Below are 55,546 nucleotides of genomic sequence, written 5' to 3'. Positions count from 1 at the left end.
CCAGGGTCCCGAGCTGGGCAGCCTCGGCGTGCAGGGGAAACGCCGCGTGCCGGTCGTCACCGGGGACGGCTGCGAGGTGGATCACGGCGTCCGGCAGCTGGAGGGACCGCGCGATGGACTGTGCGACGGCGGGCAGCACCGCGGGAACGTCGTCGGCGTACAGCAGCAGCCGGGCCATCTCAGCGGTGAGATCAGACTCCTCGGCCTGGGCGGTGCGCGCCCGGGCCAGGTCCGCCACCGCACTCGTGGCCACCGCGACGACGAGCAGGACCGCCAACACGACGACCTGCAGTATGTCCGAGGCAGCGAAACTCTCGACGGGCTGGACGTGGAAAAAGACGAACGCCAGCGTGCTGAGCACCGCGGTGGTCAGCCCGAGCCACATGCCCCACACCATCGAGGTGACCAGCACGCCGACGACGTAGATCATGCCCGGGAAGTACGGTGCCATGACCTGCCGGAGCGGATAGACCAGCAGGGTCTCGACCACGATCAGCAAAGCGGCGACCGCGATCCCCCACCCAGGGGGCGGGGGTGTCGGTCGCACCAGCCGGGACAGCGAACCGACATGCACTGATCAATTCTAGTCCGACGGCGCCGCCTTGGGCTTTTGCCGTCGCGGCGTCGCCGTTCGGCGGACATCCCACCCGACCTCAAGACCGGTTCGTGAAAGGTGTCACCAGCCTGGGCGGCCACCTCCCAGGTGGTGAGGACGGTGTCGGCGAGGGCTGTGCCGAGCATGCCCGGCATGATGACGTCGGTGACCAGCGCGTCGATGGGGCCGGGGTGCCGGTCGACGATGTCGAGGGCTTCGGCGGCGTCGGCGGCGCTGAGCACGTGGTAGCCACCGCGGTGCAGGATGCGTTCGGCGACCTGCCGCAGCGCCACCTCGTCTTCGGCAAGCAGGACGGTGGCGCTGCCGCAGTCGAGGCTATGGCGCGTGGCCGGACCGGGGGCGCCGGTGAGGGTGGCGTCCGTGGCGGGTAGCAGGATTCCTGCCACGCCGCCGCTGGTCAACGCCACATCGGAGTATTGAGCCCCTACAGGTGGTCAGCGCGACGACAGCTTCAGGCCGTCGGCGACGAGGAGTACGTCGTTCAAGCCATATCCGCCTTGCGCCCACATCATCAGGTAGGGGTCGGGAATCCGGATGTACGCGGTGAAGAGCTGCGTGTTCCCCGACGGACCGAGTTCCTCATACGGCCAGCCGTTGGCGAGAGTGGGCAACTGTGGTGCACCTCCAGCGCCGGTGTCTGCGGTGGCGCCTCGGTCGAACACGGCGACGGCCGGCACTCCCAGAGGGCAAGCCGCTCGGCGGCCTGCGGGCCGTGGTCGGCTGAGCCGGGTCGCAGGCCGGCGCCCAGATCCACCGGCATCTTCCGGCTCGCACGGCGACGCCACCAGGAGACATGACGCACCGCACGGTGCCGGACACTCTGCGCAGCGAGTCGGGCCGTCGGAACTCCAGGACGGTCGACGCGGTCCTTGCGGCAGGACCCATCGCGGTGCCGAGCGACATCCAAGACTCCAGCCGGCCGAATCGGCATCGCCCGCCGCCCTCGTAACCCACACGGGGCATTCGACGCGTTGCTGTTGCAGCCGATCACGCTGACCGCAGCACCAGCCCTCCAGTCTGCGACGATTCGAGTCCTGGTCTGACGCATCACGCCGACCGCTAGGAACCACGCTCAATCCGTCGCCTCGTCCAGCGGACCACCGGCAGTGACGCACGCTCCTGCCGCCGTTGGTGCGCGGCGGCCGGCCAGCCCCGTCACGGCGGGGAGCAGGTTCACCAGAAGCGAGGCTTCCTGTCTTGGCCGAGATGAGCGCACGGCCTCTCGCCGTTCGACCGCGCAGGGCATTGGGCGGCGGACTTCCGCGCTTGCCCATCAGGGTCGTACCGGTGGCGCGACCCGGTGGCTGGGATCATGGGACGATGAGGTCAAGGCTACGGAAGCTGCACATCGACGGCCGGGAGTACACCTGGAAGGCCGACGTGCGGGCGGCGCCCGGCCCGGACGGCCGCCGGCACCGCTGCATCCGGATCCGGGTGTGGGGCGGCGGCAAGACCGGCTGCGCCCTGCAAGCGGACGTGGCCGAGCGTGCTCATCCGGCAGCGGCCGAGGAGCGGTATCCGTACCCTGTGGCCGCCGACGTCCGCGCACTCATCGATCACGGCCTGCGCGCCGGCTGGGTCCCGGCGACCCGCGGCGGCACGTTCCAGATCACGTCGGGAGCCGACGTGGCACTGCCCGGCTTCGTGCTCACCGACCTGCTGTGGACCGCCGAGCAGCGCCAGACCTAGCCCCACCCGAGGTCCCTGTCTTGGCCATGATCAATCTTCATCCGGTGATCTTGGCGTCGTCATCTGCCGCCGGTCGGGCGTTGCGGCTCGGCCGTGATCGTCACGCTGTGTGTGCCGTCCCGCCGACATGCTCTGTGGACCCATGCGCTCTGGAAGCCGATGAGCGTGCACGTTATCTCGCGCGCGGATACAACGCCGGCCGTCCTCGCGACGCTGCGGTTTACGCCAGTACCGATGCCAGCCCGCAGCCTCTTGTCATCCACTCGCGGTGGCGTGCCGGAAGGATCGACAGGATCTGGCGATGACCGGCTCGCTCCGGAGCGCGCGGACCGCGGTCAATAGTCGAGGCGGATGGCCGCTTTGGTGATGCCGCTGTATACCGTACCGACCTGCAATGCCGGGTCGCCGAACAGCTGAGCCTCGCCGCGGTAGGCAGCAACGACGGTCTCTTCGCCTCGCCACCAGGTGTCGGACACCCCAGCGACCTCCGGGAACTGTTCCATCGCGGAAAGGTCCAGGTTGTCCACCGCCGTGCCGTGGACCGTCGTAATATGAGGCGCCCAGAAAGCGGCCGAATGGGCCAACGCAAGCGACTCAACCCAACCAGCGACCGACTCGTGCAGCACGGCCCTGCCGCGGCCGTCCTCGATGGCAAACTCGCCACGCGGGCCAACGCAGAACGAGTACCCCATTGAGCAACGCTGGTCCCCAGCCTCGAACCACCATTCCCCGACGGCGTCGATCTCAGGCGTGCCGCTGCGAAACATCTTCGGCCCGCCGTCGTAACGCGGTGCCGGTGGGAGTAGCAGCCCACCCCATTGCGTCTCGAACGCCGCCATCTGATGAACGACGGCGGCCGGGATGCCGCGCGTCTGCCAACTGCCGCGGACGGCGTCGCTCATCCCGCCATCGACACGATGTCCGTGGACATCGACAAAATAGCGCGCCCGTCTGGTCATCTGTACCGGCATGAGGCATCCCCTCAACAGCGAGTGGTCTGGGCAACCAATGCTGCGCACGCATGAACGGTTCCGCAACGACGTTACGGCATGTCCGGTACGACTCCCCACATCCGCTCACACCACCGAGCGAGCACCGGCTTCGTTGGTGAGAACCGTTCTCACCAACGAAGCCACGAGCGCGACTCGTCAGTGACGGTAACGCTCCGTGTCGTCGTCGACGGGCAAAAACCGGTTCGAGCGTCCTTGACACTCCGTACGCAAGCCCGCCCCTGGCCGATCGACGCTGGGTGCACACTTTTGCCGATGAGCGTTCGTCCATGAAGGGTGGAACGCCACCGGAAACCATCCGTTATCGTGGCCGGGAGTCATTCAGACGGTGAAAGCTGATATTCCCAGCCCTCGCGCCATCCGAAGTCCATAGCCATAAGCTTCTCCAGCGGGACACCCTCGAGCAGATGGTCCAGCGCCCAGCGCGTAGCGACATGGCCGATTACCAGGATTCGCTGGCCGTCCCATCGTGTCGGCACATCGGTCAGGAACCGGCCCACACGTCCAACCGCTTGCCGCCAACTTTCACCGCCTGTATACGGCTGATCGAGATAACGTTCGCGATGCTCGTGCAGTTGAGCCGCCGGCATGCCGTTGCTGGATCCGTAGTCACACTCGCGAAGCCTCCAGTCATGGAGGATGGGAACCGCGCTGCCCTCGAATGCAATCGCTGCGGTCTCGGCCGCACGGCCCAGGTCGGATGCGAAAACAGCTGAGATGCCGTCGTCGCGCCGTCTTTGGCCGAGTTCGCCTGCCAAGATCCGGCCCCGTGCTGACAACCGGCCATGCAACCAGCCAGTCGCGATACCGCGGTCGTTGTCCTCGCTCCACGAGTGGGTCTCAAAAACGATCGCTGTAGACATCGACACAGAATAGCCAGCTCTCGTCATCGCCGATGTCCGGCAAGGTCAGCTTCGTGTCCGACGACCTCTTTCGGCACCCTTCTGTGTCAGGAGACGGCAGTAGAACAGTCGCAGAGCTGGGAGCAGGGTCGAGTTCCGGGAATGTGCCGCTCACCGATCTGCTTGATCGCGTGCGCTGTCATGCCGCCGTTGGTGCGCGGCGCCGGCCAGCGCTCATCGCGGACCGTCTCTGACCGCGTGAGGCCGAGAGGCTTCCTGTCCTGTCGATGAGCGGACGTTCTTACGTGATGCTGGGCTCGACCTTGCTCTGCCCGAAGGTGACCGTGAAGATCGCTCAGTGGACGACAGCGCGGACTTTCGCATCTACGGAATGATCATGTCCGAGCAGAACCTCTTCGGTGAACACTTCGTCGGGTATCTGCGCGAGACGTTCCGAGGCGGTGGGTTCCGCGGAACCGTCGAAGTACGCGACGACCAGGTAGTAGGCCGCTCCCTCCCCGATCTGGACATCGCCCGTCGTCTCGCGAACGGACTCCAGCCGATCGGCGCCCCCAACGCCCAAGGAAGGCTGTTCGAGACCTGACAACCTCGGACGCCGCCCGTGCCCACCACGCATCGCACCGTCCCGGCCCAGGCGCCCTCATCTGCCGCAGCCTGCGCACTGGTGCTCATCGCTGCGGGTGCCATTGTTAGGGCCTGGAAGGCCCGGTCCGAGAACAGGCGCTGCGGGCGATACTGCTGCAATGGTCGAGATGGAGGTCCAAGACCGCTTGGCGGGCATCGCTCCTGCCATAGCCAGGCGTCGCCGTCGAGGGCTCGACGCGGAGGCCGTCACGGTCGAGGATCTCGATGCGGTGGAGGCCCGGTTCGGGGTGCCGCTCCCGGCGGAATATCGAGCGTTCATGCTCGCCTTCGGCACGGGCGTCGGACCCGGGTACGAGGACCTGATCGCACCGTGGCACCTGCCGGGCGTGAACCGACCGGACCATGCCATGGACACGTTCGCGCACGTACGGCGGCCGTTCACGATCGTCGGCGGCACCTGCGCCGGCATGTACGAGCACGAAGATGAGTCTGATCAGCTCGTCGACGGCGCGTTGATCATCGCCGAGCACGGCTGCACATCCTGCACCATCATGGCGGTCACCGGTGACCTCGCCGGGACCGTCTGGGACAACGACTGGTCCAACCATCGCGGCCCGCACGAGTACATCTGGCTCCCGGCACGCGACGGGTTCAGCATCCCGCCCCGCGAACTCGGTGGACTGCCGGTCACGTTCCTGGCTTGGGTCGAAACATGGGCGGGTGGTTCGACTACCGGCAACGTTCCTGCGCCCAGGCCACGACTGCTCGACCGGCTACGACGGCTGAAGGCGTCACGCTGAGCGCCGCGCACTGACTCGACTGTCAGCGTGCAAGACACGACGGCCGTACCGTCACCGTTGAATCGTCTCGAGCCCGGCTGGCGGGCACGACCTGCACCGAAATCCGGTGCACGTACATGCTGCAACAGTTCGCCACGGAACGTAGCAGCGAATTGGGCCGTCCAGCTTCCGTTCACGCCAAGATGATCTCGCCCACCCGCACCGGCCAGCGGGCCTGACCCAACGACGAACCAGACACGAGCGCACACCTGTCTTCTCAGTTCGCTTTGATCCGATCGAAGAGGAACCGGGCCGTGGCGTCGATGACGTCGTCGAAGTGCCCGCTGTTGCCGGGGTAGTGGAACGCGTGCGTGGCATGTTCGTACTCGAGCAGTGTGCACCCGTTGCCGGCCTGCACCATCGCGTCCCGGAACCGCCGCACGTGATCGATCGGCTCCACCTCGTCGTGGGTGCCGTGGTGAATCAGCATCGGCGGATTCCCCGGACGTACGAACTCGATCAGCGAGTACTCGCTCGCCCTTCCCGCAGCGATGCCGGCCTTCTGTTCGATGGAGCGCTGGAGCTCCGGCGAGAAGGCGAGCAGATCCAGGCCTGCCGGGTTGAGGGCCACGACGGCAGCGACGCCGGGCTCGGGCGCCGTTTTGTGCCCACCAGGGGCGCTCATCGCGGCGACCAGAGCAAGATGTGCACCGGCCGAACTGCCGCCGGAGGCCAGACATGACGTCTCGAGCCCGCGTAACGCGGCCAGCCCTCTGAAATGCTCAACCGCCCGCCGGACGTCGGTGACGCAGTCGTCGATGCTCACGGCCCCCTGACCGATCAGCCGATACCCGGCAGACACAGCGAAGATCCCGCGCGACGCCAACTGACGACAGTGCGGGCCAGCCCGTCGGCCGATCCAGTGCGCAGGGCACCACCGTGGAACACGACGATACCGGCCGCGAGCCGCGTGCCCTCGGCCGGCTCGAAGACCAGCAGGGGCAGTTCACTGCCGTCGGCGGCTTCGTAGACCATCGAAGATTCGCGACAGACTGTCATGAACAGCATTCGTGGGCCACGACCACTCATCCTCCCATGATCCGCGAACAAGGTCAGGTGCACGCTTCTGCCGCTCGCCGGGCGCGCTGGGCCCTCGGCGGTCAGGGACCGGGCTGGGCGGCATTGATGCGTTCACCGGTGTCCGACAAGCGAAGGTACATCCCGCGGTCCGACTTGTATTGACGCAGGACCATCACGACGGATTCGATGGCCTCTGCACGCGGGACTGAGTCGTCGACCTCAACGTCGAGATTGCTTCCGGAGACGCCGGCACCCGCACCTACGACCTCAAAGCCGTCCAGCTCGTTCAGGGCATCTTCGAGGTCGTCGCGATCGACGGGGAGCTCGCTGGTGAAGTAGATGTCGATGTACACGCGCCCATTCTCGTCGGCCCACCGGCCAAGCGTCTGGCCAGCCAACGATCACGTCAATGTCCGCCTGCGCGATCGGTTGGGCCATCTTGATCGGCTGCACGCACATGCCGCCGAGCGCTCGCCACGCTCGGTGGTGGAGTGACTGGACACCGAATGTCGGCTCGTAGCCGGCGAGGAACCGGCAGGGGAACGTGAGCGGTCGCTCCTCGACAGCGACGCGCAAGCGATCAAGGACGCCATCGCGTCACGGACTGACGGGTGACTTCCCGCTCAGGTGGCCGCTGTCCGGTGGCCAGTTCGCGTGGCGGGCGGTGAGGCCGGCCCGGGCTCGCGGACATGCCGTGCGTGGACGCCGCCCGTTGACCAGACCGGGCTGCGGAAGGCAGACGTCGACCACGTCCGCGTGCGTTGGACGATGTTCTGCGCTCTGCGAAGGCTGCGGCACGACACTCCGACCGTGCCGAGCTGAGCCGTGGAGGCTCGGGACCGTGGATCAGTCCAAGGGCTGCGTGTGTTCAGCCCCCTGGTGTGGCAGCAGCGCGTCGGTGAGCGTGGAGGCCAGCCATTTGGCGTAGTCGTCGATGGACCAGCCGCAGGTGGTGGTCAGTCGTTCGAAGACCTCGATCGACGTCAGCGCGAAGATGATGTCGGCCGCGCGGTCGGCGTCGACGCCGGTTCGCAGAGCGCCGGCTGCGGCGAGCATGCCGGCTGGGCCGCGAGTCCCGATGCGACGCTGGGTCTCCGACTCCTGCAGCAGATGACCCAGGCCGCCGGCCGCCGCGCGCAGCACCGCATGCACTGGGGCGATGCGCTCGGCCATGGCGGCCACCATCCGGGCGTAAAGCTCAAGTTTGCGCGCCGGATCAGGCTCAGCGATGATCGCCGCCACCGCCGGCCGCTCGCTTATCGCGACCGGCGCGGTGTCGCCGGCCAGGGTCGTGTCGTAGACCAGCTTCGCCAGGCCCGCTTTTCCGCCGGGGCAGGCGGCATAGAGCGTCTGGACCGCAACCCCGGCTGCGGCAGCCACGTCGCCCATCGTGGTGTCGGCATAACCGCGGGTGAGCATGAGCTCCCGGGCGGCATCGGCTATCCGCTGGCGCGTGCCGTCGGACTGCTCGCGGCGGAGGTCGCTGTCGTAGCGGCGCTTGGGCTTGTCCGTCATCGGACACCATGTTGCCAGAATTTTCAGTGGATGACATTCTATTCAATATAAGTCATTCCACCTGACTGGAGTCCGGTCATGCGTCACTGGTCGTTCGAAATCGTGCGCGCCCTGGCAACGGCGCTCGTCGCGCTGTACACCGGCGGCGTCTTCTTCGTGGTCATCGGACCGAGCGTGACCCGCCTGCCCGCCGATGCCTACACGCGCTGGTGGCAAGCCATGAACACCGATATGAGACGCGCCATGCCACCGTTGCTGCTGATCTGCCTGGGCCTGCTGATCCTCACCGCAGTGCTGGGCTACGGCCGCTCGAAGCCGGCCTTCGTCGCGGCGGTCGTGGCGATCCTGCTCATCGTGGCCACCATCGGGCTGACCGTGAGCCAGCTGGAGCCGCTCAACGCCATCGGCGACACCTGGAACCCGGACGCCCCACCAGCCGACTGGACCGAGGTCCGCAACCGCTGGCAGCGATTGCACCTGGTGCGTACCCTCCTCGCCCTGCTGACCCTCGTGACCCTCCTGGCCGCCCACGTCGTGGAGCGGGCCACGACGCCGTCCAGCGCCACACTGAGCCCGCACCCGAGCCGGTCAGCAGAGCTGACGGCATCCCAGACGAAGGTGTAGTCCGAACTCATCGTTTCCCGAGGGAGAAGCAAGGACTGGGCGAGGTGGCGCCGCCCCGCTGACGCACCGTCGCCCAGGCCCGGCTGTGTTGGCGCTGACGAGGGATCGCCGTGTTGCTGGCTGCGGGCGGAGTGGCTGAGGCCTTCGGACGAGCAGCGAACCCGCAGGACCGAAACCTGGAAAGACGAAGTCGATCAATCCCCGGCCACGCCGCGCAGGTTAAAGATCAAGTTAAGCCGTCGTCGCGTAGGGGTCGGCCTGGAGCCGGAACAGCCGTGCATACGTGCCGTCGGCGGCGAGCAGCGACGGGTGCGTGCCCGACTCCACGATCCGGCCGGCGTCCATCACGTAGATCCGGTCGGCGTCGCGGACGGCTGAGAAGCGGTGCGAGACGAGCAGCACCGTCCGGCCGGCGAACAACTGCCGCAGGTCGGCGAAGAGCGCCGCCTCCGCCTCCGGGTCCAGGGCCGCCGTCGGCTCGTCGAGGATCACCAGCGGCGCGTCGCGGTAGCACGCCCGGGCGAGCGCCAGCCGCTGCCACTGGCCGCCGGACAGGTCGGCGCCGCCCCGGAACTCGGCGCTGAGGACCGTGTCGTAGCCGGCGGGCAGGCGGTCGAGGAATCCGTCCGCGTGGACCAGCCGGGCGGCGGCGGCGACCCGGTCGGCGTCGGCGTCCGTGTCCGGCCGGCCGAAGGCGATGTTGTCGGTGCCGGACAGCCGGAACCGGACGAAGTCCTGGAAGACGACGGCCGTCAGGTCCCGCAGGGCGGCAGCGTCGGCGACCTCGTGCCGGCCGTGCCGCAGCGTCCCGCTGTCCGGGCGGTACAGGCCGGCGAGGACCTTCGTCAAAGTGGTCTTGCCGGAGCCGTTCGCCCCGACGAGCGCGACGATCTCGCCGGGCCGCACCGTGATGCTCACCTCGCGCAGCGCCGGCCGGCCGGCACCCGGATAGCCGAACGTGAGCCGGTCGGCGGTGAGCCCCTCGAACGCGGCGGGTGTCGCGGTGGCCGGGCGGTCCGGCACGGCTTCGAGGACCCGCAGGTCGGTGAGGAACAGCACCGCCTCACCGATCCCGTTGAGCAGGGCGCCGACCAGCTGCAGCCGCAGCGCGAGCTGCCACAGCGCGGCGAGCGCCGCCAGGGCCGCCGGCAGGCCGATCCGGCCGGCGGTCACCTGCCACCACATGATGCCGATGACCGCGACGGTCACCAGGTCACCGGCGAGCCGGGCGATCACCTTGCGCAGCAGGTGGACGCGGTACACGGCGGCGGTGCGCTCCAGCTCCGTGCCGTAGCGCCGCGACCAGCGCTCCCGCAGGGCCGGCCCGAGCCCGAGCGCGCGGATCTCCTTCGCTTCGGCGGGACCGGTGAGGACCCGCTCGAGGTACTGCCGGGCCCGCCGCTCCTCGGCGAGGTCGTGGTGCAGCCCGTAGCCGGCGCGCCGTTCGTCGCGGGCGGTTCGCAGGCTCGGCACGGCCGCGAGGACGACGACGGGCAGCAGCCACCACGCGAGCACCGCCAGGACCGTGGTGACCGCCGCCAGGGTCAGCAGCGTCTGTACGGCCGCCGTCAGCGCCGTCACGACGACCGCCGGCTGGGCGCGGGCCGCGACGACCGCGCGCTGCAGCTTGTCGTGGAACGCGGGCGACTCGAACTCGGCCAGTCCGACCTCGGTGGCGGCGCGCAGCACGACACCCGTGACGTGCCGGTCGACCTTCGTCGCCAGGATCCGCTGCCGGGCGGCGCTGACGTTGCGCAGCACCCCGCCGGCGGTGCCGAACAGCACGGCCGCGGCGAGCAGCGGCACCGTGCGCGGGTCGGCCGGCTCGGCGCCGCCGCCGAGCATCGTCGTGAGTACCCGCCGCGCCACCAGCAGCAGCCCCACCAGCAGCGCGGCCGCGGACAGCTGGCAGCTGACGACGAGCAGGACACCGCGCCGGTCGGCCCGCCAGGCGAGCGTGACCGCGTACCGGGTCGCCGCCGGCAGCGACGCCGGCCGCACCGCGGCGGCGGGGCTCACCTGCTCGCCCCGGTCGTCGCCAACCGGCGGGACGCGGCTGCGGCGAGACGCAGCCAGCCGGCGTGCTCTGCGCGTACCGTCGCCAGGGACTCGCGGTGGCGCACGATGTGCCCCTCGCCGGGCAGCAGCACCAGGCGGGCGTGTCCACCGGCGGCGACGATCGCCTGGTACAGCTGCGTCGCCTCCTGCGGCGGGGTCGCCGGGTTCGTGTCCAGGACGCCGTGGACGAGCAGCGTGGGCCGGTCGAGCCGGTCGGCGAACTCGAACGCGCTGAACGCCCGGTACACGTCGCGGGCCTGCCAGTAGGTCCGCCGCTCGAACTGGAACCCCCCGGGGGTCCGGGTGCGGTTGTAGCAGCCGCTGTGCGCGATGGCAGCCGCCAGCTCGGGCAGGTGCGCGAGGGCGAGGAGCGCGAGGGTCGCACCGAAGCTGTGCCCGCCGACGACGACAGCACCGCGGTGCCCGTCGCGCCGGGCCAGGTCGACGGCGTCGCGCACCCCGCCGGTCACCTGGTCGATCAGACCGGCCGCAGTGGCGTCACCGGGCCAGTCCAGGGTGAGGTCGAGCACGGCGGCGGGCACCCCGGCGACGAGCGCGGGCAGCGTCCCCGGCGGCGCGTCCCCCGGCGCGCCGGAAGGCCCGCCGGACTGCGGCGCCCGGATCCACAACAGCAACGGCCCGTCCGGATCGACCGGCACCGGCGGGCCACCCCGCGACGGGAAGGCCGGGCCCGCGGCGGGAGCCGGGGCCGGGGTGTGGACCACCGTGGCGGTGGACGGGTCGATGCGGACCACGACGTGGCGGCGGTCGGGGGTCGCGCCACCGAGGAGCAGGTGGCCGGCGGTCCACGCGGCGATGTCCGGGCCGGCGGGGACGTGCACCGGGCCGGCGGCGGTGAGGGGGCGGTCCCCGGTGGTCGTGACCAGCCTGGGACCGCCCCTGCCGGCGAGGACGACGACGGGGGAACCGCCGTTCCACACCGGCCACCAACGGCCCGGCGGGAGGTCCGGGCCGATCGGGACCGTGCGTTCGGCGCTGCCCGCGCCGGCAGGGACGAACCGGACGACGCCCGGGCCGGGGACGGCGAGGACGTCGGCGTCCACGGACCAGCTGGCGCCTGCGGGGGCCGGCCGCGACGCGCCGGTGGCGACGTCGATCAGCGTGGCGCCGCCCGTACCGCCGTCGTCGTCAGCCACGTCGCGCAGCAGCTGTCGCCCGCCGGGACCGGCCCGCAACCCCCGGACCAGGCCCGCGTCGCCGACGGTGGTGACGGCGCCGGTGCCGGTGTCGATGCGGGCGACGCGTGCGGCCGCGACGTCGAGCAGCGCCGCCGGTGCGGCGTCGAGCGTGACGAAGCCCGGCCCCGTCGCCTCGAACATCTGGGCCGTGGGCGTGTCCGGCGGCGCCGGGCGGCCGGCGGGGACCAGCACGACGAGGGTGTCGCCGCACCAGGCGACCGCCGGGGTGCGGCCCAGCGCCGTCAACGACGTCACCGCCCTGACCCGCTCGTGGTGGGTGACGGTGCCGGCGCTGTGGTCGGCGACCCACGGGTGGGCGCCGCGCCCGTCGGCGGCGAGCCCGGCGACGAGCGGCCGGTGCGGATGCCAGGCAAGGCCGGCCGGCAGCGGGTCACGGACCGGCAGCACCCGGCCGGCGGGCGCCGACCCGGACGCCACAACGAGCCGCGCGGGCCGCGCCCGGTCGAGGGCGACACCGCCGAGGTCCGGGTCGAGCAGCAGGTGCCGCCAGGCGAACGTCGCCGGGTTGCACTCCGCCAGCGGCCGGTCGGCGGGTGCCGTGGCGATCGCCCACGCCGCCCAGCCCGGCGCCGCCTCCACCGTGCTGCGGTCCGCGGGATCAGGTGCCACTGCGCACCGCCGCCACGATCGTGACCCGGTCGACGAGCCCCTTGACGCCGCCGATGCCGGACACGGGCGGGCACACGGGCCTGCCTGCGGCGTCGAGGCCCTGGGCGCACGGCACACCGAGGCCGCGCAGGTCGCCGGGGAGCTCGGCGTCCCGGGCGACGACGGTCGTGCGGACGGTGTCGAGCCGGGCCGGCTCGACCTGGCGCAGCAGGTGCTTCAGGGAACGGCAGGACGGGCAGTCGTCGGCGACGTACACGTGGACGGCGCGGACGGTCGCGGTGCACGGCGCGGCGGCCGGCGCCGGAGACCGTCGGTCGGCGAGCAGCACCGCGGCGTAGGTCAGCGTCGCCGCCAGCGTCGCGACGGCGACCCGCACCGGCCAGGCGGGCCCATCGGTGGCCGCGGCGGACCCGACGGCGAGCACCACGGCGACGGCCGCACCGGCGAGCGCGCCGGTCGCGTTCGCCGCGACGTGCAGCCGGCCGACGGCGGCGAGCCGGGCGGCGCCGAAGCACGCGCACAGCTGCCCTCTGGTCGCCAGGGCGGCCACGGTCAGCGCGGCGTACGCGGCGACGGCGACGGCCGACGCGAGCAGGCCGGGCGCGACGGTCACCACGACGGCCGCGGCGAGTTCGGCGGTGCCGACGACGCGCTGACCGTGCGGCGCCCGCAGGGGACCGCGCCGGATCGGCCACGCCACCCGGTCGGGTGCGGTGACGAGCTTCGCCAGGCCGGCCGCGGCGAGCGGGCCGGCGAGGATCGCGAGCAGGATCAGGGCCACGATGTCTCCTCAGCGTCCAGTGGGCGCAGCGGCGTCGGCGGACGCGCCGGCCAGGAACCAGCCGGCGTCGATGAGGTCGCCGGCGAACTTCCACGCGGCGAGTCCCGCCGCGGGCGGTGGGAAACCGAGCGCGAGGAGCCGGTCGACGACGGCCGCGGCGCCCTCACCGAACTCGGTGAGCTGCAGGGTCACGGCATTGACGAGGACGAGGCCGCCGTACGGCAGCGGCGTGGCGACGACGTCAGGCGCGAGGCGCAACGGGGTGCCGGTCTTCGGTGGGCCGCTCGCCGCGGCGGTGCCGGTGCCGGTCGTCGGGGCGCTCACGACCGGCCTCGCAGCCAGCGGTCGATCCAGACGAGCCGCAGCAGCGGCAGGGCGTGCTCGGTCAGATCCCGGCCGTCGCGCAGGTCGTGGGTGACCGCGCGGACGTCGACGACCCCGAGGTCGGCGAGGGCGCAGCCGCGTTGCAGCTCCAGCGCGAGCTTCTCCCGGCGGCGGCGCAGGTGGTCGGCGGCGCCGAGGCGCAGCCAGAAGCCGGACGACGCCCGCCGGACCCCGGTGATCCCGGCGGCCTCGACCACCGCCCGCAGCGGCCGGTGGTTCTCGAAGACGCCGTGCCGGATCCGGCCGAGCCGCCGGGCGGGGATCGCGGCGGCGGCGGCGTGCACGCGCGGGTCGAGGGCGGGGGAGTGCAGCCCGCCGTCGCCGCGTTCCTCGAGGCCGGCGACCAGCCGGCCGAGGACCGGGTCGAGCTGGTCGAGATGGTCCTGCCAGACGGCCATCGAGCCGCGCTGCGCGACCTCGAGCTCCTGCCGGCCGGCCGGGGTGAGCCAGGGCAGCCGGCTGCCGCCGGTCGGCGACGGTGGGGGCGGCGCCCCGACCTGCTGCACGTCGGGCGCGCCGGCGGCGGCCGCACCGTCGCCGGGACGGTAGACGATGCGGTTGCCCATCAGCTCGCGCGCCGTGGCGAGGCGGCGCAGGGTGCCGGAGATGTGGAACGGCTCGCACGCGAGCAGCCGGCGCGCGCGCAGGCCCGCGTCGATGTCGGGGAGCTTCACCGCGGTCAGGTCCTCCAGCAGCCCGCCGCCGACGAGGGGAAGGTCCCGCCCGGCGCGGATCGCGGCGGTCAGCCGGCGGCGGACCTCGATGTCCGGCAGCACGGGCGCCGGTTCGTCGCCGGTGACCGGGTGGTGGTCGAACAGGTCGTCGAGGTCGGCACGGACGGTCTGCACCGCCAGGCCCGGGACCTCGGCCGGTGGCCGGTGACCGGGCAGCGCGAGACCGGCGTGCAGCAGCGCCGGACGGTGCCCGGCCCGAAGGGCGACCGCGACCACGAACGCCGAGCCGAGGCCGCCGCTGTACGCGACGGCATACCCGGCCGGCATCGCGTCGAGCACGGCGTGCACCGCGTCGGCGAGCCGCCCGGGCGGGGGAGTGTCCGGCGTTGCCGTCCGGCGGGTGGCGGTCGCGCCGGACGCGTCGAGCCGGACCGTGCCGCCGAGCATCAGCCGCCGTACCCCCGGCGCCACCGTCGACTCCGGCGGCCGCACCTGGCCGTTGAGCAACGCGAGCAGGTCACCGGCGCCGGGCGCGGGCGGGGTGCCGTCGGGGAAGAACGCCGCAAGGTCGGTGCCCCACTGCAGCGTGCCGGGGCCGACGCGGAAATACAGCGGGGTCGAGGACGGCCGCTCCCGGTGCAGCTCGACGGCGTCTGCGGTCCGCGTGCAGCGCACCCCGGGCGGTTCGGCGGGCGCGCCGGTGCACACGACGCGGCCGTCGATGAGTTCGGCCGAGCGCATCATGACGCCACCGCGCCGGCGGGGAGCCGGAGCACCTCGACGTACTCCTCGGCGACCGGCAGCGACGTGCTGACGACCCGGCCGTCACACGCGACCCACGGATAGACGCCGGCGGGGGACGCCGCCGGGCACAGCTCACGGCCCAGGTGCAGGCTCGCGGGATGGCCCAGCCGGCGCAGGCCGGCGGTGAGGTAGATGGCGTCGTCGACCGGGTCGAGGAAGCCCGCCGTCAACCGTTGCATGACCCGCAGCCGGACCACCGCGGCACGGGGGTCGCCGGTCGCCGCGCCGGCGACGGCCGGCCAGTGCGTGAGCTGGTAGACACCGTCGGCGCGGCGCGCCGACTCGACCTGTCGCAGCGCGGCACGGGCCGCGCGGATGAGTCCGAACACAAGTCCTCCCGAGTCTGTGTCCTGGTGGCGTGCGGCGGGGCCGGGCGGCCGTTTCCGGCCACCCGGCCCCGCTGTCTGAGCTACGCGTAGCGGCAGGTCCACCACTCGCAGATCAGGGAGACGGTCTCGTTGCAGCAGTCCGAGTCCCACCAGCAGCTGTAGCCCGCCATGCGGCACTCCTCGGCCACGGCGGTCGGCTCGGCGTACATGTGCTGCTGCAGGCCGGAGCCGGCCAGCCGTGATGCAACGGCGGTAGCGGTCGCGTTCATACCGTTCCCCCTTCCAGGGATGGGTCGTTGACGTCGATGACCGTATGGACGCAGCTGTCCCGATTCCAGGCATTGCGTGTCTCGGACTGTCTGAGACTGTCCGGGACGGGTCCGGACGGCCGTTTCGGCGATCGGCGCCCGACAATTCCTCGGATGACGACCGCTTTCGCTTCGGATGCCTTGTCCACGGCGCAGCGCTGGGCGGCGGATCGCCTCAGCGTCGCGGGGACGCCGGTGACGGGTCCGGGGGTGCCGCTCGGCCCGCGGGCATGGTCGGCGCACCTGCGGCTGCCGACGACCGCCGGGTCGGCGTTTCTGAAGGTGACCGCGCCGGTGTTCCGGCACGAGCCGGAGGTCACGCGGCTCCTCGCGGAGCGCTGCCCGGGCGCGGTGCCGGCGGTGCTCGCCGCCGAACCCGGCCGGGGATGGCTGCTGACCGCGGACTACGGCCCGCAGCCACGGCCCGCGGACCGGGCCGAGCTGGTCGCCGTGTTCCTCGCCGCCGCGCCGGTCCTCGCCCGCGTACAACGGGAGGCGGCGCCCCTCGCGCCGGCGCTGCTGCGGGCCGGCTGTCCCGACCACCGGTTGCCGGTCCTGCCCGACCGGTTCGCCGCCCTCGTCGACGCCTGCACCTCCGCCGCGCCTCCCCCCGGCCCGGACAGCCCCGAGCCGCCGTCGACCGGCGCCGAGCCGCCCTTCAGCGGTGCCGAGCCGCCGTCGTACGGCGCCGAGCCGATCTCGTACGGCGCCGAGCCGATCTCGTACGGCGCCGAGCCGCCCTTGACCGGTGCCGAGGTCGCCCGGCTGCGGGGTGGGCGCGGTCAGGTCGCCCGGGCGTGCGCGGCCCTCGCCGCGACCGGGCTGCCGGACACCGTCGTCCACCTCGACTGCTGGCGTGGCAACCTCGTCGTCCGCGACGACGCCGTCCTGATCGCCGACTGGGCGGAGAGCGCGGTCGGGCATCCGTGGCTGTCGCTCGACGTGCTCCTCGGCGACGTCCGGGCCGTCGAACCGGCGGCGGAGGCGGCCGTCGCGGACGCGTACGGGGCTCCCGCCGGCACCGCCCCGCTCACCCGGCTGCCGGCACTCGTCAGCCGGGCGCTGCTGTGGCGGTCGGCGACGCGGTCGCTCACCGGCGCGGCCCGGGCCGCCTACGCCGGCACCGTCACCGCGCACCTGCGCGCCCTGGCCACCGCCCTGGAGGAGACCCGATGAGACGAACCGTCCTCGCCGTGATGATGATCGCGGCGCCGCTGGCCGTCGCGGTGCCCGCCCACGCGGCCGGGGAACCGGCCGCGTGGGCGGCCTGCCAGCAGGTGATCGGCATCCCGCTCGACCCGGCGGTTGCCGACTGCGCCGTCATCGCCGTCCCTGTCGACCACCGGCGACCGGCGGACGGCACGGTCGGTGTCGTCACCCTGCGGCGCAAGGCGACCGACCCGTCCCGGCGCATCGGCGCGGTGTTCGTGAACCCCGGCGGGCCGGGCACGTCCGGGCTGCATTTCGCGTACCGCGCCGAGCGCTTCCTGTCCGCGGAGGTGCTCGCCCGGTTCGACATCATCGGCTTCGACCCGCGCGGCGTCGGGCAGAGCACCGCGCTGCGCTGCTTCGCCAGCCAGGAGGAGCACGACGAAGTCCTCGGCGGCCGGGTGTCCGTGCCGGTCGGTGCGGAGCAGGTCGACGCGGCGCTGCGGGCCGACCGGTCCTACACGCGACGCTGCGCGGAACGGGCGGGCCCGCTGCTGGCGCACATGAGCACCGCCGACGTGGCCCGCGACCTCGACGTGCTGCGGGCCGCGGCCGGTGAACCGGTGATGCGGTTCGTCGGGCTGTCCTACGGCACCTTCCTCGGCGCCACCTACGCGAACCTGTTCCCGGACCGGACCGCGGCACTGGTCCTGGACGGCAACGTCGACCCGCGGCTGCGTACCGCCGACGGACTGGAATACGACCGGCAGCGCGCGGACGGTTACGAGGAGGTCCTCGCCGCGTTCCTGAACGCCTGCGCGGCGGCCGGTCCGGCGTGCGCGCTCGCCGCCGGCGGCGACCCAGCGGCGAACTTCGCGGCCGTGCGGGAGCGGCTGCGGGGCGGCCCCGTCACGCTGCCGGACGGCCGGCAGGTCACGCTGAGCACGTTCGTCGCGCAGGTCATCGACGCGCTGTCGGCCGGGCGGCTGCCGGAACTCGCCCAGACCGTGGCCGATCTGGCGGCGGGCGACCCGGCCGCGGCGATCCTCGCTGATGCGGTGGTCCTCGGGGAGTCGCCCTACCGGTCCGATGACTCCGCGGACGCGGTGAACTGCCTCGACAAGCCGTACCCGCCGGTGCCGTCCCTCGCCCCGCTGCTGGCGCCGGTGTGGGAGGGGCGAGCGCCGACGTTCGGGCGGCTGCAGGCGTTCGACGGCGCCGCCTGCGCGACCTGGCCGGTCCGGTCGTGGGAGTCGCAGCGTTACAGCGGGCCGTGGAACCGTCCGACCGCGGGCCGTGCGCTGGTCGTCGGCAACCGTCACGATCCTGTCACGCAGCTCGCGTTCGCGCGGCGGATGGCGGCCGCCCTCGACCGCGCGGTGCTGCTGGAGGTCGACCGCTTCGGCCACACCGCGCTCGGCCTCAACCGCTGTGCCGACGTGTTGGCCAGCGCATATCTGATCGAAGGGACGCTGCCGGCGGCCGGCTCGGCGTGCCCCGCCGACGCCCCGCCCTTCCCGCGACGTTTGGGTGAACGTCCGGTTACGTAGTGCTGGACATCGATCGACGCCGCCCGATAGAGTCGAATCAACTAGTCGGTTAAAGCACTCGTCAAGTAGTGAAATGAGGACAGTCGGCCGGCTTCTTGAGTTCAACTGCGCTGCGGGGAGCGTATCGATGAAGCATGGAGTGCCGGAGCCGTGCCGGGCCCGGACGGAGAGCGAGTTCGTCGGGCTGTTGCGGCATCTGAAGGAGTGGTCCGGCCTCACCTACCGGCAACTGGAGCTGCGCGCCCGCCGCCAGGGCGCGCAACTGCCGCGCAGCACCGTCGCCGCGGCGCTGGGGCGGGCCAGCCTGCCGCGGGAGGAGGTCGTCGACGGCATCGTGCGGGCCTGCGGCCACGATCCGGACCCGTGGCTGGAGGCCCGCGCGAAGCTCGCGCTGGGCGGTGCGGCCGAGCTCCCGGGCGATTCCGCACCCCGCCAGCTTCCGCCCGCGGCGACCGCGCTCGCCGGACGGGAGGCGGAGCTGGAGCAACTGCGCCGGATGCTGGCGCCGGATGCCCCGCAGACCAGGGTGATCGTGATCAGCGGTACGCCCGGCGGCGGCAAGTCGGCGCTGGCGCTGCATGCCGCGCGGCACGCCGCCGAGCGGTTCGCCGACGGGCAGCTCTACGTCAACCTGCGAGGTTCGGCGGCCGACGCCCGTCCGCTGCCGCCGCGGGAGATCGTCGCCCGGCTGCTGCGTGGGCTCGGGGTGAGCGGCGCCGGCGTCCCGGAGACCGCCGACGAGGCCGCCGCGCTGCTGCGCACGGTCGTGGCGGGCCGGTCGTTCCTGGTACTGCTGGACAACGCGGCGTCGGCGGCGCAGGTGCGGCACCTCGTCCCGCTCGGAGCCGGCAGCACGGTGATGGTGACGTCGCGGCACCGGATGACCTCGCTGGAGGGCTCGGCGCACGTCGCGGTCGGCTCGCTGTCGCCGGCGGGGGCGATGTGGATGCTGGAGCGCCTGCTCGGTGCCGACCGGGTGCGGGGCGAGCCCGCCGCGGTCGCGCGGCTCGCGCAGCTGTGCGGATACCTGCCGCTCGCGTTACGGGTCGCCGCCGCGCGGCTGGCGGTCCGCCCCGACTGGCCGGTGGCCGGGCTGGTGGAGCGGCTGCGGGACGAGCGGGCCCGCCTCGACGAGCTGCGGGTCGACGACGTCGAGGTCGCAGCGAGTCTCGCGATGAGCTATCGCGACCTGACCGCCTGCACCGGTCGCGTCGCCGGTGCGGCGCTCGGTGCGTTTCACCTCATGGGGACCCTGTCGGGCCCGGAGGTCGAGTCGCAACTGGTGGCGGAGCGGCTGGGGCTCACCGCCGCGGACGCCGACGGGGCGATCGAGCGGCTCGTCGAGGCGCACCTGCTGGAGGTGGCCGGCGGCGGCCGGTACAGGATGCCCGACCTGCTCTGGCTGTTCGCCGGGCAGCAGGTCCGGCTGCACGGCTGGCAACCCCCGCCGAGGCGGCCGGACCGGCGCGTCGTCTTGACAGCTCCGGGTACCGCCGCCCAAACTGGCTTCACTAACTAATTAGTGAAAGCAGTCTGGAGTGATCGAGTTCCGCATCGACCGGCGCTCGGGTGTGGCGACATATCTGCAGCTGGTCCATCAGACCAAGCACGCGCTCCGGCTCGGGCTGCTGCAGCCCGGTGATCGTCTCCCGACGGCCAAAGAGGTCGTCGCGGCCACCGCGATCAACCCGAACACCGTGCTGAAGGCATACCGGGAGCTCGAACGCGAAGGGCTCGTCGAGCCGCGACCGGGGCTGGGCACATTCGTGCGGCGCTCGCTTGCCAGCGCGGGCACCCAGGCCGACGGGCCGCTGCGTGGCGACCTTGACGGCTGGCTCCAGGCGGCGAAGGCCGCGGGGCTGGAGCGTGAGGACGTCGAGGCGCTGTTCAAGTCCGTGCTCGACACGCACTACTGACCATCGCACCACTGACCACCGCACTGCTGGTCATCGACACATGAGGGAGCAGGCACATTGGGCACCGACACGGGTCACGTCGCATTGGCGGCGCGCGACCTCGGCAAGCGGTACCGCCGGGGCTGGGCGCTGCGCAACTGCACGTTCGAGCTGCCACTGGGCCGGGTCTCCGCGCTGGTCGGGCCCAACGGCGCCGGCAAAAGCACGCTGATGGCGCTGTCCACCGGCCTGCTGCGCCCCAGCGAGGGCGCCGTCGAGGTGCTCGGCAACACCCCGGGCACCGGCGGGACGGACTCCAAGCTGGCGTTCCTCGCGCAGGACAAGCCGCTGTACCGCAGGTTCACCGTCGACGAGATGCTGCACGCGGGCCGGGCGCTCAACCCGCGCTGGGACCACGCGTATGCGCACCGGCTCGTGCAGGACGCGGGCGTCAACCCGGCGGCACGCATCAGCACGCTGTCCGGCGGGCAGCGCACCCGGGTAGCCCTCGCGCTCGCCCTCGGCCGCCGCCCGCAGCTGCTCATGCTGGACGAGCCGCTCGCCGACCTCGACCCCCTCGCCCGCGAGGAGGTCATGCAGGCGGTGATGGCCGAGGTGGCCGAGACCGGCATGACCGTGCTGCTCTCCTCGCACGTGCTCGCCGACATGGAAGGCGTGTGCGACCACCTGATCCTCCTCGCCGGCGGCCGGGTCCACCTCGCCGGCGACGTCGAGGACCTGCTCGCCAACCACCGGCTGCTGATCGGCCCGCGCCGCGCCGAGGGCCACGGGCTGCCCGCCGGGGCGGTGATCGAGGCCCGTGCCACCGGCCGGCAGGAGACCCTCCTCGTCCGCAACGGCGGCTGGACCGCCACGACCGGCTGGGAACAGCTCGAACCGACCCTGGAAGAACTCGCGATGGCATACCTGCGCTCCGCGTCACCGTCCCGCTCGTCCCGCAGCCCGGAGGTGGCGGTCGCATGACCTGGATCGCATGGCGGCAGCAGCGCATGCAGGTGCTGCTCAGCATCGCCCTCATCGCCGTGGTCACGGGCGTGCTCGTCTACTTCCGCTTCGACGCCGTCACCTACATGGCCGACCACGGGATCAGCGGCTGCGTCGACATCGACGACGGCAGGTGCAGCACCTCGGCGATGGACGCGTTCGCCGGGCGGTACAAGAGTTACGTGGCGGTCCTCCCGCTCGTGCTGCTGTGCCTGCCGGTCCTGCTCGGCATGTTCGCCGGCGCGCCGCTCTTCGCGCGGGAGTTCGAGCAGGGCACCCACATCTTCGCGCTCACCCAGTCGGTCGGCCGGATCCGCTGGTGGTCGACGAAGCTGCTCATCGCGGCCGTGCCGGTCCTCGCCGGCACCGCGCTGCTCGGGCTCGTCGCCACCTGGAGCCTGCGTCCGCTGAGCTTCGTCGCCCACGGCCGCATGACCACGCCGGGCTTCGAGACGCAGGGCATCGTGGTCACCGCGTACACCCTGCTCGCGATCGCCGTCGGCGCCACCGCCGGCCTGCTCTGGCGCAACACGGTCGCCGCCATGGCGCTCACCATCGCCTGCTACCTGCTACTGCTCATCGGTGTCGCCGCCGTGGCCCGACCCAACTACACCGACCCGGTCGAGCGCCGCGGCACGGTCGCCGAGGGCAACGCCATCGGCTCGCAGAGCGGTCGCAGCCTCGTCCCCGACGACGCCTGGCGCGTGGGCTCGGCCTACTACAACGCCGCCGGCACCGCCGTCGACTTCGATCCGTCGTCCTGCAAGAGCACCGACGGCACCATCGAAACCTGCCTCAGCCGCCAGCAGATCGCCACCATCAGCGCCTCGTTCCACCCCGACGGCCAGTTCTGGCGCCTGCAGCTCACCGAGTCCCTCATCTTCCTCGTCGCCGCGACCGCCCTGCTCACGCTCGGCGCCTGGGCGCTGCTCAAACGCCTGCTTTGACGTCCTCCCCCAGCTGAAGCAGGGAGATTCCGGTCTGCTACGCCCCCGCGGGGGCAAGCTCCCGGCGGGTTACCGCTTCGCGGCGCTGCGCCGGGACGGGTCCCGGTCTTACCTGCGCTCCACGGTCGTTGCTGTCCGCCCGTCCGGCGGCCAGGATGTTTCTCGCTGCGTTCACGTCGCGGTCGTGGGTGGCCCCGCAGGGGCAGGTCCACGACCGGACGTTGAGCGGCTGCTTGTCGCCGAGCTGCCCGCAGTCCGAGCACATGCGGGTCGACGGCAAGAACCGGTCGACCTTGCCGAACGTGCGCCCGGCACGGGCCGCCTTGTACTCCAGCATCGCGGTGAACGTCGCCCACCCCGCGTCGTGTACCGACTTCGCCAGCCGGGTCCTGCCCAGACCAGCCACGCACAGCTCCTCGACGTACACCGCTTGGTTGTCGCGGACGATCGTCGTGGACAGCTTGTGCAGCCAGTCCCTGCGGGTGTCGGCCACCTTGGCGTGGGCTTTGGCGACCTTGACGACGGCCTTTCTGCGGTTGTTCGAGCCGCACTCCTTGCGGCTCAACGACTTCTGCAGCTTGCGCAGCCTGCGTGCCGCCTTACGCAGGAACTGCGGTGCGACGATCTTCGAGCCGTCGGAACGGATCGCGAAGTGCGTCAGCCCCAGGTCGATCCCGATCTCCGAGTCCGATGGCGGGAGCGGAGCACCCCCGGCCTGTACGACGAACGAGGCGAAATACCGCCCGGCCGCGTCCTTGACCACCGTGACCGATGTCGGTTCGGCGGGCAGATCCCGCGACCAGCGCACCTCCACGTCGCCGACCTTCGGCAGGCGCAGACACCCGTTGGGCAACACCTTGAAGCGGGCGTTCACGGTGAACCGGGCTATCGCACCCGCCGGGGGCATGGGCTCGAATCCCGTCTTCCCGACAAGCCAAACAGCCGTTGGCCAGAGCATGAGCCCGGGTCAACGGCTGTTTCGCTGTGTCGCATGATCCTTGAACGACCTGCTGCGGCGGCACGCCGAGATGCGCGGATCAGCAGCGGGAGATCGTCGAGTTGTTCAGCGCGACGTTGGAGATCGTGAGCCGGTCGGCGCACGGGTTCTCCACGATGCGGTTGTTGACGAGCGTGAAGTTGCGCAGGGTGATGTCGGCGTTGCCGGGGAACTCGGTGCGTTCGGCGAGGCGGACCTCGCCGCCGCCGCTGATCGTGCCGCCGTTCGTGGCGAGGCTGACGTTGTAGCAGTTCTCGATCAGGACGGCGTTGTTGCCGGTGTTGGCGATGTCGACCCGGTCGATGACGGCTCCGCCGCTCTCGGAGACGCAGAAGATGCCCCGGCCGCCGCCCCGGGCGCGCACGGTGCCGACGCGGATGTTGGTGGGGTACGAGCTGCCGATGCGTCCGTTGCGGTTGGCCATGCGGAACGCGGCGTAGCCGGTGCCGGTGCCGGCGTTCTCCGCGTCGACGGTGCCGACGGTGGCGTTGATCGTCTGGTTGAGCAGCAGGCCGGACTCGCCGACGTTGCGCGCGGTCACGGTGCCGATGGTGATGCCGTCCACACCGTACGTCTCCACCGCGTGCGATCCCGCGCCCGACACGTACACCGTGTCGATGCGGACGTTGCGCGTCCACTGGCTCGTGTCGCCCCGGTTGTCGATGCGGACGCCGAGCCCGCCGGACAGGCGCATGTCGATCTGGCCGAGCACGACGTTGGTGACGTTGCGCATGAAGATGCCGTACAGCGGGGCGCCGGTCACGTTCAGGTGCTGGACCTCGACGTCGGTGGTGCCGCGCGAGTAGATGGGCGCCTGGTCCCCGGAGCCGCTCCCGGTGACGTTGATCGTGCCGCAGACGTCGATTGTGGTGTAGCTGGGCAGCGAGATCCGCGATCCGGCGCTGATCGACCCGGAGCCGCGCACCACGACGCGCTGCTTCGAGGTCCGCCCGGACGACAGGCTGTTCACGGCGGCCTGCACCGCGGCGCGCATGTCGGTGCCGGTGTACGCCGTGGTGCCGCCGTTGCGCGCGGTCCACGTGCCGCCGCTGAGCACGGCCTCGGCGTTGAACGAGCCGCTGCCGCAACCGCTCGCCGGGGGCGTGCTCGGCGTGCCGCTGCCGACGCGGGCCAGCGTCCACTGCTGGTTGGCGGCGTCGAGGTCGGTGTACTGCGAGATGCGGCCGCCGTCCGCGGTGGACCACTCCCACACGTCCAGGGCCTTGCCGCTGTGCCGGTTGAGCAGCCGCACGTACCCGCCGGCGGAGTCCTTCAGCGTGAACTGCTGGCGGTTGTTGCCCGCGACCGCGCTCTGCTGGTAGAGGTTCGCGCCGTCGGTGGCGTTGGCCAGCTCGAGGACCTTGCCGCTGTGCCGCGATCGGATCTGGTAGTAGCCGTTGTCGGTGGGCACGAACTGCCACTGCTGCACGGCGAGGTCGTTGCGGGTGAACTGGTTGACGGGGGCGCCGTCGGCGGTGGACCACTGCCACAGGTCCATCGCCTTGCCGCTGTGCCGGTTCACGATCGCGTACCAGGCCGAGGTGTCGACCGTGGCGGCCGAGGCGGCGGGCAGGCCGACGGCGACGCCCGCGCCAAGCAGCACGCTCACCGCCGCTCCGACGAGCAGGCTCATGCGCCAGCGACGCTTCATGATGCGTTCTCCTCACCAGGAAAAGGCTTTCCCAAGGAATCCGGCGAAGCTATCGGAGTCTCTCGATGGCGTCAAATGCGGCTGAAACTTACAATGCTCCGTGAATGTCCACTACGGTCACGGTGCCGGCCAGCCGGTGTAGCCCTCGGCGAGGTAGCGGCGGCCGGCCTCGGAGGCGACGAGGGCGGCCAGCTCGCCCTCCTGGCGGCGCAGGTCGAACGGGTCGGCCCCCGGCGGGGTGTGCAGCATGGTCGTCATCCAGTAGGAGAAGTGCTGGGCCCGCCAGACCCGGGCGAGGGCCCGGGCGCTGTAGTCGTCCAGCAGCGCCGGGTCGCGCCGGTGTACGGCCCGTTCCAGGACCTCGGCCAGGACGCGGACGTCGGCGAGGGCGAGGTTGAGGCCCTTCGCCCCGGTCGGTGGGACGGTGTGGGCGGCGTCGCCGGCGAGGACCAGCCGGCCGCGGCGCATGGGCTCCTGGACGAAGCTGCGGAAGGGCAGCACGGTCTTCTCGATGATGGGGCCCTCACTGAGCCGGAAACCGTCCGGACCGGCCAGGCGGGCCTGCAGTTCGGCCCAGATGCGCTCGTCGGGCCAGCCGGTGGGGTCGGTGGCCGGGTCGCACTGCAGGTACATGCGCTGGACGGTGGCGGTGCGCTGGCTGATGAGGGCGAACCCCCGGCCCGAGCGGGCGTAGATGAGCTCGGCCGCGCTCGGCGGGGCCTGGCAGAGGATGCCGAACCAGGCGTAGGGATACTCACGGAAGTACCACCGGCGCTCCGGCTCCGGGAAGGCGTGGCGGCAGATGCTGCGGGAGCCGTCGGCGCCGACGAGGTAGTCGCAGCGGATCTCGTGGGCCGCCCCGTCCGCGTCGGTGTAGCGGATGACGGGGCGGTCGAGGACGTCGGCGACGGCGGTGTCGCGGACGCCGAAGCGCACGTCGCCGCCGTCGCGGGCGCGGGCGTCGGCGAGGTCGACGAAGACGGCGGTCTGCGGGTACAGCCAAGTGGAGGCACCGGCCAGGCCCTGGAAGTCGATGCGGTGGCTCTCGCCGCCGAAGCGCAGGTCGATGCCGCGGTGCTCGTGGCCGTCGGTGAGGACCCGGCCGGACACGCCGGCGTCGACGAGGAGCCGGACGCTGTCGCGTTCGAGGATGCCGGCCCGGTGGGTCGTCTCGATCTCGGCGCGGGTGCGGTGGTCGACGGCGACCGAGTCGACGCCGGCCCGGGCGAGCAGGTGCGAGAGCATCAGGCCGGCCGGACCGGCGCCGACGATGCCGACCGTGGTGCGGGTGGCGCTCATGCCGTCACATCCGCTGCGCTCCGGCGCCGGCCTGAGCCCCACCCTGCGCTCATGCTTCGCAGCCCTCCGCTCCGCTCCGGGCTACTCATGCGGGGCCTGCGTCGAGGCGGACCGGCACGCGGCGCCGCAGCTCGTCGAGGGTGATGCCGAACAGGTCGCGCACGCGCACGCCGCCGGCCCGGTCCAGCAGGAACACGGCGTGGTCGGTGTAGATCCGGCTGACGCACCGTACACCGGTCAGCGGGTAGGTGCAGGCCGCGACGAGCTTGCTGGTGCCGTCCTTGGCGAACAGGGTCATCATCACGAACGTCTCGCGGGCGCCGATGGCGAGGTCCATCGCGCCGCCGACGGCCGGGATGTCGTCGGGGCGGCCGGTGTGCCAGTTGGCGAGGTCGCCGGCGGCGGAGACCTGGTAGGCGCCGAGGACGCAGCAGTCGAGGTGGCCGCCGCGCATCATGGCGAACGAGTCGGCGTGGTGGAAGTAGGCGGCGCCGGGCAGCTCGGTCACCGGGACCTTGCCGGCGTTGACGAGGTCAGGGTCGACGTCGCCGCCGTGCGCCTGCGGGCCCATGCCGAGCATGCCGTTCTCGGTGTGCAGCACCACCCCGGAGCCGGCGGCGAAGTGGTCGGCGACCCGGGTCGGCAGGCCGATGCCGAGGTTGACGTAGGCGCCCGGCGGGATGTCCGCGGCGACGAGGGCGGCGAGTTCGTCGGTGTCGATCACGGTGCCTCCACCCGGACGATCCGGTCGACGTAGATCGACGGTGTGACCACGTGTTCGGGGTCGATGCCGCCGACCGGGACGACGGCGCGGACCTGCACGACGGTGGTCCGGGCGGCGGCGGCCATGATGGGGCCGAAGTTGCGCGCCGTCTTGCGGTACACGAGGTTGCCGGCCGCGTCGGCGGTGTGCGCGGCGATGAGGGCGTAGTCGGCCGGCAGCGGGTACTCCAGGACGTAGCCACGGCCGTCGATCACCCGGGTCTCCTTGCCCTCGGCCAGCGGCGTGCCGTAGCCGGTCGGGGTGAAGAAGCCGCCGATGCCGGCTCCGGCGGCGCGGATGCGCTCGGCGAGGTTGCCCTGCGGCACGAGCTCCAGCTCGATCTCGCCGGCCCGGTAGCGCCGGTCGAAGTGCCAGGAGTCGGGCTGCCGGGGGAACGAGCAGATGATCCGCCGGACCCGGCCGAGGGCGATGAGGGCGGCGAGGCCGCGGTCGCCGTTGCCGGCGTTGTTGTTGACGACCGTCAGGTCGCCGGCCCCGGCCTCGATCAGCGCCTCGATGAGCTCGACCGGCTGCCCGGCGGCGCCGAACCCGCCGAGCATGACGGTCGAGCCGTTGGCGACGCCGGCGACCGCCTCGCGGGCGGTGGCGGGAAACGTGGTCATCCGGCCAGCTCCTCATCGAGTACAGGGCCGGCCGCGGCGAACGCGTGGTTGGCCGCGGGCACCCCGCAGTAGACCGCCGCGTGCAGGAGCACCTCGGCGATCTCCTCGCGGGTCAGGCCGTTGCGGCGGGCGGCGCGCACGTGCATCGCGAACTCGCCCCAGTGCCCGCCGGCCATCAGCGCGGTCAGCGTGATCATGCTGCGGGCGCGGCGGTCCAGGCCCGGTCGCGTCCAGACCTCGCCCCACGCGTACCGGGTGATGAACGCCTGGAAGTCGGCGGTGAACGGCGTGGTGGCGGCGACCGCCCGGTCGACGTGGGCGTCGCCGAGGACCTCCCGCCGCACCGCCATCCCGTCATCGGTCATCATCGGCTCCTTCGCCGGTCCTGGAGCGCATCGGCGGTCGCCTGAGGTCGAGGGTCGCGGCGTGGCGGGCGAGGGCGCGGTCCACGAGGGCGCCGGCGACGCCGAGGTACCCGTCGACGTCCGCATCTTGTGGATCGCCGCGTTCGGCGAGGAGGTCCGCGGCGGCGGCATGCGCCCGGCGAGCCATGACATCCGGGTGTACCCGCAGATCGCGGGTCAGCTCCGCGGCCTGGCTCGCCGCGGTCGCCGTGACGAGCAGCAACGCCTGCAGGGCGGGCCACTCGCTGTGCCAGGCGCCGTCGGGCCGCTCGTCGACGGCCTGGGCGGCGGCCAGGTGCAGCTGGGCGGCGAGCAGCGGCGCCTGGGCCGCGGCGCTGCGGATCAGCACGCTGAGGACCGGGTTGTGCTTGTGCGGCATCGTCGAGGAGCCGCCGCGGCCTTCCGGGCCGCCCTCCTCGAGCTCACCGAACTCGGGCCGGGCGAGCAGGGCCACGCCGGCCGCGATGACGCCGAGCGCGTCGGTGACGGTGACGAGGGTGTCGCCGAGCCGGGTCACCGGGGTGCGGCGGGTGTGCCAGGGCAGCCCGGGGTCGGCGAGGCCGAGTTCGGCGGCGAAGACGGCGGCGGTGGCGAACGGGTCGGGCACGGTGCGGGCGAGCAGCGACAGCGTTCCGGCGGCGCCCCCGCACTGGGCGGGCAGTGCGGCGCGGGTTGCCGCGACCGCGTCGAGCGCGTCGAGCACGCCGGTCAGCCACTGGGCCGCCTTCAGCCCGAACGTGATCGGGACCGCGTGCTGGGTGAGAGTGCGCCCGGCCATCACGCTGTCGCGGTGCCGCCGCGCGTGTCCGGCCAGGGCGCCGGCGGTGGCGGCCAGGTCGTCGCGGACCCGGTCCAGGACCCGGGCGGCCAGGAGCATGAGCGCCGAGTCGAGGACGTCCTGGCTCGTCAGGCCGCGATGGATCAGGGCCGCGGCGGCGGGGTCGTCGACGGTTGCGCGCAGCGCGCGGACGAGCGGTACCACTGGATTGCCCGCATTTTCGGACTCCGCGAGCAGGTCGGACGGAGTCGGGTCCGCCCGGCCGGCGCCGCGCTGGCCCAGGGTGCGCGACCAGGCCGCCTCGACGGCCAGCATCGCCTCGGCCACCGCGGCGTCGTCGACGAGGGCGGCGACGCGGTGGCTGCCGGGCCGCAGGAGGCTCATCGGTGCGTCCCGTGCCGGGGAAACGTGAGGAACGTCGTCTGCCGCTCGCCCTGCAGGTGGATGTCGAACCGCCGGTCGCCGCCCGGCTCGCGGACGGCGACGAGCGTGGCCCGCTCCCGTGCGTCGAGGGTGGCCAGGAACGGGGCGTCGGCGGCGAGGTACGCGCGGGTGAAGAGCCGGTCGAGCAGGCCGCGGGCGAAGATGACGACGGCGAAGAACGGCGCCGCCGGCCCGGGCTCGACGGTGGTGAACGCGTAGTGCCCGCCCGCGTCGGTGCCGCACCGCCCCCAGCCGGTGAAACGGGTCCCGTCGCGGCGGATCGAGCCGTCCACGGTGGGCACGGTCCCGTCGGGTCCGGCCTGGCGGATCTCCAGCAGCGCGTCGGGGACGGGCGCGCCGTCGCCGTCGAAGACCGTGCCGTGCAGGCGGATCGCGGCCGGGTGGCCGGGCGGGACGAGCTCGTGGCCACGGGCGTAGGGCAGCGCGTAGCCGTAGAACGGGCCGATCGTCTGGCCGGGTGTCGGGTTCACGCGGCCTCCACCGGGGTGCGGTGGGCGCCGGTGAGCACGACGTCCCAGCGGTAGCCGAGCAGCCACTCCGGCTCGGACAGGTCGTGGTCGTAGGCGGCGACGAGCCGCTGCCGGGCCTGCGGGTCGGTGATCGACTGGGCGATCGGGTCGAGCGCGAACAGCGGGTCGGCGGGGAAGTACATCTGCGTGACCAGCCGTTGGGTGAACTCCGAGCCGAACAGCGAGAAGTGGATGTGCGCGGGCCGCCAGGCGTTGTGGTGGTTGCGCCACGGGTACGGGCCGGGCTTGATCGTGACGAAGCGGTAGCCGCCCTCGTCGTCGGTCAGGCAGCGACCGGCGCCGGTGAAGTTCGGGTCCATCGGCGCCGGGTGCCGGTCGCGTCTGTGCAGGTAGCGGCCGGCGGCGTTGGCCTGCCAGACCTCGACCAGCTGGCGGCGGACCGGCCGTCCGTCGCCGTCGAGCACCCGGCCCTGCACCACGATCCGCTCGCCGATCGGCTCCCCGCCGTGCTGGACGGTCAGGTCCGCCTCGAGCGGGTCGACGTCGCAGTGGCCGAAGACCGGCGCCACGAGCTCGGCGCCCTCGGGGTCGGCGGGGCGCAGGTCCTTGGTCGGATGGCGCAGGATCGAGCTGCGGTACGGCGGGAAGGCCAGCCGCGGCTGCCGGGCCGGACGGTCGGCCGCGTGCAGCGCCGCGATCTCGGCGGAGATCTGCCGCTGCGACTCCAGGGTCGGCGTCATGGACAACGACCGTAGGTCCGACCGACCGGCTTGGTCTACGCTGATCATCCACTCAGTGGAAGGGAATCGACGGTGGCCGGTCGGGTGTCAACCCCGGGAGCCTCGGTGGTCGGGCGCGCGTTCGCCGTGCTCGGCGCGTTCGACGAACAGCACCGCAGCCTCACCCTGTCCGAGCTGTCCCGCCGGACGGCCCTGCCCCTGGCCACGACGCATCGGCTCGTCGCCGAGCTCGTCGGCCTCGGCGCGCTCGACCGCCACGGGTCCGGCCGCTACACGGTCGGGCGGCGCATCTGGGGCATCGGGCTGCTCGCCCCGGTGCAGACCGGCCTGCGGGAGCTCGCGTCGCCGTTTCTGCACGACATCTTCGCCGCCACCCGGGCCACCGTGCACCTGGCCGTGCGGGACGGGACCGAGGTGCTGTACCTCGACCGCCTCAGCGGCAGCGAGTCGGTGCCCATCGTCAGCCGCGTCGGCACCCGGCTGCCGCTGCACTGCACCGGCGTGGGCAAGGTGCTGCTCGCCCACGCGCCGCGCGACGTCGTGACCGAGGTGCTCGGTTCGCTGCGCCGGGTGACGCCGTACACGATCGTGTCCGCCGACGTGCTCGCCACCCAGCTCGACCGAGCCCGGCGCGACGGCTACGCCACCACGGCCGACGAGATGTCGGTCGGCGCCAGCTCGGTCGCCGTGCCCGTGCTGCGGCACGGCACCGAGGTCGTGGCGGCGCTGGGGATCGTCGTGGCGCAGCTGCGCCGCGACCGCCGCCGCCTGGTCGCCGGGCTGCGCGTCGCGGCGCAGGGCATCGGCCGGGTGCTCGACCAGGCGGCGGCGCGGTGACGTCCGACGGACGGGCGTGCCGCGACGGCGCCGGTCAGGTCGCGTCGGCGCCGCGGTACGGGCCCTTCTCCAGGACCAGGCCGCCGGGCGCGTCGGCGGCCTTCATGAGGTACGACTCACGGGTCGGTGGCGCGCCCGCGGTGCTGTAGTCCAGCACCGCGGCCAGCCCGCCGGTGTCGACCTTGGTCAGCGACTGGCGCGCCTTGACCAGGCCCTGGCGGGTGAGGTCCTTCGCCGCGCAGGCGGACTCCAGCAGCTGGCGCATCACGTCGGCGCGCGCCCAGCCGTAGGAGATCTGCAGCGTCGGGTTGGTGCCGGGGTACTTGCTGAGGTACTTGTCCAGCACCGCCTTGGACGCCGGCTGGTCGAACGGGGAGACCGGCTGCGCACCGAGGAAGTGGCTCTTGAGGTAGGCCCCGCCGGGGGTCTTCAGCGCGCCGGGGGCGAACGTCTGGGTGTTGCCCAGCAGCGGCACCTGCATGCCCTCGGCGGCGGCCACGGCGGCGGCCGAGGCGAGCGGCCCGCTGCTCGTGGACAGCACGATCGCCTTGACGCCCTGCGCCTTCATCGCGGTGACGTGCGCGGTCATGTCGGTGTCGGTCGGCTTGATCTTCGCCTCGACGAGCTTGAGGTTGTGCGCGGCCGAGACCTTCTTGGCGCCGATGAGGCCGCTCTCGCCCAGCTCGCCCTCGAAGTAGATGTGGCCGATCGCGTCGCCGGCGGCGAGCGTCTTCTGGTCGAGCAGGTGGTCGAGCAGGTTGACCACCTCGAGGTCGGTGGTCGTGCCGACGACGGTCATCAGCGGGTTCTTCAGCAGCACCGGCGCCCAGCTGGCCGGCAGCGTGACGATGCCGGCCTTCTGGATGTCGGCGGACAGCGCCGCGTTCATCGGCGAGCCGAGGATCTGCTCGAAGACGAGGCTCTTGGTCTTCATGCTCGCGTACAACGAGACCGCAGTCTGCACGTTGTACCCGTGGTCGCGCACGTCGAGGTCGACCTGGAACCGGCCGCCGCAGACGCCGCCGGCGGCGTTGCGCTGCTCCCAGTACAGCTTCTCAGCGTTGGTCAGCTCGGTGGCCAGCGGCGCGAACTGCCCGGTCAGGTCGGTGAGCACGCCGAGACTGATCCGGTTGCCGCTGACCCCGACGTCGGTCTTGATCTCACCGGTCGGGCCGGAGCTCGGTGTGCTGGCTTTCCCGCTGCACGCGCTCAGGGTGACGCCGATGGTCACCGCGACGGCGAGCAGGCGGAGGGCTCGGTTCATGGATACTCCCAGGGGGTGTCTGGCGCAAACGGAGGCCGTTGAGGCCGCGGGCGCGCACGAGCACCACCGCGATGACGGCGATGCCGAACGCGTACCGGGCGGCGTGGCTGGCGGTGATGCCACCGCTGCCCGGTTCGGCGAGGAAGGGCAGGTCGGCGGCGTACTCCTGCAGCAGCACGGGCAGGGCGGTGACGACGGCGGCGCCGGCGATCGCGCCGCCGACCGAGCCGAGCCCGCCGATCACGATCATCACGAGGTACAGCACGGAAACGTCGAGCGCGAAGGACTGGGGTGCGACGCTGCCGATCGCGACGGCGTAGAGCACGCCGGCGAGCCCGGCGTACATGGAGGACAGGACGAACGCGAGGGCCTTGTACGACTGGACGGGGATGCCGACGGCGGCGGCCGCCGGCTCGCTGTCGCGCACCAGGATCAGTGCCCGCCCGACCCGGCCGGCCACCAGGTTGCGGGCGAACGCGGCGGCGAGCACCAGCGCGGTCCCGCCGATGTACCACAGCTTCTCGTACTCGCCGAACGGGACCTGGGCGATGACGGTGACCGTGTCGCCGACCAGGCCGGGGGTGCGCCGGCCGTTGAAGCCGCCGGTGAGTGGGGCGGCGACGTTGAGCACGTGCTGGCCGATGAGGACCAGGGCGATGCTGGCGATGCCGAGGTAGATGTGGCGCAGCCGGGCGGCGATCGGCGAGAACGCGAGCCCGGCCAGGCCGGCCAGCACGGCCCCGGCGACCGCGGCGACGGGCGTCGGCAGGCCGAGGCCGACGCGATCACCGTCGCTCGGCGCGGCCAGGACGCAGTACGTGACCGCGCCGACGCCGAGGAAGAACGCGTGCGCGAGGGAGAGCTGGCCGGCGGTACCGGTGAGCAGCGTCAGCCCGATCGCGCCGACGCCCGCGGCGGCGACCGAGAAGCCGAGCCGGAGCCAGAACTCGTCGAGGTAGTACGGCGGGACGAGGACCGCCAGCCCGATCGCCACCCACCCGGCGGTGGCCCGGATGCGCTCAGACACGGCCGGCCGCCCGGGTGCCGAACAGGCCCGCCGGCCGGACCAGCAGGACCGCGATCATCACGATGTACGGCACCACCTCGCCGGAGCCGCGCCCGAACACGGCGAGCTCGTCCTGGTAGCCGGCGGCGAGGCTCTCCGCGACGCCGACGATCAGGCCGCCGACGAGCGCCCCGGTCGTCGAGTCGAGCCCGCCGAGGATGGCGGCGGGCAGGGCCCGCAGTGCGACGAGGCCGACAGCGGGGGACAGGCCGGGCGTCGGGGAACCGGCGAGGAAGATCCCGGCGACGACGGCGAGCCCGCCGGCGAGCACCCAGCTCGTCGTGACGACCCGCCGCACCCGCACCCCGACCAGCGCCGCGGCCTCCGGGTCCTCGGCGGCCGCCCGCATCGCCACGCCCCAGCCGGTGAACCGGAACGCCAGCAGGAAAGCGGCGATGATGAGCGCCGCGACGCCGAGCGCGATGACCCGGTTGGCCGGCACCGCGACCTCGCCGAGCCGCACCGCGGCGCCGCCCCAGGGGTGGCCGAGCACCACGATGTCCGGCCCCATCCGGCGGCTGAGTTCGGTGCCCAGCACGATGTCCACGCCGATCGTCATGATGGCGAGGGCGACCGGGGCGGCGTCGCGCATCGGATCGGCGAGCAGCCGCTGCACCACCAGCCCGGCCCCGGCGCCGGTCAGCACGCCGAGGGCGACGGCGGCGGGGAAGCCGACCGTCTCCCAGGTCCGTGCGGTGACGTAGGCGCCGAGCAGCAGCAGCGAGCCGTGCGCGAAGTTCACCACGCCGGCGGCCTTGTACAGCAGCACGAAGCCCAGCGCGACGAGCGCGTAGATCGAGCCGGTGGACAGCCCGGTGAGCACGATCGACAGCAGTCGGGTCATGCCGCCACCTCCGCTGCGCTCCGGCGTCGGCCTGACCTGGACCTGTCACCTGATGACCGGCCCGAGGCGCTTCGCTGGCCGGTCATGCCGCCGTCCCCAGGTAGGCGCGCAGGACGTCCGGGTCGTCCTGGATCCGGCCGGGCGGGCCGTCGGCGATGCGCCGGCCGAAGTCGAGCACGGTGATCCGGTCGGCCAGGCGCATCACCATCGGCATGTCGTGCTCGACGAGCACCACCGTGACACCGTCCTCGTCACGCAGCCGGCGGATCAGCTCGGCGACGGCCTCGGTCTCGGTGGCGTTGAGGCCGGCGACCGGCTCGTCGACGAGCAGCAGGCGCGGCTCGGCGCACATGGCGCGGGCCAGGTCGACGCGTTTGCGGTCGCCGTACGCGAGCTGCACCACCGGCCGGTCGAGCAGGCCGGCGACGCCGCAGCGCTCGGCGACGGCCTCGACCCGGGCACGTTCCCGCCGCTCCTCGCGCCGCGCGCCGGGCAGCCGCAGCCCGGTGCGCACCGGCCCGGCCGTCATCCGCAGGTGGCAGCCCAGCAGCAGGCTGTCGCGGACCGTCTGGCCGCCGGAGAGCGCGACGTTCTGGAAGGAGCGGGCGATGCCGAGGCGGGCGATGGCGTGCGGGCGCAGCCCGATCAGTTCCGTGTCGCCGAAGCGGATGCGGCCCCGGCGTGGGCGGTACAGCCCCGACAACACGTTCAGCAGCGTCGACTTGCCCGCCCCGTTGGGCCCGATGACGGCGTGGATGGTGCCCGGCTCGACGGTCAGCGCGACCTCGGACAGGGCGGCGACCGCGCCGAAGCTGACCGCGAGGTCCTCCACCACGAGGCGCCCCGCGGTGGCGGCCGGTCCGGGTGCCGCGGCGCCGTCGATCGGTCCGGCGCTGTCGTGCTCGGCGGTGCCCGCCGCCGAGCCGCCGAGGTACAGCCGGCGCACCTCGGGGTCCTCGCGCAGCCGCTCGCCGGGGCCGTCCAGCGACACCCCGCCGAGCTCCAGCACGTAGGCGTGCCGCGCGATGCTCAACGCGAGCGCCGCGTTCTGCTCGACCAGCAGCACCGCCATCCCGTCGGCGTTGAGCTGACGGACCGCGGCCATGACCCGGGCCGCCGTCTGCGGGGCCAGGCCGAGGGACGGCTCGTCGAGCATGAGCAGGCGCGGCGCGGCCGCCAGCGCCCGGCCGATGGCGAGCATCTGCTGCTCACCTCCGGACAGCAGCAGGCCGCGCTGGCGGCGGCGGTCGCCGAGGACCGGGAACAGGTCGTACACCCGCTGGATCACAGCCCGGTCCCGGCGCCTGCCGGCGGCCGCGGCCGCGAGGCGCAGGTTCTCCTCGACCGTCAGCGTGCCGAAGATGCGCCGCCCCTCCGGGACCTGGACGATGCCGCGCCGGAACGACTCCTCGGGGCCGCCGCCGTGCAACGGCTCGCCGTCGAATCGGATCTCCCCCTCGGTGATCCGGCCGCGGTGCCGGCGCAGGTTCTGGCTCACCGCCCGCAGCAGCGTGGTCTTGCCCGCGCCGTTGTTGCCGACCAGCGCGACGATGCCACCTTCCGGCACCGTCAGGCTGACCCCGCGCAGGGCGGCGATGCTGCCCTGGTACGCGATGCTCAGGTCACGAACGTCCAGCATGGCGCCCTTTCGATGTCAGCTCAGCGTGTAGGCGTCGTAGACGACGGCGGCGGGCTCGCGGCGCGCGGACGCGACCGCGACGGTGCGGCCCAGCCATGCGTACTGCGGCGCGGCGGTCTCGAAGTGCAGGGACAGGCGGAAGTAGTAGGCGGTCGGGTCGACCGGATCGCCGGCGGCCAGGCGGGCCAGGACGTCGGGCGGGCCGTGGCGGAAGCCGCGGGTCCGGATGTACACCAGCGCCCCGTCGCCGGTGCGCAGCAGGTAGCGGGTGTCGATGACCGCGGTGCCGTCGGCCAGCACCAGTTGCCAGTCGGCCCCGCCGGGCAGCACCGTGCCGGTGAACGCGGCGCCGGCGAACGAGCCGCCGACGATCGGGTACACCCGCCGTTCGCCGCCGGGCGTGGCGCCGACCTCGAGCACGGGCGCGAGCTCGACGCGGACGGTCGCGAGAGGTTCCAGGTGCACGTCGCCGTCCCTCCAGTGAGACATCCTTCTGACGACCGCAGCAGTGGTGTCTTACGTCGGGGCGAGCCCGAGCACGCGCAGGGCGTTGTGTTTGAGGATCAGCGGGCGGACCTCGTCCTTGAAAGGCAGTTCGGCGAATTCGGCCAGCCACCGGTCCGGGCTGATGAGCGGGTAGTCGGTGCCGAACAGGACCTTGTGCCGCAGCAGGCCGTTGGCGTACGTGACCAGCTGCGGCGGGAAGTACTTCGGGGCCCAGCCCGACAGGTCGATGTACACGTTGGCCTTGTGCGTGGCCACCGCGAGCGCCTCGTCCTGCCAGGGAAACGACGGGTGCGCCAGCACGACGGTCAGCTCCGGCAGGTCGGCTGCCACCCCGTCGAGCAGCATCGGGTTGGAGTAGCCCAGCCGGATCCGGGCGCCGCCGGGCATCCCCGCGCCGATCCCGGTCTGCCCGCTGTGGAACAGGGCGGGCACGCCCAGCTCCGCGATCGTCTCGTAGAGCGGGTACGCCATCCGGTCGTCCGGCGCGAACCCCTGCAGGCTCGGGTGGAACTTGAACCCGCGGACCCCGTGCTCGGCGACCAGCCGGCGGGCCAGCGCCACCCCCGCGGGGCCGCGGTGCGGGTCGATGCTGGCGAACGGGATCAGCACGTCGGGGTGGCGGGCCGCGGCCGCCGCCACGTGCTCGTTGGGGATCGGCGGATGCCCGGTCACCGACTCGGAGTCGACGGTGAACAGCACCGCCGCGAGCCGGCGCGAGCGGTACACCTCGGCGATCTCGTCGATGCCGGGGGCCCGCCCGCCGGTCGTCCTGAAGTACTTCGCAGACGCCGCCATGTGCTGCGCCGGCAGGCTCTCGTGCCCGTCGTCGGCCCGCTCGGCGTGGACGTGGAAGTCGATGGCGTCCACGGCGTCGGGGTCCAGCGTGGGCTGGTGTCCGGTCATGACGTCACCTCCGCTGCGCTCCGGCGCCGCTCCGGCCCGGTCATGGCAGCGCCTCCTCGGCGGCCTTCGCGGCGAGCAGCCCGACCACCACGCGGTCGCGGGCCGCGGTCAGGTCGGCGTCGGTCCGATCGCCCAGCTCCGCCCGCACACCGTCGACGAGGGCGGCGCTGAGCTCGGCGGTGAGCACCGGGCTGCCGAGGTCGGCCCACCACTGCACCATCGGCGGGCCGAGGTGGGCCAGGGTGTGGCTCAGGCCGCCCGCCCCGCCGGAGAGGTGCTGGTTGACGAACGGCCCGAGGACCGACCAGCGCAGCCCGGGCCCGTGCGCGATCGCGGCGTCGATGTCGGCGACGGTGGCGGTCCCGCGCTCGACGAGGGAGTACGCCTCCCGCCACAGCGCCGCCTGCAGCCGGTTCGCGACGTGCCCGGCGACCTCGTGCCGCACGTGGATCGGACGCTTGCCCAGCCAGGTGTACACGGCCAGGGCGCGCGCCGTGGACGCCGCGCTGGTGCTGCGCCCGCCGACCACCTCGACCAGCGGGATCAGGTGTACCGGATGGAACGGATGGCCGACCAGGACGCGTTCGGGGTGGTGGGTGCAGCCGGCCTGCACAACGCTGGGTGGCAGGCCCGACGAGCTGCTGGCGATGACCGCGCCGGCCGGTGCGGCCGCGTCGAGCTCGGCGATCAGCTCCCGCTTGAGCGATTCGTCCTCGGGGCCGTTCTCCTGCACGAACTCGGCGTCGTGGACCGCCGCCGCCGGGTCGTCGAGCACCCGCAGCAGGCCGAGGGCCGGCCGCTGCGGTGCGCCGAGCAGGCGCATGGTCGGCCAGTGGCCCGCGACGGCGGCCGTGAGCCGCTCGGCGCTGTCCGGCCCCGGGTCGTACGCGGCGACGGCCACGCCCCGGGCCAGCAGGGTGCTCACCCATCCGGCGCCGATCGTGCCGGTGCCGATGACCGCCGCCCGGCGGATCGCCCCGGCGCTCATCAGGCCGCCCTCCCCGCGGGCCCGCCGGGGACGAACTGGTCCAGGGCGGCCGGGTCGAGCAGCGCGTCCCGGCTCGCCACGGCGTCCGGCGGCAGGCCGAGCAGGATCCGTTTCACCGGTACCTCGAGCTTCTTGCCGGTGCGGCTGCGTGGCACGGCCCGCACGGCGTGGATGGCGTCGGGGACGTGCCGCGGCGACAGGCTCGTGCGCAGCGCGGTGCTCAGCCGGTCGCGCAGCGCGCCGTCGAGCGTGACCCCACCTGCCGGCACGACGTAGAGCAGCAGCTCGCCGGGGCCGCCCTCGGGGTCCTCCAGGTGTACGACAAGGCTGTCCTCCACCTCGGCGAACTCCTCGACGACGCGGTAGAACTCGGCGGTGCCCAGCCGCACCCCGCCGCGGTTGAGCGTGGCGTCGGAGCGGCCGGTGATGACGCAGCTGCCGCGCTCGGTGTAGCGGATCCAGTCACCGTGGCACCACACGCCCGGGTACCGCTCGAAGTAGGTGGCGTGGTAGAGGGCGCCGTCCGGGTCGTCCCAGAAGCCGACCGGCATCGACGGCAGCGGACGGGTGATGACCAGCTCGCCGAGGCGGCCGACGACCGCCTGGCCGGCCTCGTCGAACGCCCGGCCGTCGACGCCCAGCAGGTTGCCGGTCATCTCGCCGGCGTACACCGGCTGCATGGGGCTGCCCGCGACGATGCCGGTGCACAGGTCGGTGCCGCCGCTGCCGACGTTGAGCAGCACGTCCGGGCCGAACTGCTCGTGGACCCACACGAAGCCCTCCGCCGGCAGCGGTGAGCCGGCGACCCCGAGCTGGCGCAGGGCGGCGAGGTCGAACCGCCGGGCCGGCTCGATGCCTTGCTTGCGGCAGGCCATGAGGTAGCCGGGGCTCGCGCCGACCAGGGTGGCGCGGGTCTGCGCGGCGAGGCGCCACTGCTCGGTGAGGTCCGGGTACAGCGGGTCGCCGTCGATGAGCACGATGCCGGCGCCGAGCAGCAGGCCGGACACCAGCGTGTTCCACAGCATCCACGCGGTCGAGGTGAACCACAGCAGCCGGTCGCCCGGGCGCAGGTCCCAGCTCAGACCCAGGTTCTTGAGGTGCTCGACGAGGATGCCGCCGTGCCCGTGGACGATCGCCTTCGGCTTGCCGGTGGTGCCGGAGGAGAACAGCACGAACAGCGGATGCTCGAACGGCACCGGCTCGAACACGAGCGGCTCGGCCGCCGCCAGCAGCTCGCTCCAGTCCACGGCGCCGGGCAGCCGGTCCGCGCCGTAGGGCACGTGCACCACGTGCCGCAGGGTGGGCAGCGCGGCCCGGACCGCGGCGACGGCGTCGCGCCGGTCGATGTCGCGGTCGCCGTAGCGGTACCCGGACACCGCGAGCAGCACCGTCGGGCGCAGCTGGGCGAAGCGGTCCACCACGCTGCGGACGCCGAACTCGGGGGCGCACCCGGCCCAGATCGCGCCGAGGCTCGCCGTGGCCAGCATCGCCACGACCGTCTCCGGGATGTTCGGCAGGTAACCCACCACCCGGTCGCCGCGCCCCACCCCGAGCTGGCGCAGCCCGGCCCGGGCCCGGCCGACCCGGTCGGCCAGCTCGCCGTAGGTCAGCTCGACCGGCTCGCGGGTCTGCGAGTACGCCACGATCGCGACCTGGCCGGGGTCGCGGACGCGGCCGACCGCGTGCTCGGCGTAGTTCAGCGTCGCCCCGGCGAACCAGCGGGCGCCGGGCATCCGGTCCGACTCCAGCACCGCCCGGGGCGGCGTGTGGGCCCGCACGCCGAAGAAGTCCCAGATCGAGCCCCAGAAGCCGGACAGGTCGGTGACGGACCAGCGCCACAGGTCGGGCACGCCGGCGAAGTCGAGCCCGCGCCGCTCGCGCAGCCAGTCGAGGTACCGGCCGAGCTCGCTCGTGGCCCGCGCGTCCGGTGGGACGGCGCGCAGCACGCTGCCCTCGGCGACGCCGGTCATGTCACGGCTCCGGACGGGCCGCCGGGCGCGGGGGAGGGCGCGGGGGAGGCCGCGGCGACCCGGGCGGCGCGGCCGTCGAGGAACGCCCGCATCCGGTCCTTGGCCTCGTCGCTGCCCTGCGCGACCGCGCTCATCAGCGCCTCCAGCAGGAGCCCGGTGGCCGGTTCGGCGGCGGCGATGCGCGGCAGGGCCTGCAGCACCGCGAACGTGGTGAGCGGGGCGGCCGCGGCGATGCGCTCGGCCAGGTCCAGCGCGGTCGGCAGCCCCTCGCCGTCGCCGACCAGGTACTGCGTCAGCCCGGCGGCGTGCGCCTCGGCCGCGTCGTAGACCCGCCCGGTCAGCATGAGGTCGACCATGCGGGCGGTGCCGATGAGCCGGGGCAGGCGGACCGAGCCGCCGCCGCCGACGAAGATGCCGCGCTGCCCTTCGGGCAGGGCGTAGAAGGCCGACGCCTCGGCGACCCGCACATGCGTGGCGCACGCGAGCTCCAGTCCGCCGCCGATCACCGCGCCGCGCAGGACCGACACGACCGGCACCGCCCCGAACTCGACTGCGGCCATCGCGCGGTGCCACATCCGGGAGTGGGCGATGCCGGCCACGACGTCGGTGGCGGCCAGCTCGGTCAGGTCCAGCCCGGCGCTGAAGTGCCCGCCGTCGCCGGTCAGCACGACGGCCCGCACGCCGGGCGGCGGGGCGGTGAAGAACCGCTCGAGCCCCAGCAGGGTGGCGTCGTCGATCGCGTTGCGCTTGTGCGGCCGGTTGAGCGTCACGACGGCGACCGCGCCGTCGCGGCGGACCGCGAGGCCCGGCGGTGGGTCCTGGGCTCCGTGCGGCGTTGTGGCGTCCGTCACCGGCATGAGCGGAATGCTAGACATCAATGACAACTGCCGTCAACAGAGCGTCGAAGATTCCAGGTTCGCGTAGCCTGGCGTTCGTGACCATGAACGAGCCCGCCGCCGCAGCGGACGCAGCGGCCACCGATCCCGCGGTGACCCGGGTGACCGCCGCGGTCGTGCTGCGGCCCCAGTCGGTCCTGCTGACGTTCTTCGGCGACTACGCGCTCGACGGCGCCGTCCTGGTGGCCGCTGGCAGCGTCATCGACGTGCTGGGCCGGGTCGGCATCGGCGAGCACGCGGCCCGGGCGACCCTGTCCCGGATGGTCCGCCGCGACCTGCTGCACCGCGAGGTCCGGGGCCGGCGGGCGTACTTCGGACCGACCGAGCACGGCCGCCGCGTCATGCTCGACGGCCGCAGCCGGGTGCAGGAGGGCGACATCGTGACCCGCCAGTGGGACGGCACGTGGACCGTCGTCGGCTTCTCCATGCCGGAGTCGTGGCAGCGCGAACGGCACGACCTGCGCTCCCGCCTGCAGTGGGCCGGCTTCGGCATGGTCCAGGCCGGGCTGTGGGTGGCGCCCCGCCGGGTCGACCTCGCCGGGGTGCTGGAGGACTCGCAGCTGGAGGAGTACGTGCGGGCGTTCGAAGCGGCGCCGACCGGCCCGACGGAGCCGACCCGCCTCATCGCCGAGGCGTACGACCTGCCGCCCCTTGCCGCCCGCTACACCGAGTTCATCGAGCGCTGGATGCCCTACGACGGCGACGGGCCCGGCCCGGTGGACGCGGTCAGCCGCCGTGTCGTGCTGACCACCGACTGGCTGCAGGTGGTCCGTGACGATCCCCGGCTGCCGCTGGAGTTCCTGCCGGCCGACTGGCCCGCGGTCCAGGCGGAGATGCTCTTCCGGCGGATCAACGGCCGGCTGCGGCGCACCGCGGAGCGCGAGATGCGCCAGCGCCTCGACGTGATCCCGGCCGTGATTCCGGCCGTGATCCCGGCGGACGCCTGAGCGCACGGGGGCGCGCGCACCGGCCGCCCTGCCGCGGAACGCGCGACCACCGCCGGCAGGTCCCGCTGATGAGGGGACTTTGGGCCCGCATCGATCGGGAGTTCCGGCACAAGCGGCTGGTTCGTGCGGCGGCGACGATGGACGTGTCAGACAGAGGGAACGGCATAGGGAGGCCGACAATGAGCACCGTCCACGTCCACCGGGCCAGCCAACTGGAGCAGGTCGAGGCGCCGGGTCACATGCTGACCAAGACCGCGGCCAAGGCCCTCGCGGTGCTGCGGTACGCCACCGGGTTCGTGTTCCTGTGGGCGTTCGCGGACAAGTTGCTGGGGCTCGGCTACTCGACCCCGTCGGCGAAGGCGTGGATCAACGGGGGCAGCCCCACCAAGGGCTTCCTGTCCCATGTCGAGGTCGGCCCGCTGCAGGGCTTCTTCCACACGATCGCGGGCACCTGGTACGCCAACTGGGGCTTCATGCTCGGTCTGCTCGGCATCGGCCTGGCGCTGACTGCCGGGATCGGCCTGCGCATCGCCGCAGCCGCGGGCACGCTCATGATGGCCCTGATGTGGCTGGCGGAGTTCCCGCTCGCCCAGCACACCGCTGAGGGCGCGCCGTCGGGCTCGACCAACCCGCTGACCGACTACCACGTCATCTACGCCGTCGTGACCATCGTGCTCGCCGCCGCCTACGCCGGGCACACCTGGGGCCTCGGCCGCCGCTGGGCCAAGCTGCCCTTCGTCCAGCGCAACCGCTGGCTCATCTGAACCCCACCATCCAGAAGCCCGAGCCGCGCGCCCCACAGGCCGCGGCTCGGGCTTCACCGTGTGCCCCATCACGGGCCTTCTGCCGGCAGCGCCGGTGGCGGGTGACCGTCGACGGCGCGGTCGCCACCGTCGACGGCGGGTTCGACGACGGCACGGAGCGGGCGGTCGTGGAGGCACTGGTGCGAACCGCTGCCGGTGTCAGCGCGGTTCGTGTCACCACATCTTCCGGCTGATCCGGCGGCACGACCAGTTGTGGATGCGGCTCGAACCGGGCGGCCGGGCGGCCGGGCGGCCACGGTTCGCCGAGAGCAGGCCGAAGTCGCGGACGGGCAGTTTGCCGTTCACCGGTCCCCGCGGACACCTGCCGCGCAGAGTGCCGTCAGCGCGCGCTTGTCCGGCTTGCCGGCCGGTGTGAGCGGCACGCCGGCGATCACCTGGATGGTCCGCGGCGCCGCGGCCGCGCCCAGGGCGTCGGCGACCAGCCCGCGCAGTCGCGCGGCGTCGGGTGCGCACCCGGTGGCGGGCACGACGTACGCGTGCACGGCCTCGCCGGTCACGTCGTCGGGCCGGCCGATGACGTAGGCCTCCGCCACAGCGGGATCGGCGGACAGGACGCGCTCGACGGCGCCGGCGTACACCAGATTCGCCTCGACGATGATGACGTCGCGGACCCGGCCGAGCAGCTGCAGGTAACCGTTCGCGTCCAGGCGGGCGAGGTCGCGGGTGCGCACCCAGCCGCCGGTGAACACCTCGGCCGACTCGACCGGGTCGGACCAGTACGCGGTGGCCTGCGCGGGTGTGCGGACGAACAGCTCGCCCTCGGTGGCGGGCCGGCCGGCCGCGTCGCGGATCGACAGGTCGACGACCGCGGGCGGGCGGCCGACCGTGGCCAGGACCGCGGGATCGCTCAGCAGCTCGGCAGGCGTCACCATCGCGATCATGCCGGTCTCGGTCTGGCCGTAGCCGTGGAACACCACGGGGCCGAGCACCTCCAGGGCCTCGGTCAACCGGCCCGGCGCCAGCGGTGAGCCCGAGACCAGCAGTGCCCGCAGACTGCCCAGGTCAGCCGGGCGGGCACGCTGGTCACGCACCAGCTGATGCAGCTTGCCGACGGTGATGACGCTCGCGGTGGCCCGGTGCCGGGCGATCATGCCGGGAAAACCCGGCGGGCGGGCGGCGACCAGCGTGCCGCCCGCGGCCAGCGTCAGAATGCCGTACTCCAGCATCACCTGGCTGTTCAGCGACCCGAAGACCAGATAGCGCCCCAGCCGGCCGGCGAGCTCGGCGACGGCCGGCGGCCAGCGGCCCGGGTACGGCGCCCAGGCGGCGCTCATCGCCGCGTAGGTCTGCGCGCAGCCTTTGGGGTTGCCGGTGCTGCCGCTGGTCCAGATGATCCGGGCGGTGTCGGCCGGGCGCCCGGCAGCCACCAGCGGGACGCCGTCGTCGGGCGCGGCCAGCAGCCCGGCGAGGCCGGCCTCGTCGACAAGCCGGGCGTCGTCGCTGGCGAGCAGGTGGCGCAGCTGGTCCGGGGTCAGGCCGGGGCGGATGCCGGACACCCGCGCGCCCATGGCGAAGGCGGCGATGATCGCCGCGAACGCCTCAGCCGTGACGCCGAGGTCCAGGGCCACGCCGTCGCCGGGGCGCAGCCCGGCCGCGCGCAGGCCGGCGGCGATCCGGCGGACCAGGCCGGACATCTGCGCGGCGGTGACGATCCGGTCGCCGTCCTCGAAGACGGGGCGGTCGTCGCCGGTGGCGAGCAGGTCCAGCACCGGCTGCGGCCAGAGTTCAGCCGCCGGCATCGGCCAGCACACCCTTGATGAACAGCGCGAGCGGCTGGTGGTGGACCGCGGGCAGGTTCCAGTGATTCTCCAGGTTCTCCGCCAGGTGGTGCACCGCGACGACGGCACCGTCGCGGTGCACCCGCACGACGGGGTGCAGGTAGCTCGCGTCGTGGGCGGCCGCGGCGTCGTTCTCGGCGATCCGGGGGACCGTGATGTCGAACGGGTCGACCTGGTCGTGGTCGGGGCCGTACTCCAGCGTGACGACGAAGGCCAGCGGCACCGGTCCGAGACCGCCGTCGCCCAGGTATGCGACCGGCACCTCCTCGTGGTACCGGGCCGTGCCGTCCGTGACGGTGACGACGTCGCCGAGGACCGCGAACTGCTGCCAGAGCGCCGAGGTCCGGTTGATCCGGGCGATGACGGCGTCGGTGATCGCCTCGGGTGTGGCGTCCAGCGTCGTGGCGGGCCACGGCGTCGCGTGCTGCCGGACGCCGAGGATCCGGTGCAGGGCGCGCGTGCCGTAGCGGAAACCGTGGATGAAGCCGCTGGTGGACCGCTTGAAGTCGCGCTGCTGGGTGAGGGTCCCGGCGAAGTACAGGCCGGGCACGTTCACCGACTCGTACGCCGAGGTCTGCTCGGGGAAACGGTCGTTGATGACCAGCCGCGGCCGGGCCGAGGCGTCGAAGATCGAGGCGTCGAAGCGGAAGCCGGTGCACAGGATGATCCGGTCGTAGTCGATCTGCCGCAGCGACTCCACGGTCCGCGCGTAGCGGAAGTCGATCCGGAAACCGCCCTCCTCACGCCGGGCGATCCGCTCGATCGTGCCGTCGAGCACCGAGTTCTGCGACTTGAGCTGGTACGTGTCGAGGAAGTTGTTGTTGACCGCGCGCAGATGCCCCACGTAGTGCGACTGCCAGGCCATCCTGATCGAGTGCGGGCCGGCGACGTGGATGACCGCCGCGGTCTCGATGAGCGCGTCGGCGGTCTCGAAGCCCGAGTTGCCCTTGCCGACGATGAGGACCCGCTGGTTGGTGAACCCGGCGGGGTCGACGTCGACGGTGTCGTAGCGCTCCGCGAGCTCCACACCCTCGATCGGTGGCACGTACAGCTGGGAGACGCCGGTGGCGACCACGACCGTACCGGCGGTGTACGTCTCGTCCCCGGTCCGCACGGTGAACCCGGCGGCGTCCCGGGACACCCGCGTGACCCGGGTGCCGTACCGGATCCGAAGGCCACGGGCGAAGTCGGCCAGGTACCGCACCAGGTCGTCGGCCTGCGGGAAGTACCGCTGGCTGTAGTGCTTGAACAGCAGCGACTCGTCGTCGGTGAGCAGCGAGTTCCAGTCCGCGCGGAGGTTGAACTCCGGGTCGTCCGAACCGGTCCAGACCTTGTTGATCGAGATCAGCTGCCGGTGCCGTGGGTAGGTGGTGAAGAAGGTGCCCGGCGCCGCGCCCGCCTCGAGCACCAGGTAGTCGCGGCCGTCGCGCTCCAGCAGGGCGGCGAGTTGGAGCCCGGCCGGCCCGGCTCCGACAATCAGGTAGTCGAGCGTCATGCGCCGCACCGTAACGAGCGGATATCAGAGGCCTCTGAGAATCGCTCATTAGGTTGCGGCCCATGACGCCAGAGGTAGACCTCGCGGCCGCGTTGCGGATCGAGGACCTGCGCGCGGCCCGCGCCCCCGTCACCGTCGTGACCGGGCCGGCGGTCCGCGAACGGGTCTCGGCCGGCCGGACCTTCCTGTCCAAGGTGCTCGGCGACGACCGGGCGGTGTACGGCAGCACCACCGGCTTCGGTGCCCTCGTCGGCTACGCGGGCCGGGCAGACCTGCGCGACCAGGCCGACAACACGCTCGCCCACCTCGGCGCCGGCCACGGCCCGGACCTCGACGCCGACGTCGTGCGGGCCACGATGCTGGTCCGGGCCTGGTCGCTGGCGCGCGGCGCGTCGGGGGTGTCCCCGCACGTCATCGACGCGCTCGCGGCGATGCTCGCGACCACGTTCGTCCCCGCGGTGCCGCGGCTGGGTTCGGTCGGGGCCAGCGGTGACCTGATCCCGCTGGGTGCCGCCGCGCAGGCGTTGCGCGGCCGCGGCCACGCCTATGTGGACGGTGTCCGCCTCCCCGCGGCACAGGCGCTGGCCGCGGCGGGTCTGCAGCCGCTGCCACTGGACGGCCGGGACGCCCTGGCACTGGTCAACGGCACGTCGCTGACCACCGCCGCGCTCGCCTTGGCGCTGGACTCGGCCCGCGCCTCGCACCGGGCGGTCCGGCTGCTCACCTGCCTGCTCGCCGACCTGCTCGGCAGCGACCCGCAGTTCCTGGACGCCCGGCTGCTCGCCGCGTACGGCCACGCGGGTGCGAACGACGTCGCGTCGGCGATGCGCCGGGTGACCGCCGGCCTGACCCCGTCCGGCACGCGCCCGCTGCAGGAGCCGTACAGCATCCGGTGCTCACCGCAGCTGCTCGGCGCGGCCGAGGACGCCCTGCGGTACGTCGACGGCATCGTCGCAGCCGACCTCGGCAGCGTCAGCGACAACCCGGTGTTCTTCCCCGACGACGACGTCGTCGTGCACGGCGGCAACTTCTTCGGCCAACCGGCCGCGTTCGCCGCCGACCTGCTGTCGATGGTCGTCGCGCAGGTCGGCAACCTCGCCGAACGGCAGCTCGACCTGCTCGTCGACCCGCACCGCAACGGAGGGCTGCCGCCGATGCTGGCCGCCGGGCCCGGCCAGCAGCACGGCCTGCAGGGCGTGCAGCTGGCGTCGACCGCGCTGATCGCCGAGATCCGCCGCGACACCATGCCCGCCAGCATGCAGAGCATCCCCACCAACCTGCACAACCAGGACGTCATCCCGCTGGGCAACCAGGCCGCCCTGCGGGCGCTGGATCAGGCGCGACTGCTGCACCTGCTGGTCGGCTCGCTCGCGGTGGGGCTGCGCCAGGCCGCTCACGTCGGTGCCCGGCCGCCGACCGCACCCGGCTGCGCCGCGGTGCTCGCGGCGCTTGTCGCGGCCGTCCCCCCGATCGACCCGGACCGCCCCCTCGAAGACGACGTGCGGCGCGCGGCCGACGTCGTCGAAGCGCTCGAAAGGTGACCGTCGTGACGCTCGACTATCTGATCATCGGGGCCGGCCCGGCCGGCCTGCAGCTCGCCGCACTGCTGGAGGCCGAGGGCCGCCGCGACTATCTGGTGCTGGAGGGCGCGGCGGTGCCGGGCGCGTTCTTCACCCGCTTCCCGCGGCACCGGCAGCTGATCTCCATCAACAAGCCGCACACCGGCAGCGACGACCCGGAGCTCAACCTGCGGCTGGACTGGAACTCGCTGCTCACCGACGACGACTCGCTGCTGTTCAAGCACTACAGCCGGCGGTACTTCCCGCACGCCGACGACATGGTCCGCTACCTGGCCGACTTCGCACGCACCGTCAAGGTCCGCTACAACACCCGGGTCACCCGGGTGTCCCGCGACGACACCGGATTCACCGTGCGGGCCGGGGAGGAGACGTTCACCGCCAAACGGCTCATCGTCGCCACCGGCGTGTCGAAACCCTATGAGCCGGACATCGACGGGTTCGAGCTGGCCGAGCGGTACGACGAGATGCCCGTCGACCCGGACGACTACCTCGACCAGCGGGTGCTCATCATCGGCAAGGGCAACTCCGCGTTCGAGACCGCCGACGCGCTGATGGAGACCACCACGGTCATCCACGTGGCCGGCCCGAGCGCGGTGCGGATGGCCTGGCGCACCCACTACGTCGGGCACCTGCGCGCGGTCAACAACAACTTCCTCGACACCTACCAGCTCAAGTCGGCCAACGCGGTCCTGGACGGCGACATCCGCCGGATCGAACGCGACGGCGACGGATACCGGGTCACGTTCAGCTTCTCCCGCGCCGACGAGGTCGTGAAGGAGCTGACCTACGACCGGATCCTGGCCTGCACCGGATTCCGGTTCGACGCCTCGATCTTCGACGACTCGTGCCGTCCCGAGCTGGTGATCCGCGACCGGTTCCCGGCCCAGACCGACGAGTGGGAGTCGGTCAACGTGCCCGACCTGTTCTTCGCCGGCACCATCTCGCAGGTCCGGGACTTCAAGAAGTCCACGAGCGGGTTCATCCACGGCTTCCGCTACGCGGTGCGGGCCCTGCACCGCATCCTCGAGCGACGCTACGCCGGCGAGCCATGGCCGGCCGGCAAGCTCGACGCGACGCCGAAATCCATCACCGACGCCGTGATCGAACGGGTCAACCGGACCTCCGCGCTGTGGCAGCAGTTCGGCTTCCTCGCCGACGTGGTCACCGTCGCCGGGACGGACGCCCGCTACCACGAGGAGGTCCCCGTCGACTACTTCACGCGGGCCGGCCTGGGCCCCGCCGACCACGCGTTCGTCGTCACGCTGGAGTACGGCCCGGAGCACGACCAGGTCGACCCGTTCGACATCACCGTCAGCCGCGTCGCGCAGGACGCCGTGGGGCAGGCGCACGCCGCCGCCTACCTGCATCCGGTGGTGCGCTGGCACCGCGACGGCCGGGTCGCCGGGGTGCACCACCTGGCGGAGAACCTGGAGAACCAGTGGGACCGTCCGCAGGTACACGTGCAGCCCCTGGAGGCGTTCATCGAGCGCTGCCTGCAGGGCGCCTGAGATGTTCACCGAGCTGGCGGCGCGGGCCCGGGCCCGGCTCGACCCGGCCCACTGGGACTTCTTCGCCGGCGGGGCCGGTGACGAGCGGACCCTGCGGGCCAACGAGGAGGCCTTCCAGCGCCTCCGACTGGTACCGCGGGTGCTGCGCGGCACCGGCCCGCGGGACCTGCGCACCACGCTGTTCGGCACCGAGCTGAGCGCGCCGCTGCTGGTCGCGCCGACCGCGTTCCACCGCCTCGCGCACCCCGACGGCGAGCTCGCCACCGCCCGCGGTGCGGCCGCCGCCGGGACCGTGCTGGTCGTCAGCATGGCGGCGACCACCCCGATCGAGGACATCGCCGCGGCGGGCGGTCCGCTGTGGTTCCAGCTGTATCCGCAGCCGGACCTGGCGTTCACCGCCGCCGTCGTCCGCCGGGCCGAGCGGGCCGGCTGCCGGGCGCTGGTGGTGACGGCGGACTCGCCGGTGTTCGGCCGCCGCGAACGGGACCGGCGCAACGGCTTCACCGACCTGCCGGCCGGACTCGCCTGCGAGAACATGCGCGACGACACCGGCCGGGTACGCGACATCGTGATGGACGCGCAGCTCGGCTGGGACCGCATCGACTGGTTGCGCGGCGTCACCGGGCTGCCGATCGTCGTCAAAGGACTGCTGCACCCGGCCGACGCGCAGCTCGCGGTCGAGCACGGAGCCAGCGCGGTCCTCGTCTCCAACCACGGCGGGCGGCAGCTCAACGGTGCGCTGCCCACGGTGGACGCGCTGCCGGCGGTCGTGAAGGCCGTCGGCGGGCGGATGCCGGTCCTGCTGGACGGCGGCATACGGTGCGGTGCCGACATCCTGGCCGCCCTCGCACTGGGCGCGGACGCCGTCCTCGTCGGCCGGCCCGTGCTGTGGGGGCTGGCCGCGGCCGGCAGCGACGGGGTGCGGCAGGTGCTCGAGCTGCTGCGCGAGGACCTGGACCGGGCGCTCGCCCTGGCCGGGGTGCGCCGCCCGGCCGACCTGACCGGCGACCTCGTGGCCGCCCGATGCTGACGGCGCTGGCGCTTACCGCGGCCGGCACCGCGGCCGGGGGAGCCGTGGTGTGCAGCATGCCGCGCTGGCTGCCGTCCGGGGTCGTCGTGCTCCGTGAGTGGATCTTCACCAGGGTCAACGGGGTGGAGGGCATCCCGATCCCGGGCCCGCTGGTCGGCGCGGAACACTTCGAGCGCGTCTACGCCGACCCGGCCGCCGACGGACGCAGCCGCGGCGCGGGCCTGTCCGACCTGTTCTGGTACTGGCTCGCCCCCGGGCCGCAGATGCACCAGGAGCATCTGGAGCCGGGTGAGCGGTACCGCACCGTGGCGAAAACGACCCGGCAGGTGCTTGCCGTGCCCCGGGCACGCTGCGAGGAACTGGCGACGTGCGCCACCCGGCGCCGGCTCGACGAGCTGCCGGCCGGCCGGCCCGTCCACACGCGGCTGCGCGACCTCATGATGCCGGTCTGGGCCGAGGTGTACTACGAGCTGGTCTTCGCGGAGCCCTGCCCGCCCGACGCCCGGGAGCTGATCGTGGCGAACGCGGACGACGTCGTGACCGCGCTCAAGGCGACGGGCCTGCGGCACATGGACCGCCGCGACCGGCTGACCCGGTACCTGCTCGGCCGCATCGAGCACGGCACCTGCCCGGTCCTGCTGCCGCCGCCGTTCACCGACCGGGAGACCGCCTGGTACCTGCAGGGCGCCTTCTTCAACACGGCGGTGGTGCAGATGTCCGAGGCGATGGCGCACGTGCTGCTCAACGCGGCCACGCACGCCGGCGCGGCGCCCGACCCCGACGACGACGACACGCTGGACCGGTTCATCGACGAGACGCTGCGCGTGCACCCGCTGTTCGGGGTCGCACACCGGATCACCTCGGCGCCGATCGTCGTCGACGAACGGGTCACGCTCCCAGCGGGGTCCGTCCTGCTGTTCAACTACCTCGCCTACCAGCGCACCGGGCCGGCCGCGGACGACGCGTTCGACCCGGACCGCTGGCTGACGCTCGCCCGCCGGGACGCGCACTTCATCCCGTACGGTGTGGTGGCCAACCGGGCCTGTCCGGCCCGTGGGGCGGCCCCGGTGATGCTGCGCGCCGCCACCCGTGAGGTGCTGCGCCGCTACACCCTGGCCTCCTCCGCCGCGCACACCCGCTCGCTGCCCAGCCGCGGGCCCGCTTATCTGACACCGGCCGGGTCCAGCGGCCCCGGCCGGCTGCGGCTGGCGGCCATGCGGCAACGCGACCGGTGGGCCGGCGTCGCGCGTTCACTGCGGCAGCTCGCGTTCGGCACCTGGATGGTCGTCGACGCCCGGCGCCAGCGGCTCTGTACCACCCACTTCGAGGAGGTCCGCCCATGACGCCCACCGAACTCGCACCGAGGTTCTTCATCGCCGTCGCCGTGATTCTGCTCTTCTGCAAGGCCGTCGCCTGGCTGCTCGGCCGGGCCGGCCAGCCCGCCGTGGTGAGCGAGATGCTGGCCGGCGTGCTGCTCGGGCCGTCGCTGCTCGGCCTGCTGTTCCCCGGCGTGCAGCACGCGCTGTTCCCCGCCCCGTTGCTGCCGGTGCTGTACGTGGTCGGTCAGGTCGGGCTTGTGCTGTTCATGTTCCAGGCCGGCTACGCGTTCACCGGGCACCGCACGGCCCGGCTGGCCGGCACCGCCGGCGCGGTCTCGCTGGCGGGGGTGACGGCACCGCTCCTGCTCGGCGTGCTGCTGGTACTGCTCACCGCCGGAGTCGTGCCGGTGCAGAAGGCGGGCGTACCGCTCGGTGTCACCGCGGCCTTCGTCGGCGTCGCCCTCGCCATCACCGCGTTTCCGATGCTCGCCCGGATCATCACCGAGCGCGGCCAGGCCGGCACCCGGCACGGCTCGCTCTCGCTGGCCAGCGGCGCGATCGACGACATGGTGGCGTGGATCATGCTCGCCGTGGTGCTCGCCGTCGCCACCGGACGGCCCGGCCCGGCGATCGTCACCGGTGGCGGCGCGGTCCTCTTCGGGCTGGTGCTCTGGCTCGCCGGCCGGCGGCTGGCCGGCGCACTGATGGGCAGCGACCGCCTCGATGACCAGGCGCGGCTGCTGGGCGTCGTCGTGCTGCTCTTCCTGGTCGCCTGGTACACCGACGAGATCGGCCTCTATGCGGTCTTCGGCGCCTTCGCCGTCGGGGTGGTCATGCCGCACACCGTCGGCACCGACAAGGTCGTCGACACCCTCACACCGGTCGCCGCCATCGTGTTCCTGCCGCTGTTCTTCACGTTCTCCGGCCTGCGCACCGAGTTCGGCCTGCTCGGTGACCCGGCCGTGCTGCTGTTCGCGGTCGCCTGCGTCGCGGTCGCCATCGCCGGCAAGTTCGGCGCCTGCTGGGGCGCGGCCCGGCTGCGCGGCGAGCCCAACGGTGTCGCGCTGCGCGTCGGCGCGCTGATGAACGCCCGGGGGCTGATGCAGCTCATCGCGCTCAACGTTGGTCTCGAGGCCGGCATCGTCACCCCCGCCCTGTTCACCGTGCTGGTGCTGGTCGCCCTGGTCACCACGCTGATGACGACGCCGCTGCTGAGCTGGATCGGACGCCGGGAGGCCCGGACGAGCCCGACGACCTCCGGTGCCGACCTGGTGGGTTCCAGTTTTCGAAAGTGACAAAAGAGACGTTCATCACTCATGTACCGGACGATATGTGAAATTGTCGATGGATGCGCACGCACCGGCTGCTTCTGGTCGAGGACGACGCGGAGCTCGGTGAAATGCTGACCGGGTCCCTGACCGACGAGGGCTACCATGTCGACCACGCGCGCGACGGGCAGCGTGGACTGCATCTGGGGCTGACCCGGCCGTACGACGTGATGGTCATCGACCGGCTGCTGCCCGCGCTGGACGGCCTCGACCTGGTCGCCCGGCTGCGTTCGCGGGCGGTGCCGGCCCGGGCGCTGATGCTCACCGCGCTGGGTGCCGTGGACGACCGGGTCGCCGGGCTCGACGCGGGCGCGGACGACTACCTGGCCAAGCCGTTCGATCTCGTCGAGCTCAGCGCCCGGGTGCGGGCGCTGTGCCGGCGCATGCCGTCGCCGGGTGAGCTCCTGCCGGTCGGCACCGGCCGGCTCGACCTCGCCGCACGCGACGTGGTCCTGGCGGACGGCACCCGGGTGGCGCTGTCCGCCCGGGAGTTCGAGCTGCTGCGGGTGCTCGCCGCCCGCCCGGCAGGCGTGCACTCCCGGGCCGAGCTGCGCCGCCGGGTCTTCGACGAGGCCGCCGCATCCTCCATTGTGGACACCTACGTCTACTACCTGCGCCGCAAGCTCGGCCGCGCGGTGATCCGCACCGTGCACGGCCTCGGGTACCGGCTGGGCGGCCTGTGACGACCCCGGAGCTCACGCTCGTCCGGCGGGCCCGGCTGCGGCTCGGCCTCGGTGCCGGACTGGCCATCACGGCGCTGCTGGCGTTGGTCGGCGGCATCTCGTACGCCCTGCTGGTGCACAGCCAGGAGGAGCAGATCCACCGCGAGCTGGCCTGGGGCGCGGCGAACGGCACGGTGGCCGGGCCACCCGCGTGCAGCTGGGTCTTCCGGTTCGACCACGGGGTCCTGGCCGGGGTGAACAACCCTCCTCCACCCGGCTTACCGCTCCGCGACGCCGTCGACCGGGCCATGGCCACCGGCGAGGCGCAGGACGTCAAGGTCGCCCGCAACGACACCGTCTACTACGTGCACACCGAACGCCGCGGCGACACCGTCACCCAGGTCGTCTTCGACGCCCGGTTTCAGATCGCCGACCGCCGGCACCTGCTGTGGGCCTTCACCCTGGCGGCCATCGTCGGGCTCCTCGCCGCGGTCCTGACCGGCGTGCTGGTCGGCCGCCGTGCCGTCGCGCCGCTGATCGACGCGCTCGACCGGCAGCGCCGGTTCGTCGCCGATGCCAGCCACGAGCTGCGCACGCCGATCGCCCAGGTCCACACCCGCGCCCAGCTCCTGGCCCGCCGCGCCTCCGCCGCGCCCGCGACGGTGCCCGTGCCCGCGACCGGTGCCGTGCTCGCGTCGGCTGCCGAGGCGCTGGTGACGGTCGACCCGCACGAGCTGGGGCGGCTCGTCGACGGCACCCGGCGGCTCGGTGAGATCGTCGAGGAGCTGCTGCTCTCCGCCCGCCTGGCCGCGGCGCCGGCCGGTCAGCGGCCGACCACCCAGGTCGACCTGGCGGCCCTCGCCGCCGACGCGGTCGCCGCGGAGACCAACCGCGCCGCCGAGCGCGGCCAGACCCTGTCCCTCACGACCCCGGACCGCCCCGTGCCGGTGCCCGGCATCGAGTCGGCCCTGCGCCGCGTGCTCAGCGAACTGCTCACCAACGCCCTCGCCCACCTCCCGGACGGCGGCAGCGTCAGCGTGACCGTGCTCGACCCCGGCGGCGGCACCGCCCAGCTGGTGGTCACCGACACCGGCGCCGGCTTCGACCCGGCCGACGCCGAGCGCATCTTCGACCGCTTCCACCGCGGCGCGGGCGCCGGCGACCGCCGCTACGGCCTCGGCCTGGCGCTGCTTCGCGAGGTGGTCACCAGCCACGGCGGCGCCATCGCCGCCGACGCCCGGCCGGGTGCCGGGGCCACCTTCACCGTCCGCCTCCCGACCGCGCCCCCACCCGCCCGACCCGGCCGGTCCTGACCTCGCCCGGCACGCGCATCACCAAGCAGACCTGGTGATGCACGTGCCGCCGGCCGCGTATGGGGGCCGCGTCAGCCCGCGACCCCCGGCCCTGCTGTCAGCGCTGCAGGGTCAGCACAGCCGGCCGCCACGGCAGCAGGTTGTAGTCGCCGCCCGCGCTGGGGTTCTTGCCCTGGTACAGGAACTGCAGGTTGCACGGGTCGAT

The 55,546-nt window shown here is 73.0% G+C and carries 57 protein-coding genes and 2 pseudogenes (1 of these 59 cut by a window edge); 21 read left to right on the top strand and 38 right to left on the bottom strand.

Annotated elements, in window-relative coordinates; genetic code table 11:
* The 3 genes in view from AB0H83_RS37965 to AB0H83_RS37955 are tightly spaced (at most 27 nt apart) and all read right to left on the bottom strand, a layout consistent with a single transcriptional unit that may run on beyond the window.
* Positions 1-490, bottom strand: partial view of a DUF4118 domain-containing protein gene (locus AB0H83_RS37965; RefSeq protein WP_360103840.1) — the start only. The gene continues 1,268 nt to the left of window position 1, outside the view; the window shows 490 of its 1,758 coding nt (coding positions 1-490); the start codon lies at positions 488-490; its stop codon lies beyond the left edge, outside the window.
* Positions 491-492: 2 nt separating this feature from the next.
* Entirely contained in the window at positions 493-1,023 is a 531-nt protein-coding gene (locus tag AB0H83_RS37960; RefSeq protein ID WP_360103789.1) for a response regulator, read from the bottom strand.
* A 27-nt stretch (positions 1,024-1,050) separates the two neighbouring features.
* Positions 1,051-1,227 (bottom strand): hypothetical protein, encoded by a 177-nt coding sequence (locus tag AB0H83_RS37955; RefSeq protein WP_360103786.1) that lies wholly within the window; start codon positions 1,225-1,227, stop codon positions 1,051-1,053.
* Between the two features lie 709 nt (positions 1,228-1,936).
* On the opposite strand from AB0H83_RS37955, the gene AB0H83_RS37950 reads away from it, so the two are divergent.
* Positions 1,937-2,305, top strand: coding sequence for an integrase (locus tag AB0H83_RS37950; RefSeq protein WP_360103783.1), 369 nt, complete (start codon positions 1,937-1,939; stop codon positions 2,303-2,305).
* 335 nt (positions 2,306-2,640) lie between these two features.
* Here AB0H83_RS37950 and AB0H83_RS37945 read toward each other — a convergent pair whose 3' ends face one another.
* Both AB0H83_RS37945 and AB0H83_RS37940 read right to left on the bottom strand, forming a co-directional pair.
* Positions 2,641-3,276 carry a hypothetical protein gene (locus AB0H83_RS37945; protein WP_360103780.1) on the bottom strand — a complete coding sequence of 212 codons (636 nt, stop codon included), beginning with the start codon at positions 3,274-3,276 and terminating at the stop codon, positions 2,641-2,643.
* A 356-nt stretch (positions 3,277-3,632) separates the two neighbouring features.
* A complete protein-coding gene (locus tag AB0H83_RS37940; RefSeq protein WP_360103777.1) occupies positions 3,633-4,178 on the bottom strand; it encodes a histidine phosphatase family protein in 546 nt (181 codons plus the stop codon).
* 337 nt (positions 4,179-4,515) lie between these two features.
* Between AB0H83_RS37940 and AB0H83_RS37935 the strand changes: the two genes are divergently transcribed.
* Positions 4,516-4,761, top strand: a complete 246-nt coding sequence (locus tag AB0H83_RS37935) for a hypothetical protein (RefSeq protein WP_360103774.1) — start codon at positions 4,516-4,518, stop codon at positions 4,759-4,761.
* 169 nt (positions 4,762-4,930) lie between these two features.
* On the top strand, positions 4,931-5,563 hold the full coding sequence (locus AB0H83_RS37930) for an SMI1/KNR4 family protein (protein WP_360103771.1): 633 nt from the start codon (positions 4,931-4,933) through the stop codon (positions 5,561-5,563).
* 256 nt (positions 5,564-5,819) lie between these two features.
* Here the strand turns inward: AB0H83_RS37930 and AB0H83_RS37925 are convergent, their stop codons facing one another.
* The 4 genes from AB0H83_RS37925 to AB0H83_RS37910 form a co-directional block, all read right to left on the bottom strand.
* The gene (locus AB0H83_RS37925) at positions 5,820-6,404 is read right to left on the bottom strand and encodes an alpha/beta hydrolase (protein WP_360103768.1); all 585 of its coding nucleotides are present in this window, start codon (positions 6,402-6,404) and stop codon (positions 5,820-5,822) included.
* Positions 6,383-6,577: a hypothetical protein gene (locus AB0H83_RS37920; RefSeq protein WP_360103765.1), complete on the bottom strand. Its 195-nt coding sequence runs from the start codon at positions 6,575-6,577 to the stop codon at positions 6,383-6,385. The genes AB0H83_RS37925 and AB0H83_RS37920 overlap by 22 nt, the downstream gene beginning before the upstream one ends.
* Positions 6,578-6,702: 125 nt before the next feature.
* Positions 6,703-6,975: a hypothetical protein gene (locus AB0H83_RS37915; protein ID WP_360103762.1), complete on the bottom strand. Its 273-nt coding sequence runs from the start codon at positions 6,973-6,975 to the stop codon at positions 6,703-6,705.
* A 493-nt stretch (positions 6,976-7,468) separates the two neighbouring features.
* On the bottom strand, positions 7,469-8,137 hold the full coding sequence (locus AB0H83_RS37910) for a TetR family transcriptional regulator (RefSeq protein ID WP_360103759.1): 669 nt from the start codon (positions 8,135-8,137) through the stop codon (positions 7,469-7,471).
* A 78-nt stretch (positions 8,138-8,215) separates the two neighbouring features.
* On the opposite strand from AB0H83_RS37910, the gene AB0H83_RS37905 reads away from it, so the two are divergent.
* On the top strand, positions 8,216-8,761 hold the full coding sequence (locus AB0H83_RS37905) for an anthrone oxygenase family protein (RefSeq protein WP_360103756.1): 546 nt from the start codon (positions 8,216-8,218) through the stop codon (positions 8,759-8,761).
* Between the two features lie 231 nt (positions 8,762-8,992).
* On the opposite strand, the gene AB0H83_RS37900 is transcribed toward AB0H83_RS37905, so the two are convergent.
* The 7 genes from AB0H83_RS37900 to AB0H83_RS37870 form a co-directional block, all read right to left on the bottom strand.
* Entirely contained in the window at positions 8,993-10,780 is a 1,788-nt protein-coding gene (locus AB0H83_RS37900) for an ABC transporter ATP-binding protein (RefSeq protein WP_360103753.1), read from the bottom strand.
* Positions 10,777-12,648, bottom strand: a complete 1,872-nt coding sequence (locus tag AB0H83_RS37895) for a prolyl oligopeptidase family serine peptidase (protein WP_360103750.1) — start codon at positions 12,646-12,648, stop codon at positions 10,777-10,779. Before AB0H83_RS37895 ends, AB0H83_RS37900 begins: the two co-directional genes overlap by 4 nt.
* The gene (locus AB0H83_RS37890; RefSeq protein ID WP_360103748.1) at positions 12,638-13,429 is read right to left on the bottom strand and encodes a hypothetical protein; all 792 of its coding nucleotides are present in this window, start codon (positions 13,427-13,429) and stop codon (positions 12,638-12,640) included. Before AB0H83_RS37890 ends, AB0H83_RS37895 begins: the two co-directional genes overlap by 11 nt.
* Before the next feature lie 9 nt (positions 13,430-13,438).
* Positions 13,439-13,753: an actinodefensin-associated protein B gene (adfB, locus tag AB0H83_RS37885; protein ID WP_360103745.1), complete on the bottom strand. Its 315-nt coding sequence runs from the start codon at positions 13,751-13,753 to the stop codon at positions 13,439-13,441.
* Complete coding sequence (locus AB0H83_RS37880) at positions 13,750-15,231, bottom strand: hypothetical protein (protein WP_360103742.1); 1,482 nt, start codon at positions 15,229-15,231, stop codon at positions 13,750-13,752. Before AB0H83_RS37880 ends, adfB begins: the two co-directional genes overlap by 4 nt.
* Positions 15,228-15,620 carry a hypothetical protein gene (locus AB0H83_RS37875; RefSeq protein ID WP_360103739.1) on the bottom strand — a complete coding sequence of 131 codons (393 nt, stop codon included), beginning with the start codon at positions 15,618-15,620 and terminating at the stop codon, positions 15,228-15,230. The genes AB0H83_RS37880 and AB0H83_RS37875 overlap by 4 nt, the downstream gene beginning before the upstream one ends.
* 80 nt (positions 15,621-15,700) lie before the next feature.
* Entirely contained in the window at positions 15,701-15,889 is a 189-nt protein-coding gene (locus AB0H83_RS37870; protein WP_360103736.1) for a hypothetical protein, read from the bottom strand.
* 153 nt (positions 15,890-16,042) lie between these two features.
* On the opposite strand from AB0H83_RS37870, the gene AB0H83_RS37865 reads away from it, so the two are divergent.
* From AB0H83_RS37865 to AB0H83_RS37840, 6 genes are all read left to right on the top strand, one after another.
* Positions 16,043-17,104: a hypothetical protein gene (locus AB0H83_RS37865; RefSeq protein ID WP_360103733.1), complete on the top strand. Its 1,062-nt coding sequence runs from the start codon at positions 16,043-16,045 to the stop codon at positions 17,102-17,104.
* Positions 17,101-18,627: an alpha/beta hydrolase gene (locus tag AB0H83_RS37860; protein WP_360103730.1), complete on the top strand. Its 1,527-nt coding sequence runs from the start codon at positions 17,101-17,103 to the stop codon at positions 18,625-18,627. The genes AB0H83_RS37865 and AB0H83_RS37860 overlap by 4 nt, the downstream gene beginning before the upstream one ends.
* A gap of 127 nt (positions 18,628-18,754) precedes the next feature.
* Entirely contained in the window at positions 18,755-20,146 is a 1,392-nt protein-coding gene (locus tag AB0H83_RS37855) for an AAA family ATPase (protein ID WP_360103727.1), read from the top strand.
* Between the two features lie 19 nt (positions 20,147-20,165).
* On the top strand, positions 20,166-20,543 hold the full coding sequence (locus tag AB0H83_RS37850) for a GntR family transcriptional regulator (protein ID WP_360103724.1): 378 nt from the start codon (positions 20,166-20,168) through the stop codon (positions 20,541-20,543).
* Positions 20,544-20,600: 57 nt separating this feature from the next.
* Positions 20,601-21,506 carry an ABC transporter ATP-binding protein gene (locus AB0H83_RS37845; protein ID WP_360103721.1) on the top strand — a complete coding sequence of 302 codons (906 nt, stop codon included), beginning with the start codon at positions 20,601-20,603 and terminating at the stop codon, positions 21,504-21,506.
* Positions 21,503-22,474, top strand: a complete 972-nt coding sequence (locus AB0H83_RS37840) for a hypothetical protein (RefSeq protein WP_360103718.1) — start codon at positions 21,503-21,505, stop codon at positions 22,472-22,474. The genes AB0H83_RS37845 and AB0H83_RS37840 overlap by 4 nt, the downstream gene beginning before the upstream one ends.
* A gap of 37 nt (positions 22,475-22,511) precedes the next feature.
* Here the strand turns inward: AB0H83_RS37840 and AB0H83_RS37835 are convergent, their stop codons facing one another.
* From AB0H83_RS37835 to pcaH, 9 genes are all read right to left on the bottom strand, one after another.
* Entirely contained in the window at positions 22,512-23,348 is an 837-nt protein-coding gene (locus tag AB0H83_RS37835) for a transposase (RefSeq protein ID WP_360103715.1), read from the bottom strand.
* 163 nt (positions 23,349-23,511) lie between these two features.
* Positions 23,512-25,122, bottom strand: coding sequence for an RICIN domain-containing protein (locus AB0H83_RS37830; RefSeq protein WP_360103712.1), 1,611 nt, complete (start codon positions 25,120-25,122; stop codon positions 23,512-23,514).
* A gap of 117 nt (positions 25,123-25,239) precedes the next feature.
* On the bottom strand, positions 25,240-26,421 hold the full coding sequence (locus AB0H83_RS37825) for a 4-hydroxybenzoate 3-monooxygenase (RefSeq protein WP_360103709.1): 1,182 nt from the start codon (positions 26,419-26,421) through the stop codon (positions 25,240-25,242).
* Positions 26,422-26,506: 85 nt separating this feature from the next.
* Positions 26,507-27,145 (bottom strand): 3-oxoacid CoA-transferase subunit B, encoded by a 639-nt coding sequence (locus AB0H83_RS37820; protein ID WP_360103707.1) that lies wholly within the window; start codon positions 27,143-27,145, stop codon positions 26,507-26,509.
* Complete coding sequence (locus AB0H83_RS37815) at positions 27,142-27,807, bottom strand: 3-oxoacid CoA-transferase subunit A (protein ID WP_360103704.1); 666 nt, start codon at positions 27,805-27,807, stop codon at positions 27,142-27,144. Before AB0H83_RS37815 ends, AB0H83_RS37820 begins: the two co-directional genes overlap by 4 nt.
* Complete coding sequence (gene pcaC, locus AB0H83_RS37810) at positions 27,804-28,172, bottom strand: 4-carboxymuconolactone decarboxylase (protein WP_360103701.1); 369 nt, start codon at positions 28,170-28,172, stop codon at positions 27,804-27,806. Before pcaC ends, AB0H83_RS37815 begins: the two co-directional genes overlap by 4 nt.
* Positions 28,162-29,373, bottom strand: coding sequence for a lyase family protein (locus tag AB0H83_RS37805; protein WP_360103699.1), 1,212 nt, complete (start codon positions 29,371-29,373; stop codon positions 28,162-28,164). The genes pcaC and AB0H83_RS37805 overlap by 11 nt, the downstream gene beginning before the upstream one ends.
* Complete coding sequence (pcaG, locus tag AB0H83_RS37800) at positions 29,370-29,903, bottom strand: protocatechuate 3,4-dioxygenase subunit alpha (protein ID WP_360103696.1); 534 nt, start codon at positions 29,901-29,903, stop codon at positions 29,370-29,372. The genes AB0H83_RS37805 and pcaG overlap by 4 nt, the downstream gene beginning before the upstream one ends.
* A complete protein-coding gene (gene pcaH, locus AB0H83_RS37795) occupies positions 29,900-30,643 on the bottom strand; it encodes a protocatechuate 3,4-dioxygenase subunit beta (protein WP_360103694.1) in 744 nt (247 codons plus the stop codon). The genes pcaG and pcaH overlap by 4 nt, the downstream gene beginning before the upstream one ends.
* Before the next feature lie 84 nt (positions 30,644-30,727).
* Between pcaH and AB0H83_RS37790 the strand changes: the two genes are divergently transcribed.
* A complete protein-coding gene (locus AB0H83_RS37790) occupies positions 30,728-31,480 on the top strand; it encodes an IclR family transcriptional regulator (protein ID WP_360103692.1) in 753 nt (250 codons plus the stop codon).
* 34 nt (positions 31,481-31,514) lie between these two features.
* Here AB0H83_RS37790 and AB0H83_RS37785 read toward each other — a convergent pair whose 3' ends face one another.
* The 11 genes and pseudogenes from AB0H83_RS37785 to AB0H83_RS37735 all read right to left on the bottom strand — a co-directional run bounded on the left by AB0H83_RS37785 (position 31,515) and on the right by AB0H83_RS37735 (position 41,518).
* Positions 31,515-32,744 (bottom strand): ABC transporter substrate-binding protein, encoded by a 1,230-nt coding sequence (locus tag AB0H83_RS37785; protein WP_360103690.1) that lies wholly within the window; start codon positions 32,742-32,744, stop codon positions 31,515-31,517.
* Positions 32,641-33,771, bottom strand: a complete 1,131-nt coding sequence (locus tag AB0H83_RS37780; protein WP_360103688.1) for a branched-chain amino acid ABC transporter permease — start codon at positions 33,769-33,771, stop codon at positions 32,641-32,643. The genes AB0H83_RS37785 and AB0H83_RS37780 overlap by 104 nt, the downstream gene beginning before the upstream one ends.
* On the bottom strand, positions 33,764-34,654 hold the full coding sequence (locus tag AB0H83_RS37775) for a branched-chain amino acid ABC transporter permease (protein ID WP_360103686.1): 891 nt from the start codon (positions 34,652-34,654) through the stop codon (positions 33,764-33,766). Before AB0H83_RS37775 ends, AB0H83_RS37780 begins: the two co-directional genes overlap by 8 nt.
* 82 nt (positions 34,655-34,736) lie before the next feature.
* Positions 34,737-34,856 carry a hypothetical protein gene (locus AB0H83_RS37770; protein WP_360103837.1) on the bottom strand — a complete coding sequence of 40 codons (120 nt, stop codon included), beginning with the start codon at positions 34,854-34,856 and terminating at the stop codon, positions 34,737-34,739.
* 117 nt (positions 34,857-34,973) lie between these two features.
* A pseudogene (locus AB0H83_RS37765) lies at positions 34,974-35,432 on the bottom strand (ATP-binding cassette domain-containing protein); the annotation flags it as partial.
* Positions 35,433-35,579: 147 nt separating this feature from the next.
* Positions 35,580-36,293: pseudogene (locus AB0H83_RS37760) on the bottom strand (ABC transporter ATP-binding protein); the annotation flags it as partial.
* A gap of 15 nt (positions 36,294-36,308) precedes the next feature.
* Positions 36,309-36,758: a DUF3237 domain-containing protein gene (locus tag AB0H83_RS37755; RefSeq protein ID WP_360103684.1), complete on the bottom strand. Its 450-nt coding sequence runs from the start codon at positions 36,756-36,758 to the stop codon at positions 36,309-36,311.
* Positions 36,759-36,809: 51 nt separating this feature from the next.
* The gene (locus tag AB0H83_RS37750) at positions 36,810-37,703 is read right to left on the bottom strand and encodes an amidohydrolase family protein (protein WP_360103682.1); all 894 of its coding nucleotides are present in this window, start codon (positions 37,701-37,703) and stop codon (positions 36,810-36,812) included.
* A 40-nt stretch (positions 37,704-37,743) separates the two neighbouring features.
* Positions 37,744-38,691 carry a 3-hydroxyacyl-CoA dehydrogenase NAD-binding domain-containing protein gene (locus tag AB0H83_RS37745; RefSeq protein WP_360103680.1) on the bottom strand — a complete coding sequence of 316 codons (948 nt, stop codon included), beginning with the start codon at positions 38,689-38,691 and terminating at the stop codon, positions 37,744-37,746.
* Positions 38,691-40,661: an acetoacetate--CoA ligase gene (locus tag AB0H83_RS37740; protein WP_360103678.1), complete on the bottom strand. Its 1,971-nt coding sequence runs from the start codon at positions 40,659-40,661 to the stop codon at positions 38,691-38,693. The genes AB0H83_RS37745 and AB0H83_RS37740 overlap by 1 nt, the downstream gene beginning before the upstream one ends.
* Positions 40,658-41,518, bottom strand: a complete 861-nt coding sequence (locus AB0H83_RS37735) for a crotonase/enoyl-CoA hydratase family protein (RefSeq protein ID WP_360103676.1) — start codon at positions 41,516-41,518, stop codon at positions 40,658-40,660. The genes AB0H83_RS37740 and AB0H83_RS37735 overlap by 4 nt, the downstream gene beginning before the upstream one ends.
* Before the next feature lie 83 nt (positions 41,519-41,601).
* Between AB0H83_RS37735 and AB0H83_RS37730 the strand changes: the two genes are divergently transcribed.
* From AB0H83_RS37730 to AB0H83_RS37720, 3 genes are all read left to right on the top strand, one after another.
* Positions 41,602-42,504 carry a PaaX family transcriptional regulator C-terminal domain-containing protein gene (locus tag AB0H83_RS37730; RefSeq protein WP_360103834.1) on the top strand — a complete coding sequence of 301 codons (903 nt, stop codon included), beginning with the start codon at positions 41,602-41,604 and terminating at the stop codon, positions 42,502-42,504.
* Between the two features lie 179 nt (positions 42,505-42,683).
* Entirely contained in the window at positions 42,684-43,268 is a 585-nt protein-coding gene (locus AB0H83_RS37725) for a hypothetical protein (RefSeq protein ID WP_360103674.1), read from the top strand.
* 101 nt (positions 43,269-43,369) lie between these two features.
* Positions 43,370-43,501 (top strand): hypothetical protein, encoded by a 132-nt coding sequence (locus AB0H83_RS37720; RefSeq protein WP_360103672.1) that lies wholly within the window; start codon positions 43,370-43,372, stop codon positions 43,499-43,501.
* Between the two features lie 108 nt (positions 43,502-43,609).
* Here AB0H83_RS37720 and AB0H83_RS37715 read toward each other — a convergent pair whose 3' ends face one another.
* Entirely contained in the window at positions 43,610-45,067 is a 1,458-nt protein-coding gene (locus tag AB0H83_RS37715; RefSeq protein ID WP_360103670.1) for an AMP-binding protein, read from the bottom strand.
* On the bottom strand, positions 45,054-46,601 hold the full coding sequence (locus tag AB0H83_RS37710) for an NAD(P)-binding domain-containing protein (RefSeq protein WP_360103668.1): 1,548 nt from the start codon (positions 46,599-46,601) through the stop codon (positions 45,054-45,056). Before AB0H83_RS37710 ends, AB0H83_RS37715 begins: the two co-directional genes overlap by 14 nt.
* Positions 46,602-46,663: 62 nt before the next feature.
* Here AB0H83_RS37710 and AB0H83_RS37705 point away from each other — a divergent pair, with 62 nt between their 5' ends.
* Genes AB0H83_RS37705 through AB0H83_RS37675 form a run of 7 tightly spaced genes read left to right on the top strand, consistent with a single transcriptional unit; the run spans position 46,664 to position 55,341 of the window.
* Positions 46,664-48,142, top strand: coding sequence for an aromatic amino acid ammonia-lyase (locus tag AB0H83_RS37705; protein WP_360103666.1), 1,479 nt, complete (start codon positions 46,664-46,666; stop codon positions 48,140-48,142).
* Positions 48,143-48,147: 5 nt separating this feature from the next.
* Complete coding sequence (locus AB0H83_RS37700; protein WP_360103664.1) at positions 48,148-49,689, top strand: NAD(P)-binding domain-containing protein; 1,542 nt, start codon at positions 48,148-48,150, stop codon at positions 49,687-49,689.
* Position 49,690: 1 nt separating this feature from the next.
* The gene (locus AB0H83_RS37695; RefSeq protein ID WP_360103662.1) at positions 49,691-50,719 is read left to right on the top strand and encodes an alpha-hydroxy acid oxidase; all 1,029 of its coding nucleotides are present in this window, start codon (positions 49,691-49,693) and stop codon (positions 50,717-50,719) included.
* A gap of 56 nt (positions 50,720-50,775) precedes the next feature.
* The gene (locus AB0H83_RS37690) at positions 50,776-52,062 is read left to right on the top strand and encodes a cytochrome P450 (protein ID WP_360103660.1); all 1,287 of its coding nucleotides are present in this window, start codon (positions 50,776-50,778) and stop codon (positions 52,060-52,062) included.
* A complete protein-coding gene (locus AB0H83_RS37685) occupies positions 52,059-53,333 on the top strand; it encodes a cation:proton antiporter (RefSeq protein ID WP_360103658.1) in 1,275 nt (424 codons plus the stop codon). The genes AB0H83_RS37690 and AB0H83_RS37685 overlap by 4 nt, the downstream gene beginning before the upstream one ends.
* 53 nt (positions 53,334-53,386) lie before the next feature.
* Entirely contained in the window at positions 53,387-54,049 is a 663-nt protein-coding gene (locus tag AB0H83_RS37680) for a response regulator transcription factor (RefSeq protein WP_360103656.1), read from the top strand.
* The gene (locus tag AB0H83_RS37675) at positions 54,046-55,341 is read left to right on the top strand and encodes a HAMP domain-containing sensor histidine kinase (protein ID WP_360103654.1); all 1,296 of its coding nucleotides are present in this window, start codon (positions 54,046-54,048) and stop codon (positions 55,339-55,341) included. The genes AB0H83_RS37680 and AB0H83_RS37675 overlap by 4 nt, the downstream gene beginning before the upstream one ends.
* Positions 55,342-55,546 lie beyond the last annotated feature (205 nt).

The sequence above is a fragment of the Dactylosporangium sp. NPDC050688 genome, from assembly GCF_040654515.1.
GTDB lineage: Bacteria > Actinomycetota > Actinomycetes > Mycobacteriales > Micromonosporaceae > Dactylosporangium.
The sequence above is the reverse complement of the archived record's forward strand: the minus strand, read 5'-3'. Positions and strand labels throughout refer to the sequence as shown.

Bases quoted from the DNA above. Each gene is read 5' to 3' on its own strand.
- AB0H83_RS37950 (WP_360103783.1), top strand. From the start codon at position 1,937: ATGAGGTCAAGGCTACGGAAGCTGCACATCGACGGCCGGGAGTACACC.
- AB0H83_RS37945 (WP_360103780.1), bottom strand. From the start codon at position 3,276: ATGCCGGTACAGATGACCAGACGGGCGCGCTATTTTGTCGATGTCCAC.
- AB0H83_RS37940 (WP_360103777.1), bottom strand. From the start codon at position 4,178: ATGTCTACAGCGATCGTTTTTGAGACCCACTCGTGGAGCGAGGACAAC.
- AB0H83_RS37930 (WP_360103771.1), top strand. From the start codon at position 4,931: ATGGAGGTCCAAGACCGCTTGGCGGGCATCGCTCCTGCCATAGCCAGG.
- AB0H83_RS37920 (WP_360103765.1), bottom strand. From the start codon at position 6,577: ATGGTCTACGAAGCCGCCGACGGCAGTGAACTGCCCCTGCTGGTCTTC.
- AB0H83_RS37910 (WP_360103759.1), bottom strand. From the start codon at position 8,137: ATGACGGACAAGCCCAAGCGCCGCTACGACAGCGACCTCCGCCGCGAG.
- AB0H83_RS37905 (WP_360103756.1), top strand. From the start codon at position 8,216: ATGCGTCACTGGTCGTTCGAAATCGTGCGCGCCCTGGCAACGGCGCTC.
- AB0H83_RS37880 (WP_360103742.1), bottom strand. From the start codon at position 15,231: ATGATGCGCTCGGCCGAACTCATCGACGGCCGCGTCGTGTGCACCGGC.
- AB0H83_RS37870 (WP_360103736.1), bottom strand. From the start codon at position 15,889: ATGAACGCGACCGCTACCGCCGTTGCATCACGGCTGGCCGGCTCCGGC.
- AB0H83_RS37865 (WP_360103733.1), top strand. From the start codon at position 16,043: ATGACGACCGCTTTCGCTTCGGATGCCTTGTCCACGGCGCAGCGCTGG.
- AB0H83_RS37860 (WP_360103730.1), top strand. From the start codon at position 17,101: ATGAGACGAACCGTCCTCGCCGTGATGATGATCGCGGCGCCGCTGGCC.
- AB0H83_RS37855 (WP_360103727.1), top strand. From the start codon at position 18,755: ATGAAGCATGGAGTGCCGGAGCCGTGCCGGGCCCGGACGGAGAGCGAG.
- AB0H83_RS37840 (WP_360103718.1), top strand. From the start codon at position 21,503: ATGACCTGGATCGCATGGCGGCAGCAGCGCATGCAGGTGCTGCTCAGC.
- AB0H83_RS37830 (WP_360103712.1), bottom strand. From the start codon at position 25,122: ATGAAGCGTCGCTGGCGCATGAGCCTGCTCGTCGGAGCGGCGGTGAGC.
- AB0H83_RS37825 (WP_360103709.1), bottom strand. From the start codon at position 26,421: ATGAGCGCCACCCGCACCACGGTCGGCATCGTCGGCGCCGGTCCGGCC.
- AB0H83_RS37815 (WP_360103704.1), bottom strand. From the start codon at position 27,807: ATGACCACGTTTCCCGCCACCGCCCGCGAGGCGGTCGCCGGCGTCGCC.
- pcaC (WP_360103701.1), bottom strand. From the start codon at position 28,172: ATGACCGATGACGGGATGGCGGTGCGGCGGGAGGTCCTCGGCGACGCC.
- AB0H83_RS37805 (WP_360103699.1), bottom strand. From the start codon at position 29,373: ATGAGCCTCCTGCGGCCCGGCAGCCACCGCGTCGCCGCCCTCGTCGAC.
- pcaH (WP_360103694.1), bottom strand. From the start codon at position 30,643: ATGACGCCGACCCTGGAGTCGCAGCGGCAGATCTCCGCCGAGATCGCG.
- AB0H83_RS37785 (WP_360103690.1), bottom strand. From the start codon at position 32,744: ATGAACCGAGCCCTCCGCCTGCTCGCCGTCGCGGTGACCATCGGCGTC.
- AB0H83_RS37775 (WP_360103686.1), bottom strand. From the start codon at position 34,654: ATGACCCGACTGCTGTCGATCGTGCTCACCGGGCTGTCCACCGGCTCG.
- AB0H83_RS37770 (WP_360103837.1), bottom strand. From the start codon at position 34,856: ATGCGCCTGGCCGACCGGATCACCGTGCTCGACTTCGGCCGGCGCATC.
- AB0H83_RS37750 (WP_360103682.1), bottom strand. From the start codon at position 37,703: ATGACCGGACACCAGCCCACGCTGGACCCCGACGCCGTGGACGCCATC.
- AB0H83_RS37745 (WP_360103680.1), bottom strand. From the start codon at position 38,691: ATGAGCGCCGGGGCGATCCGCCGGGCGGCGGTCATCGGCACCGGCACG.
- AB0H83_RS37740 (WP_360103678.1), bottom strand. From the start codon at position 40,661: ATGACCGGCGTCGCCGAGGGCAGCGTGCTGCGCGCCGTCCCACCGGAC.
- AB0H83_RS37735 (WP_360103676.1), bottom strand. From the start codon at position 41,518: ATGCCGGTGACGGACGCCACAACGCCGCACGGAGCCCAGGACCCACCG.
- AB0H83_RS37730 (WP_360103834.1), top strand. From the start codon at position 41,602: ATGAACGAGCCCGCCGCCGCAGCGGACGCAGCGGCCACCGATCCCGCG.
- AB0H83_RS37725 (WP_360103674.1), top strand. From the start codon at position 42,684: ATGAGCACCGTCCACGTCCACCGGGCCAGCCAACTGGAGCAGGTCGAG.
- AB0H83_RS37715 (WP_360103670.1), bottom strand. From the start codon at position 45,067: ATGCCGGCGGCTGAACTCTGGCCGCAGCCGGTGCTGGACCTGCTCGCC.
- AB0H83_RS37710 (WP_360103668.1), bottom strand. From the start codon at position 46,601: ATGACGCTCGACTACCTGATTGTCGGAGCCGGGCCGGCCGGGCTCCAA.
- AB0H83_RS37705 (WP_360103666.1), top strand. From the start codon at position 46,664: ATGACGCCAGAGGTAGACCTCGCGGCCGCGTTGCGGATCGAGGACCTG.
- AB0H83_RS37695 (WP_360103662.1), top strand. From the start codon at position 49,691: ATGTTCACCGAGCTGGCGGCGCGGGCCCGGGCCCGGCTCGACCCGGCC.
- AB0H83_RS37690 (WP_360103660.1), top strand. From the start codon at position 50,776: ATGCCGCGCTGGCTGCCGTCCGGGGTCGTCGTGCTCCGTGAGTGGATC.
- AB0H83_RS37685 (WP_360103658.1), top strand. From the start codon at position 52,059: ATGACGCCCACCGAACTCGCACCGAGGTTCTTCATCGCCGTCGCCGTG.
- AB0H83_RS37680 (WP_360103656.1), top strand. From the start codon at position 53,387: ATGCGCACGCACCGGCTGCTTCTGGTCGAGGACGACGCGGAGCTCGGT.